Here is a 56,819-nt window from a genome sequence, read left to right as displayed (position 1 = left end):
CTCGTCGGACTGCGGCTGGCGAAGGGGGAGACCGGCGCCGCGCGCGTGGTGCACCCGCGCGACGGAGGTCCGCACGACGAACAGCGCGAGGGCCGGGCGCACGAGGCCTCGCCGGGCGAGCACCTCAGCTCGCACGACGCCCCGCAGGACACATCGGCCTCCGACCCCGCCCATCCGGCGGGTCCCGTCGCAGAGGAGGGGGAGTGATGACGGTGACCACCGAGGACGGAGGCACCTCCCGCGCCGGCCGGTTCGAGGGCGACGGGGACAGCAGCGCCGAGAAGCTGCTGGTCCCGGTGCTGTCGGCCTTCTGGGACGAGGAGGAGCCCTGGACGCTGGACACCTACCGGCGGCACGAGGGGTACGAGGGGCTGCGCAAGGCGCTCGCCATGTCGCCCGACGACCTGATCGCCTACGTCAAGGACTCGGGGCTGCGCGGCCGCGGGGGCGCGGGATTCCCGACGGGGATGAAGTGGCAGTTCATCCCGCAGGGCGACGGCAAACCGCACTACCTGGTGGTCAACGCCGACGAGTCGGAGCCCGGGACCTGCAAGGACATCCCGCTCCTCTTCGCCAACCCGCACAGCCTCATCGAGGGCATCGTCATCGCGTGCTACGCGATCAGGTCCTCGCACGCCTTCATCTACCTGCGGGGCGAGGTCGTCCCCGTGCTGCGGCGGCTGCACTCGGCCGTGCGCGAGGCCTATGAGGCCGGCTACCTCGGCAAGGACGTCCTGGGCAGCGGCCTCGACCTCGAACTCACCGTGCACGCGGGCGCGGGCGCGTACATCTGCGGTGAGGAGACCGCGCTGCTCGACTCCCTGGAGGGCCGGCGCGGCCAGCCGCGACTGCGTCCCCCCTTCCCGGCCGTCGCGGGCCTGTACGCGTGCCCCACCGTCGTGAACAACGTGGAGTCGATCGCGTCGGTTCCCGCGATCCTGAACCGGGGCAAGGACTGGTTCCGTTCGATGGGCAGCGAGAAGTCCCCGGGCTTCACCCTCTACTCCCTCAGCGGCCATGTGGCGAGCCCCGGCCAGTACGAGGCCCCGCTCGGCATCACCCTGCGCCAGCTGCTCGACATGAGCGGCGGCATGCGGCCCGGCCACCGCCTCAAGTTCTGGACGCCGGGCGGCTCCTCGACGCCCATGTTCACCGACGAGCACCTCGACGTCCCGCTGGACTACGAGGGTGTGGGCGCCGCCGGCTCCATGCTCGGCACCAAGGCCCTGCAGTGCTTCGACGAGACGACCTGCGTGGTCCGCGCCGTCACCCGCTGGACCGAGTTCTACGCCCACGAGTCCTGCGGCAAGTGCACGCCCTGCCGCGAGGGGACCTACTGGCTCGTCCAGCTGCTGCGGGACATCGAGGCGGGCAAGGGCGCGATGTCCGACCTCGACAAGCTCGCCGACATCGCCGACAACATCAACGGCAAGTCCTTCTGCGCCCTCGGCGACGGCGCCGCCTCGCCGATCTTCTCCTCCCTCCAGTACTTCCGCGCGGAGTACGAGGACCACATCACGGGCCGGGGCTGCCCTTTCGACCCCGCCCAGTCCACGGCCTGGGCGGACAAGCCCGCGGAGGTGACCGCATGACCGTGACCACCAGCGCTCCCACGGGAGGGGGCCAGGCGGCCGTCCCGCCCGAGGACCTCGTCACGCTGACGATCGACGGCGCCGAGATCAGCGTGCCCAAGGGCACCCTGGTCATCCGCGCCGCCGAGCAGCTCGGCATCGAGATCCCCCGGTTCTGCGACCACCCGCTGCTCGACCCGGCGGGTGCCTGCCGCCAGTGCATCGTCGAGGTCGAGGGCCAGCGCAAGCCCATGGCGTCCTGCACGATCACCTGCACGGACGGGATGGTGGTGAAGACCCACCTCACCTCGCCCGCGGCCGAGAAGGCCCAGAAGGGTGTGATGGAGCTGCTGCTCATCAACCACCCGCTGGACTGCCCGGTCTGCGACAAGGGCGGCGAGTGCCCGCTGCAGAACCAGGCCATGTCGCACGGCAACGCCGAGTCCCGGTTCGAGGGCCGCAAACGGACGTACGAGAAGCCCGTCGCCATCTCCACACAGGTGCTGCTCGACCGGGAGCGGTGCGTGCTGTGCGCGCGCTGCACCCGGTTCTCGAACCAGATCGCGGGCGATCCGATGATCGAACTGGTCGAGCGGGGCGCCCTCCAGCAGGTCGGCACCGGCGAGGGCGACCCCTTCGAGTCCTACTTCTCCGGGAACACCATCCAGATCTGCCCGGTGGGCGCGCTCACCTCGGCGGCCTACCGCTTCCGCTCCCGCCCCTTCGACCTGGTGTCCTCGCCGTCCGTGTGCGAGCACTGCTCCTCGGGCTGCGCCACCCGCACCGACCACCGGCGCGGCAAGATCATGCGGCGCCTGGCCGCGAACGACCCCGAGGTCAACGAGGAGTGGATCTGCGACAAGGGGCGGTTCGCGTTCCGCTACGCCCAGCTGAGGGACCGGATCGACACCCCGCTGGTCCGGGGCCGCTCCGGTGAACTGGAGCCCGCCTCCTGGCCCCAGGCCCTGGAGGCCGCCGCCCACGGTCTGCTCCAGGCACGGGGCCGGGCCGGTGTGCTGACCGGCGGACGGCTCACCGTCGAGGACGCCTACGCGTACTCCAAGTTCGCCCGGGTGGCCCTGGAGACCAACGACATCGACTTCCGCGCCCGGGTGCACAGCGCCGAGGAGGCCGACTTCCTGGCCGCCCGCGTCGCGGGCCGCGGCCGGGACCTCGACGGCACCGGCGTCACCCACACCGCACTGGAGCAGGCGCCCGCCGTCCTGCTCGTGGGATTCGAGTCCGAGGAGGAGGCGCCCGGGGTCTTCCTGCGGCTGCGCAAGGCCTGGCGCCGTCACGGACAGCAGGTCTTCTCGCTGGCCACGCACGCCACCCGGGGCCTGACGAAGGCCGGGGGCACCCTGCTGCCTGCCGCGCCCGGCACCGAGACCGAGTGGTTGGACGCGCTGGCCGGCAAGGTCGGCCTGGACGAGGACGGCAGGCGGGCCGCCGAGGCCCTGCGCACGAGCGGCTCCGTGATCATCGTCGGCGAACGCCTCGCCGGCGTCGCCGGAGGACTGACGGCCGCCGTCCGCACCGCCGCCGCGACCGGCGCCGCACTGGTCTGGATCCCGCGCCGGGCCGGGGAGCGCGGCGCGATCGAGGTGGGCGCGCTGCCCACGCTGCTGCCGGGCGGACGCCCGGCCACCGACCCCCGCGCGCGCGACGAGGTCGCCGCCGTGTGGCACCTGCCCGAACTCCCGCTCGGCCACGGCCGGGACACGAGCCAGATCCTGGCGGCGGCCACGACCGGCGAACTGAGCGCCCTGGTGGTCGCCGGGGTCGGCGTCGCCGACCTGCCCGACCCGGCACGCGCGCGTGAGGCGCTGTCCGCGGTGGACTTCCTCGTCTCGCTGGAACTGCGACCGAGCGAGGTCACCGAGCAGGCGGACGTGGTGCTGCCGGTCGCGGCGGCCCCCGAGAAGGCCGGCACCTTCCTGAACTGGGAAGGCCGCGCGCGGATGTTCGACGCCGCGCTCAAGCCGGAGCAGATGACGCGCTCGCTGGCGCCCACCGACCTGCGCGTCCTGCAGATGCTCGCCGACGCCATGGACGTCCACCTGGGGCTGCCCGACCTGCGCACCGCGCGCGCCGAACTGGACCGGCTCGGCACCTGGGACGGTCCGGGAGCCGCCAACCCGCTGGAGATCGGCACGCAACCGCCGCGCCCGGCGGCCGGGGAGGCGGTGCTCGCCGGCCACCGGCTGCTGCTCGACCTCGGCCGCCTCCAGGAGGGCGACGACGCGCTCGCCGGCACGCGGCACGCGGCACGCGCGCGGGTGTCGGCCGCCACCGCCGCGGAGTCGGGCGTCAAGGACGGCGACGCCCTGGCGGTGACCGGCCCCGCCGGCACCGTCGCCCTCCCGCTGCAGATCACCGACATGCCCGACCGCGTCGTCTGGCTCCCGCTGAACTCCACGGGTGGCGGCGTCGCCTCCGACACCGGGGCACAGCCCGGCACCCTCGTCCGCATCGGCCCGGCGACCGCAGACACCGGCGCCCCCAAGGAGGTGGAGGCATGAGCCCGTATCTCGCCGCCCAGGACCTCTCCATGTTCGGCCGCGACCCATGGTGGCTGGTCGTCGTCAAGGCGGTGTTCTGCTTCGCCTTCCTGATGGTGACCGTGCTGTTCTCCATCGTGTGGGAGCGCAAGGTCGTCGCCTGGATGCAGCTGCGCATCGGCCCCAACCGGCACGGCCCCTGGGGCATGCTCCAGTCGCTCGCCGACGGCGTGAAGCTGATGCTCAAGGAAGACGTCATCGTCAAGCGCGCGGACAAGGTGGTCTACGTCCTCGCGCCGATCGTGGCGGCCGTCCCGGCCTTCATGGCGATCGCGGTGATCCCTTTCGGACCCGCCGACAACGAGATCTCGATCTTCGGCCACCGCACCACGATGCAGCTCACCGACCTGCCGATCGCGATGCTCTACATCCTCGCGGTCGCCTCGGTCGGCATCTACGGCATCGTCCTGGCGGGCTGGAGCTCGGGATCCACCTACCCGCTGCTCGGCGGTCTGCGCTCCTGCGCGCAGATGATCTCCTACGAGATCGCCATGGGCGCCGCGTTCGCCTCCGTGTTCCTCTACTCCGGCTCGATGTCGACGTCCACGATCGTGGAGCAGCAGCACGACCGCTGGTACATCCTGCTGCTGCCGGTGTCCTTCGTCATCTACATCGTCACGATGGTGGGCGAGACCAACCGCGCGCCCTTCGACATGCCGGAGTCCGAGGGCGACCTGGTCGGCGGCTTCAACACCGAGTACTCCTCGATCAAGTTCGCGATGTTCATGCTCGCCGAGTACGTGAACATGGTGACCGTCTCGGCCGTGTCGACCACGCTCTTCCTGGGCGGCTGGCGGGCACCCTGGCCGATCAGCTCCTTCTGGGCGGGAGCCAACCAGGGCTGGTGGCCGCTGCTCTGGTTCGTCATCAAGGTCCAGCTGCTGCTGTTCTTCTTCATCTGGCTGCGCGGCACCCTGCCCCGCGTCCGCTACGACCAGCTGATGAAGCTCGGCTGGAAGGTGCTCATCCCGATCTCCGTGGTCTGGCTGATGCTCGTCGCGACCATGCGGGCCCTGCGCAACGAGCACTACGGATTCGGCGACATCGCCCTGTACGTGGCGGGCGGCGTCCTGACGTTGCTGCTGCTGTCGTTCGTCATCGACATGTTCCGCCAGAAGGCCAAGGAGGGCGGGCCGGACGCCGAACAGCCCGCCGCGTTCGACCCGATGGCGGGCGGGTTCCCCGTGCCGCCGCTGCCGGGACAGACCCTTCCGCCGGTGCCGCGACGCCGCTCGCACCGGGAGCGGGAGCTGATTGTCAGTGGTGGGTCGGACACTGTCAGTGACGGATCTTCGGATGGAAAGGAGGCGTCCGATGGCTGAGGAGCCCAAGGAGACCGCACCCGGTTTCCAGAACCCCGTGGCCGGCTTCGGCGTGACCTTCAAGGCCATGTTCAAGAAGCGGCTGACCGAGCAGTACCCGGAGCAGAAGAAGACCACGGCCCCGCGGTTCCACGGACGGCACCAGCTCAACCGCCATCCGGACGGCCTGGAGAAGTGCGTCGGCTGCGAGCTGTGCGCCTGGGCCTGCCCCGCCGACGCGATCTACGTGGAGGGCGCGGACAACACGGAGGAGGAGCGCTACTCGCCGGGCGAGCGGTACGGGCGGGTCTACCAGATCAACTACGCCCGCTGCATCCTGTGCGGGCTGTGCATCGAGGCCTGCCCCACGCGCGCGCTGACCATGACGAACGAGTTCGAGCTGGCGGACTCCAGCCGCGCCGACCTCATCTACACCAAGGAGCAGCTGCTCGCCGGTCTGGAGGAGGGCATGGTCGACACGCCCCACGCCATCTTCCCGGGGACGGACGAGCAGGACTACTACCGGGGCCTGGTGACGGAGGCCGCGCCGGGCACCGAGCGGCAGCAGGCCGCCTCCCAGGGCGAGAAGCCGCAGGAACAGGGGGCCGACGCATGAGCGCGCAGCTCGCCGCCTACGCCACCTCCACCGGAGAGGCCTTCCAGTTCTGGGTCCTCGGCACGGTCGCGGTGATCGGCGCCCTGTGCACCGTCTTGATGAAGAAGGCCGTGCACAGCGCGCTCTGCCTGGCCGGCACCATGATCGTGCTGGCGATCTTCTACCTCGCCAACGGCGCCTACTTCCTCGGGATCGTGCAGATCGTCGTCTACACCGGCGCGATCATGATGCTGTTCCTGTTCGTGGTGATGCTGGTCGGCGTCACGGCGGCCGACTCCCTCAAGGAGACCATCAAGGGGCAGCGCTGGCTGGCCCTGGTGTGCGGGGTCGGCTTCGGCGTCCTGCTCCTCGCGGGCATCGCCAACGCCTCCCTGAAGGACTTCGACGGCGTGGGCCGGGCGAACGCGAACGGCAACGTGGAGGGCCTGGCCGCCCTCATCTTCACCAAGTACGTGTTCGCCTTCGAGATCACCGGCGCCCTGCTGATCACGGCCGCGGTCGGCGCCATGGTGCTCACCCACCGGGAGCGCACCGAGCGGGCCATGACCCAGCGGGAGCTGTCCGAGCAGCGGGTGCGGGAGGGCACGCAGCTCCCGCCGCTGCCCGCCCCCGGCGTGTACGCCCGGCACAACGCGGTGGACGTCGCCGGTCTCCTGCCGGACGGCACCCCGTCCGAGCTGTCCGTCAGCAAGACGTTGCGCGACCGCGGCCAGGTCCGTGACGTGTCCGAGCGGGCGATCTCCGATCTGCGGGCGCTGGAGCAGCGCACGGCCGAACGCCTGGAGCGGACCGGGGACGAGCGGCCCGCGCCCAAGAGGACCGAGGAGGCGTCGAAGTGAACCCGGTCAACTATCTCTATCTCGCCGCCCTGTTGTTCACGATCGGTGCCACAGGGGTGCTGATCAGGCGGAACGCGATCGTGGTGTTCATGTGCATCGAGCTGATGCTCAACGCCTGCAACCTCGCCTTCGTCACCTTCTCCCGGCTGCACGGCAACCTGGACGGCCAGATCATCGCGTTCTTCACGATGGTCGTCGCCGCCGCGGAGGTCGTGGTCGGGCTGGCGATCATCGTGTCGCTGTTCCGCACCCGCCACTCGGCCTCGGTCGACGACGCCAGCCTGATGAAGCTGTAAGGGGTCGGAATCATCGTGGAGAACCTGATTGCGCTGCTGATCGCGGCGCCCCTGCTCGGAGCGGCCGTCCTGCTGTGCGGCGGCCGCAGGCTGGACGCGGCCGGCCACTGGATCGGCACGGCGCTCGCCGTCGTCTCGTTCCTGTTCGGCGCCGCCCTCTTCAGCGACATGCTGGGCAGGGCGGCGGACCACCGGACCCTGACCCAGCACCTGTTCAGCTGGATCCCGGTGGCCGGCTTCCAGGCCGACGCCACCCTGCGGCTCGACCAGCTGTCGATGACGTTCGTCCTGCTGATCACCGGTGTCGGCTCGCTCATCCATGTGTACTCGATCGGATACATGGAGCACGACGAGCGCCGGCGCCGCTTCTTCGGCTATCTGAACCTGTTCCTCGCGGCGATGCTGCTGCTCGTCCTCGCCGACAACTACCTGCTGCTGTACGTCGGCTGGGAAGGTGTCGGTCTCGCGTCGTACCTGCTGATCGGCTTCTGGCAGCACAAGCCCAGCGCGGCGACCGCGGCGAAGAAGGCGTTCCTCGTCAACCGCGTCGGCGACATGGGCCTGTCGATCGCGATCATGCTGATGTTCACGACGTTCGGGACCTTCGCCTTCGGACCGGTCCTCGCCGCCGCTGACAAGGGCGGCGAGGGCAGGGCCACCGCCATCGCCCTGATGCTGCTGCTCGCCGCGTGCGGCAAGTCGGCCCAGGTGCCGCTGCAGTCCTGGCTCGGGGACGCGATGGAGGGCCCGACCCCGGTCTCGGCCCTCATCCACGCCGCCACGATGGTGACCGCGGGCGTGTACCTGATCGTCCGCTCGGGCGCGATCTTCAACGCCGCCCCCGACGCCCAGCTGGTCGTCACCGTCGTGGGAGCGGTCACGCTCCTGTTCGGTGCGATCGTCGGTTGCGCGAAGGACGACATCAAGAAGGCGCTGGCCGGCTCGACGATGTCGCAGATCGGCTACATGGTGCTCGCCGCGGGCCTCGGCCCCATCGGCTACGTCTTCGCGATCATGCACCTGGTGACGCACGGCTTCTTCAAGGCCGGGCTGTTCCTCGGCGCCGGCTCGGTCATGCACGGCATGAACGACGAGGTCGACATGCGCCGGTACGGCGGCCTGCGGACCTACATGCCGGTCACCTTCGTCACCTTCGGCCTCGGCTATCTCGCCATCATCGGCTTCCCGGGCCTGTCCGGCTTCTTCTCCAAGGACAAGATCATCGAGGCGGCCTTCGCCAAGGGCGGCACCGAGGGCTGGATCCTGGGCGGAGCCGCCCTGCTCGGCGCGGCCATCACCGCGTACTACATGACGCGCGTGATGCTGATGACGTTCTTCGGCGACAAGCGCTGGCAGCCGGACGCGGACGGCCACGAGCCGCGTCCCCACGAGTCGCCCGGTGTGATGACGATCCCCATGATCGTGCTGGCCTTCGGCTCGGTGTTCGCGGGCGGGTTCTTCTCCATCGGCGACCGTTTCCTGCACTGGCTGGAGCCGGTCACCGGGCACTCCGAGGGCGACTCGCCGGTCAGTGCCACGACCGTCACCATCGCCACCATGGTGCTGCTCGTCGTCGGCGTGGGCATCGCCTACGCGCAGTACGGCCGCCGACCGGTCCCGGCCGTCGCCCCGCGGGGCTCGCTGCTGACCCGGGCCGCGCGGCGCGATCTGCTCCAGGACGACTTCAACCACGTGGTCCTCGTGCGCGGCGGGGAGCACCTCACCCGCTCCCTGGTGTACATGGACCACACCCTGGTCGACGGCGTCGTCAACGGCACGGCGGCCTCGGTCGGCGGCCTCTCCGGCCGGCTCCGCCGACTGCAGAACGGCTACGCGCGGTCGTACGCCGTCTCGATGTTCGGCGGCGCGGCGGTACTCGCCGCCGTCACCCTGCTGATGAGGGCGGTCTGATAGCGATGTCCTTTCCCCTTCTGACAGCGACGGCGGCGCTCCCGGCCGTGGGCGCCATCGCCACGGCCGCGGTCCCGGCCGCGCGGCGCACCGCCGCCAAATGGCTGGCGCTCGTCGTCTCGCTCGCCACGCTGGTGCTCGCCGGGATCGTCGCGGCCCGCTTCGAGCCGGGCGGCGCGCGGTACCAGTTCACCGAGTCGCACGCCTGGATCAGGGACTTCGGCGTGCGCTACGAACTGGGCGTGGACGGCATCGCGGTGGCGCTGGTCGCGCTGACCGCGCTGCTGATCCCGTTCGTGCTCCTGGCGGGCTGGCACGACGCCGACCCGCTGGAGACCGGAAGCCCCCGCTGGCGGCCGACGCAGGGCTTCTTCGCCCTGATCCTGGCCGTCGAGGCGATGGTGATCATCTCTTTCGAGGCCACCGACGTCTTCGTCTTCTACATCTTCTTCGAGGCCATGCTCATCCCGATGTACTTCCTCATCGGAGGCTTCGGGGACCGCGCCCATGAGCACGGCGAGGAGGCCGCGTCCACGCAGCGCTCGTACGCCGCCGTGAAGTTCCTCCTCTACAACCTGGTCGGCGGTCTGATCATGCTGGCCGCGGTGATCGGCCTGTACACGCAGACCGGGAGCTTCTCGCTGACGGAGATCGTGCAGGCGCGGGCGAGCGGCTCGCTCCACATGGCGACCGGCACCGAACGCTGGCTGTTCCTCGGCTTCTTCTTCGCCTTCGCGGTGAAGGCGCCGCTGTGGCCGCTGCACACCTGGCTGCCCAACGCCATGGGGGAGGCCACCGCCCCGGTCGCCGTGCTGATCACGGCGGTCGTGGACAAGGTGGGCACGTTCGCGATGCTGCGCTTCTGCCTCCAGCTGTTCCCCGAGGCCAGCGCATGGGCGACGCCCGTGATCCTGGTCCTCGCGCTCATCAGCGTCCTGTACGGCGCGCTGCTGGCGGTCGGCCAGCGGGACATCAAACGCCTGGTGGCATACGCGTCGATCTCGCACTTCGGCTTCATCGTCCTGGGCATCTTCGCGATGACCAGCCAGGGGCAGTCGGGCGCGACGCTGTACATGGTCAACCACGGGATCTCGACCGCCGCGCTGATGCTGGTGGCGGGCTTCCTCATCTCGCGCCGCGGCTCGCGTCTGATCGCGGACTACGGCGGTGTGCAGAAGGTCGCCCCCGTGCTCGCCGGCACCTTCCTGATCGGCGGACTGGCGACGCTGTCCCTGCCCGGACTCGCGCCGTTCGTCAGCGAGTTCCTGGTCCTGGTCGGCACCTTCGAGCGGCACCTGGTGATCGGTGTCATCGCCACCTTCGGCATCGTGCTCGCGGCGCTGTACACCCTCGTCCTCTACCAGCGCACGATGACGGGCCCGGTGAAGGCGGAGGTCGCCCGGATGCCGGACCTGCGCGTACGCGAGCTGCTGGTGGTCGCCCCGCTGATCGCCCTGCTGATCTTCCTGGGCGTCTACCCGAAGCCGCTCACCGACATCGTCGATCCGGCGGTCAAGCAGACCATGTCCGACGTACACCAGAAAGACCCCCAGCCCAAGGTGGAGGCGGCCAAGTGAACGCAGCAGCCGTCCACAGCCTGTGGACAACGGCGGCGGCCGAGCCGATCGCGAAGATCCCGGCCCCGAAGATCGAATACGCCCAATTGTCGCCGACCTTGATCGTCATCGGTGCCGGGCTCGTCGGCGTGCTGATCGAGGCGTTCGTGCCGCGCAGATCCCGCTACTACGCGCAGGTGTTCGTGTCGCTGGTCGCCCTCGCCGCCGCGTTCGCCGCGGTCGTGGCGCTCGCGAGCGGTGGGTACGGCACCACGAAGGCCCACGTGGCGGCGATGGGGGCGATCGCGGTCGACGGGCCGTCCCTGTTCCTGCAGGGGACGATCGTGCTGGCCGGCCTGGTCGGCGTCCTCACGTTCGCCGAGCGGCGCCTGGATCCGGCCGCGCACGGCAACCGGGTCGACTCCTTCGCCGCGCAGGCGGCGTCCGTGCCCGGCAGCGAGAGCGAGCAGGCCGCGGTGAAGGCGGGCTTCACCACGACCGAGGCGTTCCCCCTGCTGCTGTTCGCGGTCGGCGGCATGCTTGTCTTCCCCTCCGCCAACGACCTGCTGACCCTGTTCGTCGCCCTGGAGGTCTTCTCCCTCCCGCTGTACCTGCTGTGCGCCCTGGCCCGCCGCAAGCGGATCCTGTCGCAGGAGGCCGCGGTCAAGTACTTCCTGCTGGGCGCGTTCGCCTCCGCGTTCACGCTGTTCGGCATCGCCCTGCTGTACGGCTACGCGGGCTCGGTGTCGTACGCGGCGATCGCCCAGGTCGTCGACGGGACGGCCACGAACATCGACCCGGCGCTCGCGGCGACCATGGGCAACGACGCGCTGCTGCTCATCGGCTCCGCGATGATCGTGATGGGCCTGCTGTTCAAGGTGGCCGCGGTCCCGTTCCACATGTGGACGCCGGACGTGTACCAGGGCGCGCCCACCCCGGTGACCGGCTTCATGGCGGCGGCGACCAAGGTGGCGGCGTTCGGCGCCCTGCTGCGGCTGCTGTACGTCGTGCTGCCGGGCCTGCGCTGGGACTGGCGGCCGGTGATGTGGGCGGTGGCCATCGTCACCATGCTGGGTGGCGCGATCGTCGCGATCACCCAGACCGACATCAAGCGCCTGCTGGCCTACTCCTCGATCGCGCACGCCGGCTTCATCCTGGCCGGCGTGATCGCGACGACACGGGACGGCGTGTCCTCGGTACTGTTCTACCTGGCCGCGTACTCGTTCGTGACGATCGGCGCCTTCGCCGTCGTCACCCTCGTGCGCGACGCGGGCGGCGAGGCCACGCACCTGTCGAAGTGGGCCGGACTGGGGCGCAGGTCGCCCCTGGTGGCGGCCGTGTTCGCGGTGTTCCTGCTGGCCTTCGCCGGTATCCCGCTGACCTCGGGCTTCGCCGGGAAGTTCGCCGTGTTCAAGGCGGCGGCCCAGGGCGGGGCCGTGCCGCTGGTCGTGGTCGGTGTGATCTCCTCGGCGATCGCCGCGTTCTTCTACATCCGGGTGATCGTGCTGATGTTCTTCAGTCAGCCGCGGGCCGAGGGCCCCACCGTGGCGGTCCCCTCACCGCTGACGATGACGGCGATCGGGGTGGGTCTCGCGGTCACCCTGGTCCTGGGCGTGGCACCGCAGTACTTCCTGGATCTGGCGAACCAGGCGGGCGTCTTCGTCCGCTGAGGCGCCTGACAAGCACACGACGGCCCGGTGCCCGCTCGGGGGGTGCCGGGCCGTCGTGCGGGTCGGTGGCCTGTGGACAAGTCGGGGCCTGTCGGTGTCGCCCCCTATCGTGGACGCTGTGGTCGAGGGACGACGCGCGGGGGACGAGCGAGGGACGGGACGAACGGGATGACCGAGGCGGACGCGCGGCCGGTGCCGGACGGCGGCGGTGAGGCGCTGGCCACGCTGCACCGGGTCTTCGGATACGAGGCCTTCCGCGGCGAGCAGGAAGCGATCATCGAGCATGTGGTGACCGGCGGCGACGCCGTCGTCCTGATGCCGACCGGCGGCGGCAAGTCGCTCTGCTACCAGATCCCGGCCCTGGTCAGACCCGGCACCGGCGTGGTCGTCTCCCCGCTGATCGCGCTCATGCAGGACCAGGTGGACGCGCTGCGCGCGCTCGGCGTGCGCGCCGGGTTCGTCAACTCCACCCAGGACTTCGACGAGCGGCGCCTGGTGGAGGCGGAATTCCTGGCCGGCGAGCTGGACCTGCTCTATCTGGCCCCGGAGCGGCTGCGCCTGGACTCGACCCAGGAGCTGCTCTCGCGCGGCAAGATCTCGGTGTTCGCGATCGACGAGGCGCACTGCGTGTCCCAGTGGGGCCACGACTTCCGGCCCGACTACCTCTCGCTGTCCCTGCTCGGTGAACGCTGGCCGGACGTCCCCCGGATCGCGCTCACGGCGACGGCGACGCACGCGACGCATCTGGAGATCACCCAGCGGCTCGGCATGCCGGACGCCCGCCACTTCGTGGCGAGCTTCGACCGGCCCAACATCCAGTACCGGATCGTCCCCAAGGCCGACCCGAAGAAGCAGCTGCTGGCCTTCCTGCGCGAGGAGCACGCGGGCGACGCGGGCATCGTCTACTGCCTCTCGCGCAACTCGGTGGACAAGACCGCCGAGTTCCTGACCCGCAGCGGAGTCGCGGCGGTGCCGTACCACGCGGGCCTGGACGCGGGCACGCGCGCGGCGCACCAGTCCCGCTTCCTGCGGGAGGAAGGCCTCGTCGTCGTCGCGACGATCGCGTTCGGCATGGGCATCGACAAGCCGGACGTGCGCTTCGTCGCCCACCTGGACCTGCCGAAGTCGGTGGAGGGCTACTACCAGGAGACGGGCCGGGCGGGCCGCGACGGACTGCCGTCCACCGCCTGGATGGCGTACGGGCTCAACGACGTGGTCCAGCAGCGCAAGCTGATCCAGTCGGGGGAGGGCGACGAGTCCTTCCGCCGCCGCGCCCAGGCGCACCTGGACGCGATGCTGGCGCTGTGCGAGACGGTCAGCTGCCGGCGCGGCCAGCTGCTCGCCTACTTCGGCCAGGAGCCCGGGGCGGACGGCTGCGGCAACTGCGACACCTGCCTGGCGCCGCCCGAGACCTGGGACGGGACGGTCGCGGCCCAGAAGGTGCTGTCCACCGTGTGGCGGCTGGACCGGGAGCGGCGGCAGAAGTTCGGCGCGCTGCAGATCGTCGACATCCTGCTGGGGCGGCGCACGGCCAAGGTCATCCAGTTCGACCACGACCAGCTCTCGGTGTTCGGCATCGGCGAGGAGCTGACCGAGGGCGAGTGGCGCGGCGCCATCAGGCAGCTGCTGGCCCAGGGCCTGCTGGCGGTCGAGGGCGAGTACGGCACGCTGGTGCTGACCGAGGCCAGCGGGTCGGTGCTGCGGCGCGAGCGGGAGGTGCCGCTACGCAAGGAGGCCCCCAGGCCGGCGGCCGCCCGCTCCGCGACCCCGAAGGGCGAGCGCGCCTCGAAGGCCGCGGTCGAACTCGCGCCGGAGCTGCTCCCCGTCTTCGAGGCCCTGCGCTCCTGGCGGGCCGCCCAGGCGAAGGAGCAGGGCGTCCCCGCCTATGTGATCTTCCACGACGCGACCCTCCGCGAGATCGCGGCCGCGCAGCCGAAGACGGTCGCGGATCTCGGCGGTATCGGCGGGGTGGGCGAGAAGAAGCTCGCGACGTACGGGGAGGGCGTCCTCGGGGTTCTGGCCTCGCTGGACGGCCCCGCTGACGCGGCGGGCGGCCCGTCGGCACCGCCGCGGAGCCCCGACGCGCAGTGGTCCCAGGAGGAGCCGGACCCGGAGTGGCCCCAGGAGGAGCCGGAGGAGCCGGAGGACTGGGGGTAGCCGGTAGCCCGAGGAGCGGGCCCGGCCGCCCGGTCTCCCGCGCCGGCCGCGGCCAGGTCCCCGCGGCCGGAGACCGGGTCCCCGCGGTCGGCGGCAGGGGCCCGGGCGCGCCCCCGTGCTCACCCCTCGGACGAGGCGGTGAGCACAGGACGCGGGTCCGCCGGTGGCCGTGTCAGCCGGTGGACGCGGACCCGGTGTCGCCGGCGTCCGCCACCACGCGTCCGGTCACCTCTCCGAGCCCGACCCGTGTGCCGTCCGGTCCCGGCGCCCATGCCGTCAGCGTCACCACGTCCCCGTCCTCCAGGAACGTGCGCTTGCCGTCCGGGAGTTCGAGCGGCTCGCGGCCGTTCCAGGTCAGTTCGAGGAGCGAGCCGCGCTGTTGCTCGGCCGAGCCGCTCACCGTGCCCGACCCGTACAGGTCGCCGGTGCGCAGCGACGCCCCGTTCACCGTCATGTGCGCCAGCTGCTGCGCCGCCGTCCAGTACATGGTCGAGAACGGGGGCTCGGACACCACATGGCCGTTGATCGCGACGGAGATGCGCAGGTCGTAGCCCGAGGGCTCCTCGCTCGCGTCGTCGAGGTACGGCAGCAGCGGATGCGTGCGCTCCGGCGGCCGCACCCGCGCCTCCTCCAGCGCGTCCAGCGGGGTGATCCACGCCGACACCGAGGTGGCGAACGACTTGCCGAGGAAGGGGCCGAGCGGCACGTACTCCCAGGCCTGGACGTCCCGCGCCGACCAGTCGTTGAGCAGGCACAGCCCGAACACGTGGTCCCGGAAGGCCGACAGCGGCACCGGACGGCCCATCGCGGACGGCGCGCCCACCACGAAGCCGACCTCCGCCTCGATGTCCAGCCGGACGGAGGGCCCGAACACCGGGGCGGGGTCCGTGGGTGCCTTGCGCTGGCCCCGGGGCCGCACGATGTCGGTGCCCGACACCACGACGGTGCCCGACCGGCCGTGGTATCCGATCGGCAGGTGCTTCCAGTTGGGGGTGAGGGAGTCCTCGGCGTCCGGCCGGAAGATCTGGCCGACGTTGCGGGCGTGGTTCTCGGAGGCGTAGAAGTCGACGTAGTCGGCGACCTCGAAGGGGAGGTGCAGGTCGACCTCGGCCAGCGGGTGCAGCAGGGGCGCGACGGCCTCCCGGTGCGCGGGCACCGTCACCCACGCGGTCAGCGCCCGGCGGACGTCGGACCACGCGGTGCGGCCGGCCGCCAGCAGCGGCCCGAGGGACGGCTGGGCCAGCAGGGAGGCGTACGGGGAGCCGAGGACCCGCGCGGCCGCGCCCGCGTCGAGCACGTGGTCCCCCAGCCGGACGCCGACTCTCCGCTCGTCGGAGCCCGCGGGCGAGAACACGCCGTAGGGAAGGTTGTGCGGGCCGAAGGGGTCGCCCTCGGGGAGATCGAAGGGGGGCATGGATACTGCCTCGCTTTCGTGCACTTCAGGTGGCCGTGCGGGTGGTGCGTGCGATGTGGTCGCCGCTCACGTTACAAATGAGCCGCCCCGGGGGGCCTCAAGAGTTCGCAATGTCCGATTGGGCCTTGTCGGAACCGATAGTTCCGGCTTAGCGTCTTTGGAGACGCGGACGGGGTGGGTCCGGTCTCTAAGGGGGACACGTGGGGGGACCCGTGGCCAGGAGCACCGGCGGCGTGCCGTTCGAAGCGGACCGCGACGTCCCGGCGCTCATCGTGAAGTTCGGCGACTATCCACTGCACCACGGCGGCGTGGGCGCCATCCGCAGCCTGGGACGGCTCGGCATACCCGTGTACGCCATCACCGAGGACCCCTACACGCCGGCCGCCGCCTCCCGGTACCTGCGGCGCGCCTTCGTGTGGCCGACCACCGGGACGGAGCACGCGGAGCGGCTCGTGGAGGGCCTGCTGCGCATCGCCCGCCGCATCGGCCGGCCGACGGTCCTCGTCCCCACCGACGAGGAGGCCGCGGTCCTGATCGCGGAGCACCAGGACGCCCTGGACGGCTCCTTCCTGTTCCCGAAGGTGGACGCGCGGCTCCCACGCCGCCTCGCCAGCAAGCAGTCTCTGCACGACCTGTGCGGGGAACACGGCATCCCGAGCCCTCAGGCGGCCTTCCCTCGGTCGTACGACGACATCGTGCGCTTCGCCCGGCAGGCGAGCTTCCCGGTGGTGGCCAAGAACCGGGAGGCGTTCGTGCGCCGTGAACGGCCCGCCGTGAACGGCACGACGAGGATCTCCACCCCCGAGGGCCTGCTCGCCCTCGCCCGCGACTGGGGCGAGCGGCCCGGGGTGATCCTCCAGGAGTACCTGCCGCGGGAGCGGGCGGAGGACTGGATCGTGCACGCCTACTTCGGCCGGGACTCGACCCCCCTCGCGATGTTCACCGGGGTCAAGGTCCGCTCCTGGCCGCCGCACGCGGGCATGACCGCCACCGCGTACGTCGTGGACAACCCGGAACTCGCGGATCTCGCCGCGCGTTTCGTCAAACAGATCGGCTTCACCGGCGTCGTCGACCTCGACCTGCGCCATGACCGCCGCGACGGCCGGTACAAACTGCTCGACTTCAACCCGCGGATGGGCGCCCAGTTCCGGCTCTTCGAGAACGAGGCGGGCGTGGACGTCGTGCGGGCCATGCACCTCGATCTGACGGGCCGCACCGTTCCGCAGGCGGAGCAGCGCGCCGGCCACCGGTACACCGTGGAGAACATCGACCTGCCCGCCCTGCTCGCCTACCGCCGCAGCGGGTACACGACACCGCACGCCCCGTCCCGAGCCAGCGGCACGGAGCTGGCCTGGCTCGCCGGGGACGACCTGGGGCCCTTCTTCACCATGCTCGCGCGCTCCGTCGGGCCGGGAGCCAGACACTTCTACCAGCTGTGGCGCACCAGCCGCCGCGGCAGCACAGCACCACGAGCGCGGGCGAGTCGGCCCGGCTCGGCCAGGTGACACCACGAAGTAGGCAACACGCGTCCTGGGGAGGGACTTCGTGATTCAACCGGTAGCAGTCATCGGCGCCGGGCCGTTCGGCCTGTCCACCGCCGCCCATCTGCGGGCCCGCGGCATCCCGGTACGGGTCTTCGGCGAGCCCATGGTGAGCTGGCGGGACCACATGCCCGAGGGCATGCTCCTGAAGTCGACACCCGCCGCCTCCAGCCTCGACGCGCCCCAGCGGGGCCACACCCTGGCCGACTACTGCGACGCGGCCGGCGTCCCACGGCTGGTGAGCGACGAGGACATCATCCCGGTCGACACCTTCATCGCCTACGGGGAGTGGTTCCAGCACAAGCTGGTGCCCGAGCTGGAGCGGGTCCGGGTGGTGTCCGTGGACCGCCGCCCGCACGGCGGCTTCGACCTGAAACTGGACTCGGGCGAGCAGTTCACGGCCCGGGCGGTCGTGGTGGCGACCGGCCTGTCCGGACTGGCCCACCTCCCGCCCGAGCTGGGCGCGGCGGCGGACGGACCGGCGCCCACCGGCCCGATCTCCCACAGCTCCCAGCACCACGACCTGACCCGGTTCCGCGGCAAGGAGCTGGTCGTGATCGGCGCGGGACAGTCCGCGCTGGAGACGGCGGCCCTCGCCGCGGAGGCGGGCGCGCGGGTGCGGGTCGTCTCCCGGGGGCACGGCCGGGTCGCCTTCGGCGCGCCCCCGTGGAAGCAGCCGAGGCTGCGCCCCGAGTCGCCGTTCGGACGCGCCTGGTCGCTGTGGGCGCTGAGCCACTACCCGCATCCGTACCGCTTCCTGCCCGACCAGGCCCGCCACTACCTGGTCCGCCGGGTGCTCGGCCCGCTCGGCGCGTGGTGGCTCGAGGACCGGTTCGCGGGCGCGGTGCAGGTCAGCGAGGTCGCCCGCGTCGTCCGCGCCTCGGTCTCGCCGGACGGCCCGGCCCTGACGGTCCTGACCCACTCGGGCCGCACGGAGGAGGTGACCGCGGACCATGTGATCGCGGCGACGGGATATCGGGTGGACATCGCCGCGATGGACTTCCTCGGCCACGGGCTGCGGACCCGTCTGGCGGTGAGCCGGGGCGCGCCGCGGCTCGGCGCGGGGTATGTGTCGTCCGTTCCGGGCCTGTACTTCACGGGGCTGCCGGCGGCGTCCTCGTACGGTCCGGTGATGCGCTTCGTGTGCGGCACGGAGTTCGCGTCGCCGAGGCTCGCGAAGCATCTGGCGGCGGCGCACGGCTGAGGGCCGGCGCGCGCCGGCGGGTGGGGGAGCGGGCGGACCGGGCCGTGCGGGGCGGTCCGCCCGACGGCTTCGCGGCCCGGCGGATCCGGTCGGGGACGTGAGGGAATCCGGTCGGGGCCGTACGGGGACGCGGTCGCGTCCGTGCGGGGATCCGCCCGGACCGGAGGCTTTCGGTCCGGGCCGGAACGTCGGCGCGTTTCCATCCGTATTCTCTGATCATGATGGCCGCACCCCTCGCATACGAACTCATCGCCACGGACCTGGACGGCACTCTGCTGCGGGGTGACGACACGCTCTCCGACCGGTCGAGGGCCGCTCTGGCGCGGGTCGCTGCGGCGGGTGCCCACCACCTCGTGGTGACGGGGCGCCCGGCGCCGAGGGTCAGGCCGCTGCTGGAGGACCTCGGGGGCAGAGGGCTCGCGGTGTGCGGTCAGGGCGCGCAGGTGTACGACGCGGGCGCGGACCGGCTGCTGTTCTCGGTCACCCTGGACCGGGACCTGGCCGAGACCGCCCTCGGCAAGATCGAGGCCGAGGTGGGCCAGGTGTACGCCGCCGTCGACCAGGACGGGGTGGACGGGCTCACCCTGATCGAACCGGGCTATCTGATGCCGCACCCGTTCCTGCCGGCGGTGCGGGTGGAGCGGCGCGACGACCTGTGGTGCGAGCCCATCAGCAAGGTGCTGCTGCGCCATCACACCCTGACCGACGACGAGCTGGCCACGGTGGCCCGGGGAGCGGTCGGGTCGCTCGCGACCGTCACGATGTCGGGGCCCGGCACCGTCGAGCTCCAGCCCTGCGGCATCACCAAGGCGACGGGGTTGGCGCTGGCCGCCGAGTTCCTGGGCCTGCGGCGGTCGCGGACCCTCGCCTTCGGGGACATGCCCAACGACATCCCCATGTTCCAGTGGGCGGCTCGCGGTGTCGCCATGGCGAACGCGCACCCCGAACTCAAGGCGGTCGCCGACGAGATCACCACGTCGAACGAGGACGACGGCATCGCCGTCGTCCTCGAACGTTTGTTTGCCCGCGACTCCGTTGCCAGGCCTCAGTAGGCGCTGTTGACGTTGTCGATCGAGCCGTAGCGGTGGGCGGCGTAGTTGCAGGCCGCGGTGATGTTCGCGACCGGGTCGTACGGGTCGAAGGCCGTGCCCGGCACGTGGTACGTGCGGAAGGTCGGGTCGATGACCTGGAGGAGCCCCTTGGAGGGGATGCCCTTCTTGGCGTTCGAGTCCCAGAGGTTGATGGCGTTCGGGTTGCCCGACGACTCGCGCATCACGTTGCGGTAGATGCCGTTGTAGGAGCCGGGGATCCCGTGCTGCGCCATGATGGCGAGCGACTGGCGTATCCAGCTGTCGAGGGTGCCGGCGCGGTAGGTGGCACCGGCGGCCTTGGTGGTCGTGGACGAGGCCGGGGTGGCGGCGGAGGCGCCGGTGGCTCCCATGACAGGGAGGGCGATGACGGCGGCTCCCGCTCCCGCGACAGCGAGGGCGCGGGCGACGCGGGCGGCCTTGGAGCTGTGGTCCCGGCGGCGTGCGGGCAATGCGAAAGCGGACACGGTGGATTCCTCTCCGTCGCCTGCGAGGTGAGCTGTCGGGTTCGGGCGGGGAGGTGCCCGGCCGCTTCCTCGGGGTCGAGGTCGCGGCTTCACCCCTAGCCGTTCCGGACGGTGTCCGGCTCGGCGACTTACCTGGGTCCCCCGCTCCTGCCGTGGTGGGGTCGAAGGGTCCTTGAGCGGTGGCAGGATTCGGCGTTCCGCTCGGGTCCATGGAAGGTATGCGACAGCACATGTCGGGAACAAGGGTCGAAATCGCGCACTGAGGGGATTGATCCTCACCTGCAGGAATAGGGCGATTGATCCACTGTGCGCGGAAGCGGCAACGTGCCGTTCGCGAAGGACGTGTTGACGGTGCGTCCGCAATGCCCGTGATCATGGGGTAGTGACCCATTTCACGCGCCGGGTGCGCTCGCGGGATGACGTGAAGGCGGGGTGGATTATCGGGCGAAGCGGACATTTAACCCAAAAGGTGCCACTGCGTCAGCAGGGGTGGGCGACTGGAGCGCGATTCCTAGATCGGACATTGAGTGCGATAAAGGGGCAAAAGGCGCGAGCGTGCGACGTCGAGCTCTGCGACGGGCTCGGCGGGGTACCCGGATTGGCGTGAATCCGCGGCACCGTCTGCGCAAGGGTGGCGCTTATCGGCTATGTAGATGAATGTGTGTTCGTATCACCCGATCAAGAACATACCGTTCGTGATCCGATACCGCCCGGCCTGGAACTGTGGGCGCTCGCGGTGATCGAAACCTGACCGGATACGCTGACTTGAGTGAAGGCGACGACAGATCGACAACTCGACGAGTCGCGGCGACAGACGTGGCCCTCACCCAAGTGACCGTCCTTGAGACCGACCGTGTGATCGTCAGCAGACGTCAGCAGACAGGAGACCCCACGTGACCGTCGTCGGGCCGTTCGGGCTGAGCGTGCGGGACCAGGCTCTGGAAGCCGATGTCCAGGCCGGATTGGTCGCTGTCGAGGAGGGGTTGCTCGACGCCACCAAGAGCGAGGTCCCCTTCATCACGGAGGCCGCCCAGCACCTCCTGCGCGCGGGCGGGAAGCGGTTCAGGCCCCTGCTGGTGATGCTCGCGGCGCAGTTCGGCGACCGGTACGCGCCGGGCGTCGTGCCCTCGGCGGTGGTCGTGGAGCTGACCCACCTCGCCACGCTCTACCACGACGACGTGATGGACGAGGCCGACGTGCGGCGCAGCGTCGACAGCGCGAACACCCGCTGGGGCAACTCGGTGGCGGTCCTCACCGGCGACTTCCTGTTCGCCCGGGCGTCCCACATCCTGGCCGACCTCGGCCCGGAGGCGGTCCGCATCCAGGCGGAGGCGTTCGAACGGCTGGTCACCGGACAGATCCTGGAGACGGCGGGACCGCGGGACGGCCGCGACCCGGTGGACCACTACCTCGACGTACTCGCCGGCAAGACCGGTTCGCTGGTTGCCGTGGCCTGCCGCTTCGGGGCGATGATGTCGGGCGCCGACGAGACGGTCGTGGACGTCCTGACGCAGTACGGCGAGCGGCTCGGCGTGGCCTTCCAACTGGCCGACGACGTCCTGGACATCGCGTCCGACTCGCACGAGTCGGGGAAGACCCCCGGCACGGACCTGCGCGAAGGCATCCCCACCCTCCCGGTCCTGCGCCTGCGCGAACGCGCCGAGCGCCTGGGGCTGCCGGAGGACATCGCCCTGGTCGACCTCCTGAACTCGGACCTCACCGACGACGGCCGGCACGCGGAGGCCCTCACGCGGCTGCGCGCCCACCCGGCCCTGGAGCAGGCGCGCCGCGACACCGTCCGGTACGCGGAGGACGCCCGCGCGGCCCTGGCGCCGCTGCGTGAATGCGGCGCGAAGACCGCCCTGACCCAGCTGTGCGACGCCGTGGTGCACCGGGCGGGCTGACGCCCCCGTCCCGGATCCCCGGAGGTCCGGGCGGAGCGCCCCCTGAGGGGAGCGGGCCGCCGTGTCATACCCCAGGATTACGCGGAGTTGGGCCCGCGGTCTGACGATTCCCGCCCGTCGTTTTGGTCAGATGGGAGACACCACCTCACAGGAGTCTGGGCGACAATGGCGGCGCGGGGGTGGACGAGTGCACGGACAGAAGGCCGCCGCCGACGACGGAGGTAAGGCACACATGGCACCCTACGAATCCGACGAGAGCACACCGGCAGGGACGGCCGAGGGCGTGCGCGACGGGCGGCGCAAGGCCACGCGGTACGCCGTCCCGGTGGCCGTGGTGGGAGTGGCCGCGGCGACGATCGGTCTCGTCCCGGCCTTCGCGGGGTCCGGCGACCCGGACCTGCCCAGGATCAGTGCCCAGCAGCTCATCCAGAAGGTCGCCGAGTCCGACGTCCAGCAGGTGTCCGGCACGGTGAAGATCAGCACGGACCTCGGCCTGCCGGACCTCGGCGGCCTGCAGGACACCTTCGCCTCGGGCGCGCTGTCCCAGGGGGCGGGCGGCAAGGACGGCTCGGCCGCCGACCCGAGCTCCAGGCTGCTCGCGCTGGCCTCCGGCACCCACACCCTCCGCGTCGCCGCGGACGGCCAGGACAAGCAGAAGCTGTCGCTCCTGGAGAAGGCGGCCGAGTACAGCGTCATCCGCAACGGCGGCGACGTGTGGGCGTACGACAGCGCCTCGAACCAGGCCTACCACTCGACCGGGGCCGACGCGCACCAGGGCGGGAAGGCGGCGCCCCGGGACATGCCGGTGACGCCGAAGGACTTCGCCGAGCAGGCCCTGAAGGCCGCGGGCTCGACGACGTCCGTCACGGTCGACGGCACGGCCCACGTCGCGGGCCGGGACGCGTACAAGCTGCTGATCAGGCCGAAGCAGTCGGGCACGACGGTCGGCGCGATCAGCATCGCGGTGGACGCGAAGACCTGGACACCGCTGAAGTTCACGCTGACTCCGGCGGCGGGCGGCGCGGCCGTGGTGGACGCCGGCTTCACCGAGGTCTCGTTCGCCAAGCCCGCCGCGTCGACGTTCGACTTCACCCCGCCCAAGGGCACGAAGGTCACCCAGGGCGACGACCAGAAGGCAGCCGAGCGGCACATGGAGCCCAAAGGGCCGGGCAAGGACCCGTCCGCGAAGGGCACCGACCTGTTCGGCGGGGCCGGGGCCGGGGCGAAGGCCGGTCACCGGACCATCGGCGAGGGCTGGAACTCGATCGTCGTCCTCGACACCGGGGCCAAGGGCGGGATGCCGTCGGGCGCGGAGGCCGACAAGGGCGCCGCGGCCGGATTCCTGGACTCCCTGGGCGACCACGTCTCCGGCAGGTTCGGCAAGGGCACCGTCTACTCCACCCGCCTGATCAACGCCCTGATGACGGACGACGGCAAGGTGTACGCCGGCGCCGTCACCAAGGACGCGCTGCTGAAGGCGGCGAACGCGGGGAGGTAGCCCCGCGGACGGGACGGGCGGGAGAGCCATGGAGGAGCCGTCCGCCGCGCGAGCGGGAGCACGGGCGACGGCCGGGACGGCCGCATCGGCCGCCGTCGGGGCAGGGCCGCGACCGGAGCCGGGGGCTCCGGTCATCGCCACCCGGGGCCTCACCAAGCGCTATCGCGGCGGTCAGCTCGCCGTGGACGGACTCGACCTGACCGTCCCGGCGGGCAGCGTCTTCGGCTTCCTGGGGCCGAACGGCTCCGGCAAGACCACCACCATCCGCATGCTGATGGGCCTGATCGAGCCCACCTCCGGCACGGCCCGGGTCCTCGGGCAGCCGATGCCCCGCGCCACGCGCTCCGTGCTCCCGCACGTCGGCGCCCTCGCTACTGGCACGACCTCACCCGTGACCTCGGCCTCCAGGCCCTGTACGCCGCGGTCTTCGGCACGGCGGCCTGGGCACGCTTCACGACGAAGGACGTCACCTCGTAGGGCGGGGCGCGGTCCGCGCCGCTGCCTGTGCCCCGCGCGCGGTTCAGGTCGTGCCGGAGCCGAGATCGAGCAGCATCGCCATCACGCCGGCCAGCGTCGCGCCGCTGACGATCTCCCGCCGGGCGATCATGCCGGCGAGCCGGGAGAGCGCCCTCCACTCCACGCGGTCCGACTCGTTGCGTTCGGTCGGCGGCCCGATCCGTCGGGCGTCGTCCGTACGGAACACGAAGTGGCGGGCGTCGGTGACACCGGCCGCCGGCTCCGAGTACACCAGCTCCCGCAGCGTGCCCGGACGCCAGCCCGTCTCCTCCTCCAGTTCCCGCGAGGCCGCCCGCGCCGCCTCTTCGCCGTCCTCGACCTGCCCCATGGGCAGTTCCCAGGCCCAGCTGTCCGTGACGAACCGGTGGCGCCACATCATCCCCGCCGCTCGCCGTCGACGGCGGCCGTCACCGCGACGTCCCGCAGTCTGACCACGGTGTAGTCGACCCGCGCGCCGTCCGGCTGCTCGACGTCCAGGGAGCGGAGCCGGACCCAGGGGTCGTCGTGGAGGGGGCGTTCGCCGTGGACGGTCCACCGCATCATCGCGGGAACTCCTTCGGGCCGGGAAACGGGCTCGTCAGCCGGGCGAGCTCCGCGCAGTCGCGTGGGGGAGGGCCGCCCAGGTCACCGGTGCGCCAGGCGGGCACCCACGGCACCCGGTGGACGTCGATCACCGCGTCGAACGCCTTTGCGCGCTGCGCCAGCTGCCGTGGCAGCCGGCCCGGCGCGTCGGCGACCAGCACGACCGCGTCGAGGTCCAGCCCGGGCGGCGCGTCGCCGCGTCGGAAGATGTCCAGGGTGTACGCGATCGCGTCGAGCCCCGCCGCGTGCGTCCTGCCCACCAGCAGGACCGAGGAGGGTTCCCCGAGGTCGGGCCGGGGCCAGCCGCGTCCGGCGTCGTGCCCGCCGAAGACGGTGGCCAGCGTCGTGGTGCCGGCACCACCGTGGGTGGCGACCCAGGCGAACCGCCTGGGCACGGCGGTGAGCCGCGCGGCCCCGGTCCCCGGCCGCGGCACGGGCGTCCCGTCCACCGGCCCGCGCACCCAGATGCCGGGCCCGGCAGGTCCGTTCTGCGCGATCCCTCGCATCGCCACCCTCCTCGGTCGGCCGTCGGCCCTCGACACCGGTCGGGTGCCGGGCCGCTCAACGCCGTACACCCGTAAGGATCTTGCGGCGGGACGGGGCAGAAGTCCAGTGACGCCCGCGGTGACCGCGTGGCCCGCCCCGGGACGGGGCCGTGGGGCCCGACCGGCCGTCGGTGGCAGCCGCCCACGGGCCGGCACGCGTACGCTGGGCTGTCGGTGCCCCTCGTCGAGGGCGCAGCCCACCAGCCGCGACGGCGGGCCGGGGACAGGGCCTCGGGGCGACGCGTCCTCGACCGACCGACCCGAGTGAGGGAACGATGTCTCGACTCAGCCGCGAACACCGGCGCGGGCCCGACCCCGCGCAGGCCGCCCCCACGGGCGCCGCGGAGGCCGGAGCGACGCCGATCGAGGTCCGTGTGCCGGTGGTGCCCGGCGGCCCGGCCGGCGCCTTCGGCCCGGGGGCGACCGTGGACGGGGTGCCGGTGGTCGCCGGGGCGGGGGAGGCCCTCCAGGAAGCCGTGCTGAACCACCTCCACCGTGTCGCGACGGCCGCCGGGCGCCCTGTCCTCGCGACGGTCCATGACGAGCGGATCGGCTTCGTGGTGCCGATCCGGGTCCGGGTGGACGGGTCGAGCGAGTTCGCGGGAGAACCCACGCGGCTCGACCCGCCCGCGACGGCCACGCCCGCCCCGGTGCCGGGGACCGGGGCGCCCGTCCCGCACCCGTCGGAGGCCGCGCCGCCCACCACCGGCCCCGGGCACGCTCCGGAGCTCGACAGGCCGACGCACGTCCTGCGCGCCCTCGGGGAGCAGCGGCCCGCCCCCGCGCAGGCCGCCCCCGGGCCGCCCACTCCCGCGGCGGCCAGTCGCGTGCCGCACCAGCAGGAGCCGACGCCCGCGGATCGCGGTCCGGCTCCCTCCCCCTTCGTGTCGCGGCCCGCCCCCGAGCAGAACCCGTTCACCAGCGCGCCCTCCGGGCCGGCGCGGCCCCTGCCGGAGCACGGCACCGCCCCCACGGGCACGGTCTCGCCGCCGACCGGCGTCTTCGGGCCGCCGCCGCCGACCGGTCCGGCCGCCCAGCCCGCACCGGCTCCCGTGTGGCGGGCGCCCGAGACCGGGCCGGACGAGCCGAAGACGCTCAGGCCCGACTTCGGCCCCGACCCCGTGCCCGAGGCGGAAACCGAGTTCGGCTCGGCACACGGCCTCGGCCCCCGACCGAGCGACGCCCAGCCGGCCCCCGCACCCGCTCCCGCCCCCCGCCACGTGTCCTTCCTCGACGTCGCGCGCGGCGGCGAGGAAGAGGAGGAGGTCAAGGAGCCGCCCGTGCGGGAGTTCGACTCCGTGGCGGAAGCCGTCCTCGCGCCCGATCCCGGGGCGGAGTCCCCGGGCGCCGCGGGGGGACCGTACGCCGGGTCCATGGCCCGCATCAGCGCCGCCGTTCGGCAGGGCCGCATCGAGGAGGCGGCGGGTCTGGCCGCGCAGACGTCCGCCGAAGCCTCGGCGTCCCTCGGTGACGACCATCCCGATGCGCTGCATCTGCGCGAACTCACCGCGTACGTCGCCTATCTGGCCCAGGACCCGCTGCGCTCCTTCCAGCTGTCACTGGACCTCGCACGGCTCCGCCACCGACTGCGCGACCCGCGCGGCGCGTACGGCAACGTGCAGAGCGCGGCAGCCGCCTGGCGCGCCGTCCGCGACCCGATCCAGGGGTTGGAGTTGGGCGGTGACCTCATCGCGCTGTGGAGCGAGCTCGCCGCCGGCGAGGGCCCCGCGGCGCAGGACCTGGAGCAGTTGGAGAAGGCCCGCGGCCGCATGGGCCGCCTCGCCGAACGAGCCCGCGCCCACTGATCGCGGGACCGGAACGCCGGGGCGTGAAGGGGTCTTGGGGTCGTGAGGGGGCTTGAGGGGGGCTTGAGGGGACGGAAGCCGTGAAGGGCCCCGACCCCAGCCTGCACCGGCTCAGGGCTATGCGTCCACCGGCCGGCCCGACCCCGCTGCCGCGTCCTCGGGGCCGCACGGCACGTTCGCGGCGTCCGCGCCGGCCGCGACGACCGTGCCGACGGGTGTGCCGGGCGCGGCCACCGCGTTCCTGAGCGCGGCGGCGGCCCGGCGGGCCGTGCGCAGGGCGTCCGCCGTGAGCAGCGCCAACGCCAGCCACACCAGCGCGAACCCCGCCCAACGCTCCACGGGCATCGCCTCGTGGAAGTAGAGGATGCCCAGTCCGAACTGGAACACCGGGGCCAGGTACTGGAGCAGTCCGAGCGTCGACAGCGGCACACGGATCGCGGCGGCCCCGAAGCAGACGAGGGGGAGCGCGGTGACGACACCGGTCGCGGCGAGCAGCGCCGCGTGTCCGGGACCGTGGTCCGTGAACGTCGCGCCGCCGTGGACCGTGAGCCACGCCAGATAGGCCAGGGCGGGGACGAACTGCACGGCGGTCTCCGCGGCCAGCGACTCGATGCCGCCCAGGTTGACCTTCTTCTTCACCAGGCCGTAGGTGGCGAAGGAGAAGGCGAGGCACAGCGAGATCCAGGGCGGCCGGCCGTAGCCGACGGTCAGGACGACGACGGCGGCGAAGCCGGTCGCGACCGCCATCCACTGCGTGGGCCGCAGCCGTTCCTTGAGCAGCAGGACGCCCATGGCGATGGTGACGAGCGGGTTGATGAAGTAGCCGAGCGAGGCCTCCACGACGTGGCCGCTGTTCACGGCCCAGATGTAGACGCCCCAGTTGACCGTGATGACCGCCGCGGCGATCGTGATCAGCCCCAGTTTGCGCGGCTGCCGCAGCAGCGCGCCGGCCCAGGCCCAGCGGCGCATCACCAGCAGGACGATGCCCACCCCGACCAGGGACCAGACCATCCGGTGGGCGAGGATCTCGATCGCTCCGGCGGGCTTCAGCAGGGGCCAGAAGAGGGGGACGAGCCCCCACATCCCGTACGCCGCGAAGCCGTTCAGAAGACCTGTCCGCCGTTCGCTCGTCGGCTTCTCGGCCATGGGCCACCTCCCTCTCGTAGGCAGAAGGTAGCGCCGGGCACCCCCGCCTGTCATGCCCGTATCGCCATACGGTCATGACAGGCGGGGGAAACGGTGAGCCCTGGGGCCCGCCGGGTGCGCGAGGAGGCCCGGGCGCAGACGTCCCGGGCCTCCTCGTGATCCGCGCGCTCTTCGCCGCGGTGCCTGCGGCCGTCCTAGCCGACGACGGTCCAGGTGTCACCGCCGGCCAGCAGCGCGGCCAGGTCGCCCTTGCCGTTCTGCTCGACGGCCGTGTCGAGCTGGTCGGCCATCTGGGTGTCGTACACGGGCCGTTCGACCGAGCGGAAGACGCCGACCGGCGTGTGGTGCAGGGTGTCCGGGTCGGCCAGCCGGGACAGGGCGAACGCGGTGGTGGGGGACGCCGCCCCCGCGTCATGGACGAGAACGTCCCCCTCGTTGTCCGGGGTGACGGTGACGACCTTCAGGTCACCGGTGCGGGCGTCCCGCACGACACCGCGCGAGCCCTGCGGCCCGAACCGGATCGGCTGTCCCTGCTCCAGGTGGATCACCGCCTCCTCGGCGGTCTGCCTGTCCTTGAGGGCGTCGAAGGCACCGTCGTTGAAGATGTTGCAGTTCTGGTAGATCTCCACGAGCGCCGTGCCCCGATGGGCGGCGGCCTGGCGCAGCACCTCGGTCAGGTGCTTGCGGTCGGAGTCGACGGTGCGCGCCACGAACGACGCCTCGGCGCCGATCGCCAGCGACACCGGGTTGAAGGGCGCGTCCAGCGAGCCCATCGGCGTCGACTTGGTGATCTTGCCGACCTCGGAGGTCGGACTGTACTGGCCCTTGGTCAGGCCGTAGATCCGGTTGTTGAACAGCAGGATCTTCAGGTTGACGTTGCGACGCAGCGCGTGGATGAGGTGGTTGCCGCCGATGGACAGCGCGTCGCCGTCGCCCGTGACCACCCACACGGACAGGTCGCGGCGCGACACGGCCAGGCCCGTCGCGATCGCGGGCGCACGACCGTGGATCGAGTGCATGCCGAAGGTGTTCATGTAGTACGGGAAGCGGGACGAGCAGCCGATGCCCGAGACGAAGACGATGTTCTCCCTGGCCAGGCCCAGCTCCGGCATGAATCCCTGGACCGCGGCGAGGACCGCGTAGTCACCGCAGCCGGGGCACCAGCGCACTTCCTGATCGGACTTGAAGTCCTTCATGGACTGCCTGGCCACGGCCTTGGGGACGAGGCTGAGCGCCTCGATCGTGCCCGTGCCTTCCCTGGACGTCTCAGCCATCGATGGCCTCCTTGAGAGCCGTGGCGAGCTGTTCGGCCTTGAACGGCATGCCGTTCACCTGGTTGTACGAGCGGGCGTCGACCAGGTACTTCGCCCGGACGAGCGTGGCGAGCTGACCCAGGTTCATCTCGGGGATCACCACCGTGTCGTAGCGCTCCAGAACCGAGCCGAGATTGCGGGGGAAGGGGTTGAGGTGGCGCAGGTGGGCCTGCGCGATCGACTCCCCGGACCTGCGCAGCCGCCGTACCGCCGCGGTGATCGGTCCGTAGGTGGAGCCCCAGCCGAGGACGAGGGTCCGCGCGCTGTCCGGGTCGTCCACCTCGATGTCGGGCACCGCGATCTTGTCGATCTTCGCCTGGCGCGTGCGCACCATGAAGTCGTGGTTGCCCGGGTCGTAGGAGATGTTGCCCGTGCCGTCCTGCTTCTCGATGCCGCCGATGCGGTGCTCGAGCCCCGGGGTGCCGGGGATCGCCCACGGCCGGGCGAGGGTGTGCACGTCACGCTTGTACGGCCAGAACACCTCGGTCCCGTCGTCCAGGGTGTGGTTCGGGCCCTGCGCGAACTGCACGCTCAGGTCCGGCAGCTCGTCCGGCTCGGGGATCCGCCAGGGCTCTGAGCCGTTGGCCAGATAGCCGTCCGACAGGAGGAAGACGGGCGTGCGGTAGGTGAGCGCGATCCGTGCCGCCTCCATGGCCGCGTCGAAGCAGTCGGCCGGGGTGCGCGGGGCGACGACCGGGACCGGCGCCTCGCCGTTGCGGCCGAACATCGCCTGCAGGAGGTCGGCCTGCTCGGTCTTGGTCGGCAGGCCCGTCGACGGTCCGCCGCGCTGGATGTCCACGACCAGCAGCGGCAGCTCCAGGGAGACCGCGAGCCCCACGGTCTCGCTCTTGAGGGCCACGCCGGGTCCCGACGTCGTGGTCACGGCGAGCGAGCCGCCGAAGGCCGCGCCCAGCGCCGCGCCGATACCCGCGATCTCGTCCTCCGCCTGGAAGGTCCGCACCCCGAAGTTCTTGTGCCGGGACAACTCGTGCAGGATGTCCGAGGCCGGAGTGATCGGGTAGGAACCGAGGAACAGCGGCAGATCCGCCTGCCGGGAGGCGGCGATCAGCCCGTACGCCAGGGCGAGGTTCCCTGAGATGTTCCGGTAGGTGCCCGTGGGGAACGCCGCGGCCGCCGGCGCGACCTCGTAGGAGACCGCGAAGTCCTCCGTCGTCTCGCCGAAGTTCCACCCGGCGCGGAAGGCCGCGATGTTGGCGGCCGCGATGTCCGGCTTCTTGGCGAACTTCGACTTCAGGAACGCCTCGGTGCCTTCGGTCGGCCGGTGGTACATCCAGCTCAGCAGGCCGAGAGCGAACATGTTCTTGCTGCGCTCGGCCTCCTTGCGGCTGAGCTCGAACGCCTTCAGCGCCTCGACGGTGAGCGTGGTCAGCGGCACGGGATGCACGTGGTAGCCGTCGAGCGACCCGTCGTCCAGGGGGCTGGCGTCGTAGCCCACCTTCTGCATGGCGCGCTTGGTGAACTCGTCGGTGTTGACGATGAGCTCCGCGCCGCGCGGCAGGTCGCCGATGTTCGCCTTCAGCGCGGCCGGGTTCATCGCCACCAGCACGTTCGGCGCGTCCCCCGGGGTGAGGATGTCGTGATCGGCGAAGTGCAACTGGAAAGAGGAGACGCCCGGCAGGGTGCCTGCGGGGGCGCGGATCTCGGCGGGGAAGTTCGGCAGCGTGGACAGGTCGTTCCCGAAGGAGGCTGTCTCCGATGTGAAACGGTCACCGGTGAGCTGCATGCCGTCACCGGAGTCCCCCGCGAACCGGATGATGACCCGATCGAGCTTGCGTACATCCTTCGCGCTCGCCGGTTTGCGCTGTTCTGCTACGAGGGCTTCGTCTGCTTGCTCCGCTGGACTGCTGACCTGGCTGGTCACTGAACTGGACCTCCCTCAAGGGGGCTGACCGGGAGCGGCCGTCGCGCCGGCCTTCCCAGGATCAACCCTACGTCGGTAAGGGTCGCCTTCCCTGGGTCGTGCGCAGGGTGGACCACATGGTGAGATGGTCCGGCGCCCTGAGTTGTCATGATTTACTCGCCCCCCGACGCTGGTTTCGAAGACGCTCTGTGCTCATCCTTCGGTTCTGGTGGTCCGGACGTGTGCCGGTTCCCGTGCTCCGGACGGGTGAGGCCACGCCGGCGCCGCGGCCGGCCTGCGGCGCGGGCCCGGCGGCACGCCCGGTCCGTGCACGATGACACCGCTTCCTGACACAGTGTCAGTGGATCAGGACTTGAGGTAGGTCAGAACGGCGAGAACACGCCGGTGGTCCCCACCACTCGGTGACAGGCCGAGCTTCGTGAAGATGTTGCTGACATGCTTCTCCACGGCTCCGTCGCTCACCACGAGCTGCCGGGCGATCGCCGCGTTGGTGCGCCCCTCGGCCATCAGCCCCAGGACCTCGCGCTCCCGCGGAGTGAGGGCGCTCAGCACGCGCTGCTTCCTGCTGCGCCCGAGCAGCTGCGCGACCACCTCCGGATCGAGGACGGTGCCCCCCTGGGCCACCCGCACCACGGCGTCCACGAACTCGCGCACCTCCGCGACCCGGTCCTTGAGCAGATAGCCGACGCCCCGACTGGAATCGGCCAACAGTTCGGTGGCGTACTGCTCCTCGACGTACTGCGACAGCACCAGCATCCCCAGGTCGGGGTACGCCTTGCGCAGCTGGACCGCGGCTCTGACGCCCTCGTCCGTGTGCGTGGGTGGCATCCGTACGTCCGCGACGACGGCATCCGGCAGCTCACCGCGCTCCGCCAACTCCGTGATGGTCTTGACCAGAGCTTCCCCGTCCCCCACACCGGCGACGACCTCATGCCCGCGGTCGGTGAGCAGCCGAGTCAGCCCTTCCCTGAGAAGCACCGAGTCCTCGGCGATGACGACCCGCACCCTGTTCTCCACTGTCCCTGGCCCCCGCAGCTCCCCGTGCGCCGGGCGTGCGGTGCGCGCGTCCGGCGGTGTCCCGGGCGGCCTTTCTCCGGCCGCCCGCTGGCACCTCAGTATCGCGCTGTTCGCGGATTCTCACGGGGCCTGTGGACAACTCCGGCCCGCCGTGTCCGCGGCCGACGCCGCCCCGCGGCGGACCGCTGTCAGGCGGACCGCCAGGGCAGTTCGGCGGTGATCCGGGTCGGCCCCCCGTCCGGGGAGTCCACCACCAGGACCCCGTCCACCGCGTCGAGCCGCTCCGCGAGCCCCGCCAGCCCGGATCCCGCGGACGCGTCCGCACCGCCCGCCCCGTCGTCCGCCACCTGGAGCAGCAGCCGGTCCTCGACCCGCCACACGTCCACTGTCGCCCGCGTCGCCCTGGCGTGCTTGCTGACGTTCTGCAGCAGCTCGGAGGCCGTGAAGTAGGCGATGCCCTCGATCGCCGGTGCCGGCCGCGCGGACAGATCCACCTCCACCTGCACCGGGACGGTGCATCGCGAGGCCACCGCCGAGAGCGCCGCGTCCAGCCCGCGGTCGGTGAGCACCGCCGGATGGATGCCCCGTGCCAGATCCCGGAGTTCCCTGAGAGCCGTCTTCACCTCTCCGTGCGCCTCGTCCACCATCCGCGCGGCCGCCCCCGGGTCCTCCGCCAGCTTCTCCTTCGCCAGCCCCAGATCCATCGCCAGGCTCACCAGCCGAGCCTGCGCCCCGTCGTGCAGATCGCGCTCTATGCGCCGCAGGTCCGCCGCCGCCGTGTCGACCACCGTCCCGCGGTCCGACTCCAGCTCCACGACCCGTGTCGCCAGCCGTGAGGGACCGAGCAGCCCGTGCACCAGAAGCCGGTCCACGGTGGTCAGCCCCCGGACGATCCACGGAGTGGCCAGGGCGATCAGCAGCCCCACCAGCGCGGTCACCGCGATCTCGAACGGATTGTCGAGATAGATCTCGTGCCCCTGGCCGCCGTACAACTGAAGCCCGCCGCGACCGGCGTACATCGGGAACACCCAGAACCACAGCGGATAGGTGACCATCGTCCAGCCGGTCAGCCAGAAGCTGATCCCCACACCGAAGGAGAACACCGCCCACGGAAAGTGCACCACCGTGTACAGCAGATGCCGCCACGACGCTCCGCTCTTGAGCGCTGCCCCCATCCAGGCGAGCGCCCCGGGCCGCCTCGTCCGCAGCGGCTCCGGATCGGCCACCTCGAGCCCCAGCAGTGCCCGCGCCCGCGCTCGCTCCAGCACCCCGAAGCCACGGCAGCCCGCCAGCGCCGCCGCCAGGACCGGGATGCCGAGAAACGTCACCAGCAGGCCGGCGCCGACGGAGAGCATGGTGACGCCGTAGGTGAACATCATGATCCCGAGCGGGAGATTGAGCAGGAGGTAGCAGAGCTCACCCCAGCTGCGTCTGTCGAGCGGCGCCCGCAGCGCGGCCGGAAGCCGGCGCGGTCCCGCTCCGGAACCCTGGGGTCCAGGGCCTTCCCACTCTCCGTATCCCTGGCCGTACTGCGTGGTCATCGGCGTCGTCCGTCCCCTCGTCAACCCTGCCGGCGCCGGCCCCCGCGGGGCGGGTGCGCCGTTTCGTACCTCCACCTTGCTGTGCCCGCGTCCGCCGGGCCATGGAGCGCGTCGGCGTCTTGGCCCGGGGGTTATCCCCACCTCCATGTGCCGGGCCGTGCTTGATCGGGCCGTGCCTCACCTCGGGCGGGACTCGTCCTCCCGGTCCCTCCAAGGCAGTTCCGCCGTGATCGTCGTCGGCCCGCCCACCGGGGAGTCGACGAGGAAGACGCCGTCGACCGCGCTCAGCCGCTCCGCGAGCCCGGCGATTCCGCTGCCGCCGTCGAGGCGGGCGCCCCCACGGCCGTCGTCCCGCACCTGTATGAGCAGCCGCGCGTCAGCGCGCCACACGTCGACGGAGGCCGAGCGGGCACCGCTGTGCTTGCTGATGTTCTGCAGCAGCTCGGAGACCGTGAAGTACGCGATGCCCTCGATCGCCGCGGCCGGTCTCGTCCGCAGGGCCACGGTGACGCCCACCGGCACGGTGCAGCGCGCCGCCACGGACGAGAGCGCCGCGTCCAGCCCGCGGTCGGTCAGCACCGCCGGATGGATGCCGCGGGCGAGATCCCGCAGCTCCTGCAGCGCCAGCTTCACCTCGCCATGCGCCTCCTCGACCATCGCCGCGGCCGCGTCCGGGTCCTCGAGGAGCTTCTCCTTGGCCAGGCCGAGCCCCATCGCCAGATTCACCAGCCGGGCCTGCGCCCCGTCGTGCAGATCCCGCTCGATACGCCGCAGGTCCGCCGCGGCCGTGTCCACGACCACCCCCCGGCCGGACTCCAGTTCCGCGATCCGACGCTCCAACTCGTCGGAGGGGGACAGCAGACCGCGCACCATCGCCCTGTCCACCTGGGTCAGCCCCCGCGCGATGAACGGCAGCACCGGCCACAGGACGAAGAGCGACACGAGCGTCACCGTGAACGTGGCGACGCCCCAGGGCAGCCGGACGAAGCCGTACAGCGCCGTCCGCCAGCCCACCGGATCCTTCAGCGCCATCCACAACCGGGGGAGCGGCCCCCCGCTTCTGCGCAACGGCAGCGGAGTCGGTTCCGGCACCCCTACCCCGAGCAGTGCCCTAGCCCGCGCCCGCTCCAGCCTTCCCCACTGGCGCGCCCCCAGCAGCCCGGCCGCCAGAAGCGGGAACCCGATCACGGTCACCGTCAGGCACGCCCCCGTGAGCAGCACCGTCATGACGTAGACGAAGCCCACCAGGCCCATCGGGAGATTCGCGAGCAGATACGTGATCTCCCGCCAGGTGTATCCGTCCAGAGCGAAGCGCAGCGCGGGCGGGCTCTCGTCGTCCGGAGCGTCGGGTCTGGCGGCGCGGTCGGTTCCCGCGATGTGTTTCGTCATGGCTTCCGGCCTCGTTCGGTCATGTACGCCAGCGTGCCCTTGCGGTGGCCCGTGCCGCCATGAGGCGGGCCGCCGGGTCCCACGGGGGCTAACCCCACCCCTCGGGAGCCCGTGCGAAGCGGACGCGGGCCCGCCGAGGGCACGGGGTCGGGGGTCGCGCGGGGAACACCGGGGCGTCCCGAGGCGCGACGGGCTGCTTACCCTCTCTTTAGCAGGGCCTAGACTCCCGTGCGTACAGAACGTCGAACACCATGTTCACCAGGGTCACGAGGTCAGGGAGCGAGGGGCTGACGTGCCGGATCCGACCGCCGTCATCGTCATGGCGGAGACAGGGAACGTGAGGAGCGCCGCGCACTCCGTGAACGCGGTGGGCGCGGGCGACGTCGTCGCGGCGGGTTACTTCGACTCCTACTCCGTCGTCGGGCTGCTCGCCGTCGTCGGTGTCCTCTTCGTCGCCGTCTCGTTCGGCGCGAGCCGCCTGCTGCGCCCCGTCGTGCCCACCCCCGAGAAACTCCTGACGTACGAGTGCGGTGTCGACCCGGTCGGCGAGGGCTGGGCCCACACACAGGTCCGCTACTACGTCTACGCCTTCCTGTACGTGATCTTCGCGGTCGACTCGATCTTCCTGTTCCCGTGGGCGACGGTCTTCGCCGATCCCCGCTTCGGGGCCGCCACCCTCGTGGAGATGTTCGTGTTCCTCGGCTTCCTGGCCGTGGGACTGCTGTACGCATACAAGAAGGGCGTCCTGACATGGACGTGAACCCCTCGACTCCCGACGTGCCTCCTGCGGCACCCGCGGCACCCGCGGCACCCGCGGTCGCGGAGCCGAAGCCGCTGGGCATGCTCTCGCGCCTCGCGCCCGAGCCGATGAAGGTGGTCCTGAACTGGGGCCGCCGCTACTCGCTGTGGGTCTTCAACTTCGGTCTCGCCTGCTGCGCGATCGAGTTCATCGCGGCGTCGATGGCCCGGCACGACTTCATCCGGCTCGGGGTGATCCCGTTCGCGCCGGGTCCGCGCCAGGCCGACCTGATGGTGGTGTCCGGCACGGTCACGGACAAGATGGCCCCGGCCGTCAAGCGCCTGTACGAGCAGATGCCCGAGCCGAAGTACGTCATCTCCTTCGGAGCGTGCTCGAACTGCGGCGGCCCGTACTGGGACTCGTACTCCGTCACCAAGGGCGTCGACCAGATCATCCCGGTGGACGTGTACGTCCCCGGCTGCCCGCCCCGCCCCGAGGCGCTGCTCCAGGGCATCCTCAAGCTCCAGGAGAAGATCGCGCGGGAATCGCTGGGCGAGCGGTACGGCGTGTCCCGGCCCTCCACCGCCGCCCTGAGCAGCGGCCTGGTCCCACCGCCGTCCGCGCCGTCCACGCCGTCGGCTCCGGGGCGGGATTCGGGTCCGGGGGTGGCGCGATGACCGCGGCAGGCTGGCTGCCCGCGTCCGCCGAGGAGCTCTTCGGCGCGCAGGCCACGGCCGAGGAGTCGTACGACGTCCTCACGGTCGACGTGCCGCCGGGGCACTGGATCACGGCCCTCCGGACCGCCCGCGACACCCTGGGCTGCACGTACTTCGACTGGCTGAGCGCGGTCGACGAACCGGGCACCGGCCTGCGCGTCTCGGCCCACGTGGTGGCCCTGTCCCCGCTGCGCCGGCTCCTGCTGCGTACGACGGTGCCGCACGAGAGCCCCGTTCTGCCGTCGGCGGTGGACGTCTACGCGGGGGCCGCCTGGCACGAGCGTGAGACCCACGAGATGTTCGGTGTCGCCTTCGAAGGCCACCCGTCGCTGGACCACCTGCTCCTGCCCGACGGCTTCGAAGGCCATCCCCTGCGCAAGGACTTCGTGCTGGCGGCCCGCGTCGCCAAGGCATGGCCCGGCGCCAAGGAGCCCGGCGAGTCCGACCACGGCGGCCCCAAGCGCCGCCAGATGCTGCCTCCGGGCGTGCCCGACCCGAACGAGTGGGGCCCCCTCAAGGGGCAGCTTCCCCCCGCTCCCGCCCGCCCCGCCCGGGCGGCGGGCGACCGGCCGGTGCGTCGCGCCCGTACGGCGACGGAGGGCTCGGCGACGCAGGCCCCCGCCGCGGGTGAGCCCACCGAGGCGCGTCCCGCGCCCCGCCGTGCGCGCAGCGTCTCGCAGGGGTCCGCCTCCCAGCGCGGAGCGGAGAGCGGTGGCGTGCCCGAGGCGGCCTCGTCCGGCCCGCGCCGTGCCCGCAGCGCGTCCGGGGGATCGGCCTCGCAGCGCACGGAGGCCACGGAGGCCACGGAGGCCACGGAGGCCACGGAAGGAACGGGCACGGAGACCACGCGAGGCGCGGAAGGCACGCGAGAAGCGGGGACGGGGGCCTCTTCCGCCGCTCCCGCCACCGGTCCGCGCCGTGCGCGCAGCGCCTCGCAGGGGTCCGCCTCCCAGCGCGCGGGCACGCGTGCCGACGCCGACGAGCCCGCCGAGGGCACGACCGCTCAGCCGCAGCCCGAACCAACGGCGCCCCTGCGTGGTTCGGACGCCCCCTGGCACCATGCCCGCCCGGCCTACGACGAGCCCGGGCACGCCGACGCCGAGGGGGCGGTCCCCCCCACAGCCGCCGAGGCCGCCGAGCCGGAGTCCGCGCCGGCCGAAGCGCCAGTGGCCGAGCCGGCGGACACCCCTCCCGGTCCCGCGACCCCCGCTGAGCGCCCGGACTCCGGTGACACCACCGACGACGAAGTCCCCGACCCCCACGACCACCCCGGAGGCACGCGGTGAACGACGCTCTCGACGTCGCCCTGCGACTCCTCGCCGTGTTCGTCGTCTTCCTCTCCTTCCCCCTGATCGTCGGCCAGACCGAGCACAAGGTCATGGCCCATATGCAGGGCCGCCTCGGCCCGATGTACGCCGGTGGCTTCCACGGCTGGGCGCAGCTCGTGGCCGACGGCGTGAAGTTCGCGCAGAAGGAGGACGTGGTCCCGTCGGGCGCCGACCGCCGTGTCTTCCAGCTGGCTCCCGCCGTCGCGCTGCTGCCGTACCTCCTCGTCCTTCTCGCCATCCCGATCGGCCCGGGCAGGGGCGCCGTCGGCCAGGCCGTGGACGCGGGCATCTTCTTCGTCCTGGCCGTCATGGGCGTGGGCGTCCTCGGCTCCCTCATGGCGGGATGGGCGTCCGCCAACAAGTTCTCCCTGCTCGGCGGCCTCCGTACCGCCGCGCAGCTCCTCGCCTACGAGCTCCCGATGCTGCTGGCCGCGGCCTCGGTCGCGATGGCGGCGGGCACCGTCTCCCTCCCCGGCATCCTCGACGCCTTCGCGTGGTGGTGGGTGCCGTGGCAGATCGTCGGCGCGTTCGTCTTCTTCGTGGCGGGGCTGGCCGAGTTGCAGCGCCCGCCCTTCGACATGCCCGTCGCCGACTCGGAGATCATCTTCGGTGCGTACACCGAGTACACCGGTCTGCGCTTCGCCCTGTTCCTGCTCGCCGAGTACGCCGGGATCGTCGTGCTGTGCGGCCTGACCACCGTTCTCTTCCTGGGCGGCTGGCACGGACCCTGGGGTGCCGACGGCCTCGGCTGGCTCTGGACGCTCCTGAAGACCGCGATCCTCGCGTTCGTCGTGATCTGGCTGCGTGTCACCTACCCCCGCCTGCGCGAGGACCAGCTCCAGAAGTTCTCCTGGACCCTCCTCGTCCCACTCTCCCTCGCCCAGATCGCCCTCACCGGCATCGTCAAGGTGGTGATCTCCTGATGTCCCGCCTGCCGATCCCCGGCTCCGGGCTCGCCAAGGGTCTTGCCGTCACCCTGCGCACGTTGACGAAGAAGTCCGTCACCGAGCAGTACCCGGACACCCAGCCCGCCCTTCCGCCCCGCAGCCGAGGTGTCATCGGGCTGTTCGAGGAGAACTGCACGGTCTGCATGCTGTGCGCCCGCGAATGCCCGGACTGGTGCATCTACATCGACTCCCACAAGGAGACGGTCCCTGCCGCGACCCCCGGCGGCCGGGAGCGCAGCCGCAACGTGCTCGACCGCTTCGCCATCGACTTCTCCCTCTGCATGTACTGCGGTATCTGCATCGAGGTCTGCCCCTTCGACGCCCTGTTCTGGTCACCGGAGTTCGAGTACGCCGAGACCGACATCCACGACCTCACCCACGAGCGCGACAAGCTCCGTGAGTGGATGTGGACCGTTCCCCCTCCGCCCGCGCTGGATCCGGGTGCCGAGGAGCCCAAGGAACTCGCCGCCGCCCGCAAGACCGCGGAGAAGCTGGCCGCCGCGGCCCAGGCCGAGCCGACCGCACCAAGCGCACCGACTGCACCGAGCACACCGACCGGGCCCACCGGACCGACCCACGGTTCGCAGGAAGGAGCGTCGTGAGTCCCGCCTTCGCGGTGACGGCCGCGGCCGTCACCGAAACGCACGGCTTCCTCTCCCCGAGCGGTGTCGAGATCGTCTTCGTCCTCGTCGGCCTGGTCACCTTCGGTGCCGCGCTCGTCAGCGTCACGACCAGGCACCTCGTGCACGCCGCCCTGTGGCTCGTGGTGACCCTCGGCGGTCTGGCCGTCGAGTACCTGCTGCTCACCGCCGAGTTCATCGCGTGGACGCAGGTCCTGATCTACGTGGGATCCGTCGTCGTCCTCCTGCTGTTCGGTCTGATGCTCACCAAGGCCCCGATCGGCCGTTCCCCGGACGCCGACTCCGGCAACCGCTGGGCCGCCCTGACGGTGGCCGGCGCCGCCGCGGCAGCCCTGGTGTGGGTGGTCGTCGACGCGTTCCGCACCACATGGATCGACCTCGTGGGCCCCGCCTCCGGCTCCACCAAGGTGACCGGCGCGAGTCTCTTCCGGTACTGGGTCCTCCCCTTCGAAGCCCTGTCCGTCCTCCTGCTGGCAGCCCTGGTCGGGGCGATCGTCCTCTCCCGCAAGGCGAAGAGCGAGGCGGCCACCACCGCGGGCACACCGTCGGGCGCGGTGGCGCGCGGCGAGAAGGAAGACGTGCGCTGATGCATCTCGCCTATCCCGCCGTGCTCTCCGCCCTCCTCTTCTGCACGGGCCTGTACGGCGTCCTGGCACGCCGTAACGCGATCCTCGTCCTGATGTCGGTCGAGCTGATGCTCAACGCGGTCAACCTCAACCTCGTCGCCTTCGACGTCTGGCTGAGCAGGACCGCCCGCGACACACTGCACTCCGGCCAGGCCCTGACCCTGTTCACCATCGCCATCGCCGCCGCCGAGATCGGCATCGGACTCGCGATCGTCCTCGCCGTCCACCGCAACCGCGGCACCTCGGACATCGACGCCCTCCGCGACACCGCCGAGGGCCACGACAGCGACACCGCCGCGGGTGAGAAGGCGGAGGCCACCGCGTGACCACGACCACCCTCGCCGTACTCGTCCCCCTCCTTCCCTTCCTCGGCGCCGCGGCCGGACTGCTGCTGGGCCGCACCGCCCCCGGCTTCGTCCGCCCGCTGGCGGTCCTGCCCAGCCTGGTCTCGCTCGCGCTGGCCGTGCTGGTCGCCGTACGCCAGGGCGGCGGCGCGGCCATCGACTCGGCCACCGAACTCACTCCCACCGGCTCGGTCCCGATCGACCTCGCCCTCCACGTCGACGGCTTCGCAGCACTGGTCGCCGTCCTCGTCGGCGTGGTCGCCACCTGCGTGCAGATCTACTCCACCGGCTATCTGCGCGACGACCCGCGCTACGCCTCGTACGCCGCGCTCGTCTCCCTGTTCACCTCCGCGATGCTGCTGGTCGTCTACTCGGGCGACCTGATCGTCCTGCTGGTCGGCTGGGAGGTCATGGGCATCTGCTCCTACTTCCTCGTCGGCCACTACTGGGAGACGCCCGAGGCCCGCGCCGCCTCCATCAAGGCCTTCCTGGTCACCAAGCTCGGCGATGTCCCCTTCCTGATCGGCCTGTTCGCACTGGGCACCGACGCCGGCTCCTTCCGCATCACCCGGGTCCTCGGCGCCGTCGCGAGCGGCGGCCTGCACCATCCGACCCTCGTCGCCCTGCTGCTCCTGGCAGGAGTGGCGGGCAAGTCGGCGCAGTTCCCGCTGCACACCTGGCTCCCCGACGCCATGGCGGGCCCGACACCCGTCTCCGCGCTGATCCACGCCGCGACCATGGTCGCGGCCGGTGTCTACTTCATCGCCCGTCTCCTCCCGGTCTTCCAGGCCTCCGCCGCCGCGATGACCGTCCTCGCCGTCCTAGCGGCCGTCACCATGGCCGGCTCGGCGCTCGCCGCGCTCGCCCAGGACGACATCAAACGCGTCCTCGCCTACTCGACGATGGGCCAGCTCGGCTACATGACCGGCGCCCTCGCCGTCGGCGACCGCGACGCCGCCGTCTTCCACCTCCTGTCCCACGGCGCCTTCAAGGCGCTGCTGTTCCTCGGCGCCGGTGTGGTCATCCATGCCGCCGGGACCAACTCGCTGGCCGCCATGTCCCGGATGAAGGACCTGCGCGCCCGCGTGCCCGACGCCTACTGGACGATGACCGTGGCGCTGCTCTCGCTCGCCGCGATCCCGCCGTTCGCCGGCTTCTTCTCCAAGGAGTCCGTCCTCGGCGCGGCCGAGCACGCCGCCACCGGCCGCACCGAGCACGCCCCCGGCGCCGCCGGCTGGATCGTCCTCGTCGCCGGCATGCTCACCGCCCTGCTCACCTCCGCGTACGCGACCCGTCTGTGGCTGCTCGCCTTCCGGGGCCACGGCACCGAGGCCCCAGACCACGGCAGGCAGCCCCTCGTCATGAACGCGGTGCTGTGGGTGCTCGCCCTGCCCTCGCTCGCGTTCGGCCTCACCTACGGCGTCCTGCCCGACTGGTTCGACGGCCGCTCCCTGGCACCCGAGCTGACGACCGCCGTCCTCGGCACGGGCCTCGCCCTCGTCGGGGCGCTCATGACCTACGGCGCCTGGCGGCACACCACCGCGCTCGCCGCCCGGGTCCCCCTGGGCGCCGTCGCCGCCCACCCCGACGCGGACGCCGCACTCGTCGAAGCCGAGGCCATCGCGAGCCACACAGCCGCCTACGGCGACATCGCCCGCGCCCCCGACCCGGCGGATCCGGGCCAGCTGCTGCTCGGCCCGCTCCACCGCCACGCCGCCGCCGGCTTCCACCTGGACGCCGTGTACGACACGCTCTTCGTCCGGCCCGTGCTGGCCGCGGCCGGTCTCGTCCGGTTCCTGGACCGGGAGGTCGTCGAGACGTACGTGCGCGGAGCCGGAGCCCTACCCCGCCTGCTCGGGGCCGCTGTACGGCGTGCCCAGACCGGCAATGTGCAGACCTATGTGAGCGCGCTGCTCGCAGGCACCGTCGTCCTGGCGGTGGCCGTCCTCCTCTTCGCCACGGGAGCGTGAGCAGGCGTGATCGATATCAGTGAGTCCGTGATGCGCTTCCTTCTGGCATTCATCGTCGTCGTGCCCCTCATCGGTGCGCTCGCCGCCCTCCTGCCCGCCCCACCCGGGCTGCGGGGGAAGTCACCGGAGCAGGCCGTGCTGCGGCACGGGGTCACGGTCACCGGCGTCGTCCTCATCGCGGCGATCGCCCTGGCGCTCGGCTTCGACCACGACCACCCGTCGAAGATGCAGGCCACCACCGACATCAGCTGGATCCCCGCACTCGACGTGCGGATCCACCTCGGCATCGACGGCATTTCCCTCCCCCTTCTCGTCCTGACCGCGCTGCTGACCTTCCTCTGCGCGCTCCACTCCTACTTCAAGATGCCCGCGGGCCCTTCCCCGAAGGCCTTCGTCGCCCTGCTGCTCGTCCTGGAGTCCGGCACCCTCGCGACCTTCGCCGTCCTCGATCTGCTGCTGTTCTTCCTCGCGTTCGAGACCGTCCTCGTCCCGATGTACTTCCTCATCGCCCGCTGGGGCGGTGCGGGGCGGACCCGGGCGGCGTGGCGGTTCATCCTCTTCACCCTGCTCGGCTCCGTCGTCATGCTGCTCGGCCTGCTCCTGATCGGACTCAAGGCGGGCACGTTCGACATGGTGGCACTCGCCACTGACAACGGCCGCTCACTGACCGCGTCCGTGCAGGTCATCGCCGTACTGGCGGTCGGGCTCGGGCTCGCCGTCAAGACGCCGATGTGGCCGCTGCACAGCTGGCTGCCCGAAGCCCACACCGCGGCCCCGACCGTAGGCTCCGTCCTGCTGGCCGGTGTCCTGCTGAAGATGGGTACGTACGGTTTCGTCCGCATTCTCCTGCCGGTCGCGCCGGACGGCTTCCACACCTTCGCGCCCTACCTCGCCGCGTTCGCCGTCGTCGGGATCATCTACGGCTCCCTCGCCTGTCTCGCCCTCGCCCGGCGCGGGGCGAAGGGCGACCTCAAACGCCTCATCGCCTACTCCTCCGTCGGCCACATGGGCTTCGTCCTGCTCGGCATCGCCACGATGACCCCGACCGGAGTGAACGGCGCACTGTTCGCCAACATCGCCCACGGCCTCATCACCGGCCTCCTCTTCTTCCTGGTCGGCGCCCTCAAGGACCGCACCGGAAGCGCCGACCTCGACACCCTCGCCCTCCCGGCGCCCGACCGGGGCCCCGCCACGAGCGGCTCCGCCGCACCGGACCGGTCCGGCGCCGCCCTCTACGGCAGGGCGCCTCGCCTCGGCGGACTGCTCGCCTTCGGCGCCGTGGCCTCGCTCGGCCTGCCCGGCCTGGCCGGGTTCTGGGGCGAGATGCTGGCACTGTTCGGCGCCTTCAAACCCGCCGCGGACCTCAGCCGCCCGGCCTTCCTCACCTTCATGGGCATCGCCGCGTTCGGCACCCTGCTCACCGCCGCGTACATGCTCCTTGTGGTGCGCAGAGTGTGCATGGGTGACGCACCGTCCGAGGCTCCCGCCCTCGCCGACGTCCACAGGTACGAATTCGCGGCCTGGACACCGCTCGTCGTCCTCACCGTCGTCGCCGGGCTGTGGCCCCGGGCCCTCCTCGGCCTGACCGACCCGGCCGTGCAGCAGCTCCTCGCAGGAGGCACCCGATGAGCTCCCTCGTCCAGTCCGTCGACTGGCTGGCCATCGCGCCGCCCGCCCTCGCGGCCCTCGTCGCCCTCGCCGTCCTCATCGCGGACCTCTTCCTCGCCGAGGAGCGCAAGGCACTCCTCGGCTGGATCTCCCTGGCCGGGCTCGCCACCGCCGCACTGACGCTGCTGCCCCTCCTGGGCAAGGACCGCGCCACCTTCTGCCTGACAGGCGACCCGCACGTGTGCAGCTACACGGCGGACCGTTTCACCCTCGTCATCCAGTTCCTCGTCCTCGGCGGCGCCTTCCTCGCGGCTCTCGTGTCCATCACCACCCTCAAGGACTCCGAGAAGCGGATCCCCGCAGGGGAGTACTGGTTCCTGCTCCTCTCCTCGGCGGCCGGCGCCGCCCTGCTGCCCGCCTCCCGCGACCTGGCCACCCTCATCGTCGCCCTGGAGGTCGCCTCCCTGCCCGCGTTCGCCCTGGTCGGCATCCGGTACGGCGACAGGAGGTCCTCCGAAGCGGCCCTGAAGTTCTTCCTCTCCTCCGTCACCGCGACCGCCGTCAGCCTCATGGGCGTCAGTTTCGTGTACGCGTCCACCGGCACCCTCTACCTCGCCCGGATCGCGGACCGGATCCAGCACGTGGACGGGCAACTGCACACGCTCGCCCAGACCGGAGTGGTCCTCACCCTGGTCGGCTTCGCGTTCAAGACCGCCGCGGTCCCCTTCCACTTCTGGGTGCCCGACACCTACGTGGGCGCGCCGCTGCCCGTCGCCGCCTACCTGTCGGTCGTCGGCAAGGCGGTCGGCTTCTCCGGCCTCATCCTCGTCACCGTCGTCGCCCTGCCGTCCTACGCCGACGTCTGGGGTCCGGCGCTCGCCGTGCTGGCCGCCCTCACCATGACCGTCGGCAACCTCGGGGCGCTGCGGCAGCAGTCCACGCGCGCGTACAGCGCCGTACGCCTGCTCGCCTGGTCCTCCGTCGGCCAGGCCGGCTACCTCCTCGTGCCGATCGCCGCGGCCGCCTACGCCAAGGACGCGCAGAAGGCGATCGGCTCCACCGTCGCGTACGCGCTGATGTACACGGCGGTCAACCTGGGCGCCTTCGCCGTGGCCGCGCTCGTGGGCCGCGCGAGGGCCCTGAACCGTGTCGCCGACTACCGCGGCCTGTACACGTCGAACCCGCTCGCCGCCCTGCTGCTGGCCTTCTTCCTGCTCTGCCTGGCGGGCCTGCCACCGGGTGTCATCGGCCTCTTCGCGAAGGTCACCGTCTTCTCCGCGGCCGTCAACGCGGGGCTGGGCTGGCTCGCCGTGGTGATGGCGGTCAACGTGGTGATCGCGCTCTTCTACTACCTCCAGTGGACGGCTCTGCTCTTCAGGGCACCCGAAGCCGGGGCCGAACCCGAGAGGCACCGGGTGCCCGCCCCGCTCACGGCGGCCATCGCGCTCGCCGCCGTCCTCGGCATCGTGCTGTCCGGAGCACCTCAACTCGTCCTGCGCTTCTCGGCCACCTCGCTCTTCTGACGTCCGCCGCCACTCCCGCCGCCCCGCACGGGCCTCCTCCCACCGGCACGGCGCCGACGCGGCGCGCCCCGACGCGTCACCCGGACGGCCCACCCGCCGCGGCATACGTGCCAGGGAACTCGCGCTCCTCGCCTCGCGTTGACCAGTACGGGAGGGTCCACTGAGAGGTGGAGTCGACAGCATTCGCAGACAAGGGTTCCCCTGCCGCACCACTTGGAGGGCGTACCGTGCACCGCCGGCACAACGGGCTAAGGACCGCAGTACTCCTCGGGGGACTGTCCGCACTCATCATCGTCATCGGCAGCTTCTTCGGCCGCACCGGGCTGATCGTCGCCGTCCTCATCGCGCTCGGCACGAACGCGTACGCGTACTGGAACAGCGACAAGCTGGCTCTACGCGCGATGCGTGCGCGCCCGGTGAGCGAGTTCGAGGCCCCCGGGCTGTACCGCATGGTCCGCGAGCTCTCCAACCAGGCCCGGCAGCCCATGCCCCGCCTCTACATCTCCCCGACGGAGGCACCGAACGCGTTCGCGACGGGCCGCAACCCGCGCAACGCCGCCGTGTGCTGCACCGACGGCATCCTCCGCCTGCTGGACGAGCGGGAACTGCGGGGAGTGATCGGCCACGAGCTGAGCCATGTCTACAACCGCGACATCCTGATCTCCTCGGTCGCCGGCGCCCTCGCCTCCGTGATCATGTTCCTGGTGAACTTCGCCTGGCTGATCCCGGTGGGCCGCTCGGACGACGACGACGGTCCCGGCTTTCTCGGCCTGCTCCTCATCATGATCCTCGGTCCGCTCGCGGCCACCGTCATCCAGCTCGCCATCAGCCGTTCCAGGGAGTACGAGGCGGACGCGTCAGGCGCCCAGCTGACCGGCGACCCGCTCGCCCTGGCCAGCGCCCTGCGCAAACTGGAGACCGGCACCCAGCAGCTTCCGCTGCCGCCCGAGCCGCGCATCGAGACGGCGAGCCACATGATGATCGCCAACCCCTTCCGTCCAGGGCAGGGAATCTCCAAGATGTTCTCCACGCACCCGCCGATGGCGGAGCGCATCTCCCGGCTCGAACAGATGGCAGGTCGCCACCGATGAAGGCAATCCTGAACGTCATATGGCTCGTCCTGAGCGGCTTCTGGCTGTTCCTCGGGTACGTGCTGGCCGGCGCGCTGCTCTGCCTCACCATCATCGGCATCCCCTTCGGCATCGCCGCGTTCCGCATCGGCGTCTACGCGCTGTGGCCCTTCGGCTATACGACGGTCGAGCGCCGCGACGCCGGGGCGCCCTCGTGCATCGGCAATGTCCTGTGGCTGGTCCTCGCGGGCTGGTGGCTGGCGCTCGCCCATGTCGTCACCGGCGTCGCCCTGTGCCTGACGATCATCGGCATCCCCTTCGGCGTCGCCAACTTCAAGCTCATCCCCGTCTCGCTGCTCCCTCTCGGGCGCGAGATCGTCCCCACCAGCGAGCCCTTCGCGCAGCGCTGACGAGCGGACGGGCCGAGGCGACGCGAGTTGTCCACAGGCCCGTCCCGTTGTCGGTGGCAGCCTGCATCATGAACCCATGACCGAGAACGAGCAGTTGCTGGACAAGGTGGTGGAGCAGGCCCGCGACGTCCGCCCATGGGGCTGGCCTTCGCTTCCCGCGCCCGTGGAGGAGGCCGCCCTCGCCCGCGCCGAGGCCACCCTGGGCTTCACCCTGCCCCCGCTGCTCGCCTCGCTCTACCTGCGCGTAGGCGACGGCGGGTTCGGCCCGGAGTACGGACTGCTGCCCCTGCTCGACAGTGCGCCCTCCGGAGAGCCGGCCGCCGTCCCGCAGTACCTCGCGAACCGTGAGAGCGGCCGCAGAGATCCCGCATGGCCCTGGCCCGAGGGCCTGCTGCCGATATCGCACTGGGGCTGCGGAATGTACGCGTGCGTGGACTGCGACACCCCGCAGGGCATGGTGCTGCTCTACGAGCCGAACGCCGACGACGCCCGGCAGGCCTGGTACGTGGACGCTTCCAGCCTCGCGGAGTGGCTTCAGGCCTGGCTCGACGGCACGGGCTGGTACGAGGAGTCCCACGAGGGCGCGGACCTGGCGCTGTGGCCGGACTTCGCGACCCGCACGGGGGCGCCTGCCGTGACGCGGACCGTGTAGCCGGACGGGCCGCGGCTCTTCGGCGGTCGAACCGTCGGTGGCCCCGCCTGCGTGCCGTCGCGCCTCGGGCCGTGTCGTGAGGCGCCTCGCGCGCGGCTCCCGCAGTCGGCCGCGGATACCTGCAACCGGCGGTTGGGAAGGAAGCGTCTTCCTCGGCGTCGGCGAGCGTGTTCGTGCGCTCGAACGCGAGATCGAGCCCGATTGTCGTCCCCGGCGGTTTTGACGAATGAACACAGCCTGGCCGGAGCAAGAGGACAGCACAGGCACAGCGCGGAGAGGCGGGGTCAGGGCATGGGTATTGTCGGTTGGATTCTTCTGGGGCTCCTGGCGGGCGCCATAGCCAAGTTCCTTCTGCCGGGCAAGGACCCCGGCGGTTTCATCGGCACGACCCTCATCGGTGTCGCGGGTGCCTTCATCGGCGGCTGGATCTCCGCCCGCTGGCTGCACCACCCGATCAGCAAGCACTTCTTCGACGGCCCCACCTGGGCCGCCGCGATCGGCGGCTCGCTGGTGCTGCTGATCATCTACCGCGTGCTCTTCGGTGACTCGCGCCGCTGAGCGAGCCCCAAGGAGCTCCGGCGCGGCAGGGGCGCGACGCACGAGGGTGGGCATCCCGTCGCGGGGCGCCCACCCTCCGCCGTACCGCCGAACGGACTACCGGTAGTTCACGAACTGCAGCGCGAATTCGAAGTCCTGGCCCTTGAGGAGGGCGATGACTGCCTGGAGGTCGTCACGGCTCTTGGAGGTGACGCGCAGCTCGTCGCCCTGCACCTGCGCCTTGATGCCCTTGGGGCCCTCGTCGCGGATGATCTTCGCCACCTTCTTGGCGTTCTCCTGCGAGATGCCCTCCTCGATCGAGGCGAAGATCTTGTACTCCTTGCCGGAGAGCTGAGGCTCGCCGGCGTCGAGCGACTTCAGGGAGATCCCGCGCTTGACCAGCTTCGACTGGAAGACGTCGAGGACGGCGTTCACCCGGTCCTCGGAGTTGGCCTGCATCAGGATCTTCTCGCCGGACCAGGCGATCGAGGCGCCGACGTTCTTGAAGTCGTACCGCTGGGAGATCTCCTTGGCGGCCTGGTTGAGGGCGTTGTCGACCTCCTGCCGCTCGACTTTCGAGACGATGTCGAAACTGGAGTCGGCCATGTCCTGTGGCTCCTAAGTATCGGGGTGGATCGGGATGGAACAGGGTGGAACAGCGGCCGAACGGGGCGGTCGCCACCGCGCGGAGGCGAGGCCGCCCGGCCCGGTGAGGACCCGGGCCGCATCCGGCTAAGCCTAGCCACCCAGGCCCTTCGGGACGCCGACCTATTGGGTGGCGAAGCACCCCGCCGGATCAGGTATTGTTTACGTCGTTGCCAGGGAGCGCCGCGGAAGCGCGGCTCCAGGGCGGCAACCCCGGCGGTGTGCCCGAGCGGCCAAAGGGAGCAGACTGTAAATCTGCCGGCTCAGCCTTCCCAGGTTCGAATCCTGGCGCCGCCACATTGGGGAAGACCCCCTTCGACCAGCCTCTACGGATGGTCGAAGGGGGTCTTTTTCGTTGCCTGCGGCTGATGTTCCCGCTGTCGCGGGAAAGCGGTGGGCGAGTGACCGTGGAGGGGACGGAGCACGGTTCGGCGGAAGGGCGGTCCAGTGTCCGGTGTCCTCGGCATCGCGGGTGCGGGCTCCTCCTGGCTGCCCCGCAGGGCACGCGTCCTCGCGATCGCCGGGTACGCGCTGGTCCTGGCGGCCGTGGTCGCCGACGTCGTGCTGGGGACCCATGTCACGTTCTCCCCGGTCCTCGCAACCCTCCCCGTCCTCGCGAGCATTGGCACCCGTCGGGCCACGGTCCCCCTGACGGCGGGGGTGTTCGCCGGCGCGCTCTTCGTCGCTCTGGCGCTGTACGACATCAACGTGCCCGGCCCCGTCCTCGCGACCGCGGGGGGCACGATCGCGGCGATCACCTTCTTCAGCTGCGCCAGCGTCATCGTGCTGGCGACCCAGGAGCGGGAACTGGCCAGGGTGCACACCGTCGCCGAGGCCGCGCAGCGGGCGCTGCTGCGGCCCGTGCCCCGCCGCATCGGGCCGCTGGTGGTGGCGGTGCGCTATGTGGCCGCGGAGGCCGAGGCGCGGATCGGCGGGGACCTGTACGAGGCGATGCCCACCCCCTACGGCGTACGGCTGATCATCGGCGATGTGCGCGGCAAGGGCTTGGCCGCGGTGGAGACGGCCGCGGACGTGCTCGGGGTCTTCCGCGAGGCCGCGCGGGCCGAACCGGATCTGGCCGAGGTCGCCAGACGGCTGGACTCGGCGCTGGCGCGGTGTCCCACGACCGAGGAGTTCGTCACGGCGGTCCTGGTCGGTGTTCCGGACGCGCCCGGACCGGCGGTCGTGGTCAACTGCGGACACCCCCCGCCGCTGCTCTGCCGTAACGGCGAGTACAGCGAGGTGGAGCCGCCCGTCGCCGCACCGCCGCTCGGGCTGCGGGACCTGGCCGGTGGGGACTACCAGGCCTGCCCGCTCCACCTCGTCAGCGGTGACCTGCTGTTGCTCTACACCGACGGTGTGGCCGAGGCGCGGGACGCCACCGACCGCTTCTATCCACTCGCCCCGCGCCTGACCGCCCTGTCGCACGGGGACCCGGAGGTACTGCTGGACGAACTGCTCGCGGACGTGCGGGCGTACGTCGGCTCCGGGCTGAACGACGACGCGGCCCTGCTGGCCCTGCGCCGGGAATGAACGCCGGGGGCCTTCGGTCTGAGCGCCGGTCAGACGGCCGCGTGGGCCCGGGCCGCCACCGTCGTCACGAGGCGCGGCCGGCCCGGTGGAGGCGCTGGAACACCTCGGGGGTCGTCCAGCCGCGCAGTGTCGCGTGGAGGGTGGAGTCGAACGTCGCCTCGGCCGTGCCGGCGTCGAGGGCGCCCGTCAGTTCGAAGGTCACCAGGCCGTGCAGGGTCACCCAGACGGAGAGGGCGATGGACGTCGCCTCGCCGGCGAGGACGGACTTCGCCAGGCCGCGGTCGATGGCCGCCAGAAGGGGCCGGACGGGGTCCGCGGCGCCGACGGCTCCCGACGGGTCGAAGGGCCGTACGCCGCCGAACAGCACGGTGTAGAGGTGGCTGTGCGCGCGCCCCCAGCGCCGGTAGGCGGCGGCCAGCGCGTACAGGTCGGCGAGCGGGTCCTCGGAGGTCGGCACCGCCGACAGGTCCTGGAACAGGCCCATGACCGCACGCTCGCGGACCTCCTCGATCAGTCCGTCCTTGCCGTCGAACAGGGAGTACACCGCGGTCGTGGACGTCCCGGCGGCAGTGGCCAGGGCGCGGACGGTGACGGACTCGCGCGGCCGGGTGGCGAGCATCTCGGTCGCGCACTCCACCAAGCGCTCTTTGACGGTCTCGTCGTTCGTTCTCGGCCTGCCCATGGCGAGCAGCCTACCCGCTTTGGTAACGTCGTTCTGGAACGTTGTTCTGGAACAAGGTTCCGAAAACGATGCGTGTCACGACCACGGGGGACTCATGCTCACGTTCGCGCCACCTCGCCTCGCTCGCGCAGCGGGACGCCTTCTCCTGGCCCTGGCCGTCGCGGCGGGCTGGATCCTGCTGTTCCTGACCCTCCTCGTGCTCATGGACGGGGCGGCCTCAGGGATCCCCGCATGGCTGGCGACCTTCGCGGTCGCGACGGCCGTCGCGGTGCGGCGAGGGCGGCGAGCGCGCCCGAGCCGGGACGGCCGGGCGCGGGGGCTTCCCACCCGGCCGTCCCGGTCGTCCCGGCTCGCGCCGTTCCTGCCGGTGGCCGTCGCGGCGGCACTGGCGGCGTCGGTGTGCGTGCCGACCGCGCCCACGGAGCGGCGGTATCCGCCCGACCTGCCCTTCGTGACCACACAGCACTGGAGGCTGGCCACGGGAAGCCGGGTCGCCGTGTACCACTATCCGCCCGAGGGCACGGGCGGTCGGCACCCCGTTCCGCTCGTGTACCTCAACGGCGGTCCCGTCCGCGGCATCTCGGTCCTCGACCACCGGTTCCTGCGGCTCCTGGCGGGTCAGGGCTACGACGTCTACGCCTTCGAGCAGGCCGGCGGCGGGCGCAGCGACCTGCTTCCGATGGCGCAGTACACGATCTCCAGGACGGTGCGCGACCTCGCCGCGTTCCTGGACCGCCTGGGCAAGGGCAGGGCCGACGTTCTCGGGTTCTCCTCGGGCGGGACGGTCCTCACCCGAGCTCTGGCCGATCCTCGGGTCGCGGCCCGCGTGCACCGGGCGATCATCGCCGAGCCCGGGCCGATGGACGGTCCCACCGCGCACGCCCCCGGACACCGGGGGCGGCCTTCCGCGCGCGGACTCGCGCCCGCCCCCAGCGGGCCGCGCTCGACCCGCACGCCCCGGTACGCGGTCGTGTTCGGCCTCATGCGGCTCGGGCTCCTCAGCCCCGGCACCGGGCTGATCGGACAGGCGGAGGGCGACAACGCGTTCACCGCCGCCGACCTGGGTGGCGACACCGCATCCGGGTACTGCGCGCGCGACGCGCACCGCATCCCGGTGGAGGACACGGCACGCACCTTCTCCTTCAGCCCCGCCGCCAGCCTCCGGGTCCAGCGGACGGTCGAGGACTCGCCCTCCATAGCCGCGCGGCTCGGGCGCTCCCGGACGCCCGCCATGCTGATGATCGCCGAGTGCTCCTCGCAGGTCCGCCAGTGGGAGACCGCCGTGCTCGCCGACGACCCCGCCGTGCGGCGCACGCAGTACATGCCCGGGGTCGGACACCACATGTGGAACGGGCTCGACGACAACAACCGGCGAGCCGCCGCCGTCATCACCGCGTTCCTGCAGGACAGGCCCGCGCCCCTGCCCGACTACCCGTCACGCGCCGACATCCCGGCCTTCCTCCGCGACCACCGCTGACACACCCCCCGGCCGCCGCGACCACCACCGGCCGCGCCACCTTCACCCGCCGTGCCCTTGCCGCGCGCCTGTCGGGTGCCCGCCACGCCCCCGCCACGCGCCCGCCTCCGCCCGGCCGGAGCGCCGCGACGACACGGCCCGTCACCCCCTTCCCGCCACCGGAAGGGGGTGACGGAACGTCAATCCCGGGCAGAGGCTCGTAGCCGTCCCGTACGCTGGGCGTATGTCGTCCCGCCGCAGGAAGTGCCCCGAGTGCCGCCGGGACATCGCCGTCGTCGCGGGGCGGTTCGCCCGTCATGACCCGCCCGGGACACGCCCGAGCGGAGACCTCGTCTCGTGCCCCGGCTCACGCCGACTCGCGCCGGACGACACCTCACAGCCCGCCCTCGACGGTTACGCCGTCCCGGAGTTCCCCGGCCAGCTCCCCCTCTTCTGACGCGCCTTCCGAGCGCCGTCCGGGTCCGCCCGGCCGGGTCTCAGTTCCCCGCCACCGACTTCACCGCCACCGACACCGGCGTGGAACCGCCGACCAGTTCCAGGGTCAGGCCGGCCGTCGCGGGCGTGTCCACGAGTTCCGCGAGCACCGCCGCCACGTCGTCGCGCGGGACGGGCCCGCGGCCGGTGTGCGCCTCCAGGCGTACGAGGCCCTTGCCCGCGTCGTCCGTCAGCGCGCCGGGGCGCAGGATCGTCCACTCCAGAGACCTGTGGGCGCGCACATACGCGTCGGCCTCCCCCTTCGCCCGCAGATACACGTCGAACACCTCGTCGCCGGGGTGGTCCGGATCGGCGCCCATCGAGGAGACGACGACGAACCGCCGTACGCCCGCCCGTTCCGCCGCGTCCGCGAACAGGACGGCCGCGTCCCGGTCCACCGTGAACTTGCGGTCGACCCCGCTGCCCGGGCCCGCACCCGCCGCGAAGACGGCGGCGTCGGCGCCTTCCAGGAGCGCGGCGACCTGCTCCAGCGACGCCGACTCCAGGTCGCACACGACCGGTTCGGCACCCGCCGCCCGCAGGTCGCCGGCGTGTTCCGCCCGGCGGACGATCCCCACGGCCTCCTCACCGCGCGCGGCGAGCAACCGCTCCAGCCGCAGCGCGATCTGTCCATGACCACCAGCGATGACAATGCGCATGTCTTTGACCGTACGCCTGTCCCGGACCACGTGCCCGCACGGACGTCGACCGGTCCGCGCCCCGGTCCGCGCCCCCGGCCCACGCCGCCCCGGCCGGGACCCGCGACTCGCCCGACGCCACCGGCCCGCGCCCCCGGCCTCTCAGTGCTCGGTGCGCCCCTGCCGGGGCAGATCCAGGGCGGCCGTCGCCGAGTTGCAGTACTCCCGCACCGCGCTCGTGCGGGCCACCACGCGCCCCCGGTGGACGACGATGCGGCTGTACGCGAGCGACAGCGCGCTCGAGAGCCGGTCACCGCGCACGGCGAGGAGTTCCGCCGGGAAGCCGGCCTCCACGCGCACCTCGGGCAGCCCGAGCGCGGCCCGCGCCGCCGCGCTGACGGTGTCGTACGCGTCCTGCGGGGGCAGCCCGTACCGCGACGCGAGCAGAAAGGCCGCCTCCAGCGGATCTCCCCGCCCCACGGGGTTGGACACGTCCCGCAGCGCCCCGCTGCCCGCCGCGACCCGTACCCCGGCCGCCCGCAGCAGCCGCACCGGAGCCGTGCCGCGCTCCTCGGCGGCTCCGCAGCGGCCTTGCGGCAGGCAGACCACCGTCACCCCCGCCGCCGCGAGCCGTTCCGCGCTGCGCGCGGCGGTTCCCGCCGACAGGCGCCCGAGGCCCCCGCACGGGCCGAGCGTCACCCCGGGACGCAGGCCGCCGGACATCGCGGCGAGCCGTGCCAGGCGCGCCGGATCGGCGGCGTCCGTGTGCAGGTCCACCGGGCAGCCGAACTCGGCGGCCAACTCCAGAACGGCCTCCGCGTATCCGGTCGGATCAGGGTCGGCGTCCGGGCAGCCGCCCACCGCCGTGGCGCCCATCTTCATCGCGTCCCGCAGCATCGCGAGCCCGTCCGCCCCCGCGGCCCCGGTCAGCACCCGGGGCATCGCCACGGTCGTCAGGTCGGCGAGCCCGCGCAGCGAACGCCGCGCCCCGAGCACCGCGCTCAGCGCCTCCAGGCCCTGGACATCGCCGATGCGCACATGCGAGCGCAGGGCCGTGGCGCCGTGCCCGAGTTGCAGCAGTGCGGCCTCGGTGGTGCGGCGCTGCACCTGCTCGGGCTCGTAGGACACCGGCCCGTCGGTGTCGGCGGACAGGGCCGAGTCGCCGTGCGCGTGCGGTTCGGCGGGGGCCGGCAGAAGCAGAAAGCCGCGGAGGTCGATCCGGGCGCCGACGGTGTCCGCGGCCAGGCTGCCGACCGTGCCCACGGCCTCGATGCGGCCGCCGCCCAGGCGGACGTCCACCGTCCGCCCGTCGGTGAGCCGGGCCCCGCACAGCAGCGTCCCGTCGGCCCGCGCCGACGACGAGGACGACGGGCCGGGCGGCCGCGGTCGGCTGTCGGGCATCGCGCTCCTGTGGGTCGGGGGCGGCGGCTGCGCGCCGGAGGCAAGATCACGCAGAGTGAGTCCGAGCCTAGGGTGACGAACCGGTCGTCGCGGGGAGGAGCGCAATAGTCGTACCGGCGTGTACGCACACCGTGCGTCATCGTCCGCGCCTTCGAGCCCACCGGCCGGAAGGGCTCGGGGCGATGCCCGGAGGGTGCCCGAGGGGCGCGGGGAAACGCCTGGGACGGCACCGCCGGCGGACCCGGTGGGAGCCGGACGACAGGCCCGGACGGGCGCCGTGAAACGGATTTGGGCGAACGGCGGGCGACCGTGTAATGTCTTCATCGCTCGCCCCAATAGCTCAGTCGGCAGAGCGTCTCCATGGTAAGGAGAAGGTCTACGGTTCGATTCCGTATTGGGGCTCTGGTGTGAGAGGTTCCCGCCGAGAGGCGGGACCCGATCGCATCAAAGCGGTGTAGCTCAGTCGGTAGAGCAAGCGGCTCATAATCGCTGTGTCACCGGTTCAAGTCCGGTCACCGCTACTGACAGTAGCCGATTGCGGGGTCGGTCCTTCGATCGGCTACTCTTTCTTGCGTTGTATTGACCCATCCGTTCGTCAAGGAGCACTCACGTGGCTGCCACCGACGTCCGCCCGAAGATCACGCTGGCCTGCGTGGAGTGCAAGGAGCGGAACTACATCACCAAGAAGAACCGGCGCAACAACCCGGATCGTCTTGAGATGAAGAAGCACTGCCCGCGTTGCAATGCGCACACCGCGCACCGCGAGACGCGATAATCAAGGCTCGTTCGCGAGGCCGTCCCCAGCAACCAGGGGGGCGGCCTCGCGGCGTTGTCATGGTCAGGCACCGACCACGGAGCCGGCCGCGCGGTCGCGCGTCCTGCGGCGGGTCCGGCGGCGCCGGACCCGAGGAACTACGAGGAACCAGCAGGAGGTGCCGGACGCATGGCGCTCGACCAGTCCTTCGTGGGGCGGTCCTACCCGCCCACCGATCCGTACGAGGTCGGCCGGGAGAAGATCCGCGAGTTCGCGGAGGCCGTGGGCGACACGAACCCCGCCTACAGCGACCCTGAGGCCGCCAAGGCGCTCGGCCACCCCGATGTGATCGCCCCGCCGACCTTCGTCTTCGCGATCACGTACAAGGCCGCCGGACTGGTGGTCCAGGACCCCAAGCTCGGCCTGGACTTCAGTCGGGTGGTGCACGGGGACCAGCGGTTCGCCTATGTGCGCCCGGTTCGCGCCGGCGACCGCCTGAGCGTCACCTCGACCATCGAGTCCATCAAGTCCCTGGCCGGGAACGACGTCCTGGACATCCGCGGCGAGGTCCACGACGAGGCGGGCGAGCAGGTGGTGACCGCCTGGACCAAGCTCGTGGCCCGGGCGCCGGAACCGGAAGAGGAGGCGTGACGCGGATGACCGCGAAGATCGCGTACGACGCCGTCGAGGTCGGCACCGAGCTGCCGGCCCAGTCCTTCCCCGTCACCCGCGCCACGCTCGTGCGGTACGCGGGCGCCTCCGGGGACTTCAACC

General features: G+C 71.8%; 50 protein-coding genes, 3 tRNA genes, 3 pseudogenes and 1 riboswitch (2 of these 57 only partly in view). Of the genes and pseudogenes, 42 read left to right on the top strand and 14 right to left on the bottom strand.

The features are described 5' to 3' along the window. The 11 genes from nuoE to recQ form a co-directional block, all read left to right on the top strand. Positions 1-207 carry the 3' portion of an NADH-quinone oxidoreductase subunit NuoE gene (gene nuoE, locus AB0C59_RS01325; protein WP_363000044.1) on the top strand. It extends 666 nt beyond the left edge of the window, so the window shows 207 of its 873 coding nt (coding positions 667-873); its start codon lies off the left edge, out of view; its stop codon occupies positions 205-207. Beyond that, positions 207-1,592, top strand: coding sequence for an NADH-quinone oxidoreductase subunit NuoF (gene nuoF, locus AB0C59_RS01320; RefSeq protein WP_363000043.1), 1,386 nt, complete (start codon positions 207-209; stop codon positions 1,590-1,592). The genes nuoE and nuoF overlap by 1 nt, the downstream gene beginning before the upstream one ends. Further along, complete coding sequence (locus AB0C59_RS01315) at positions 1,589-4,093, top strand: NADH-quinone oxidoreductase subunit G (protein ID WP_363000042.1); 2,505 nt, start codon at positions 1,589-1,591, stop codon at positions 4,091-4,093. Before nuoF ends, AB0C59_RS01315 begins: the two co-directional genes overlap by 4 nt. Then, a complete protein-coding gene (nuoH, locus tag AB0C59_RS01310) occupies positions 4,090-5,454 on the top strand; it encodes an NADH-quinone oxidoreductase subunit NuoH (protein WP_363000041.1) in 1,365 nt (454 codons plus the stop codon). Before AB0C59_RS01315 ends, nuoH begins: the two co-directional genes overlap by 4 nt. Further along, on the top strand, positions 5,447-6,049 hold the full coding sequence (nuoI, locus tag AB0C59_RS01305; protein ID WP_363000040.1) for an NADH-quinone oxidoreductase subunit NuoI: 603 nt from the start codon (positions 5,447-5,449) through the stop codon (positions 6,047-6,049). The genes nuoH and nuoI overlap by 8 nt, the downstream gene beginning before the upstream one ends. Further along, complete coding sequence (locus AB0C59_RS01300; protein WP_363000039.1) at positions 6,046-6,888, top strand: NADH-quinone oxidoreductase subunit J; 843 nt, start codon at positions 6,046-6,048, stop codon at positions 6,886-6,888. Before nuoI ends, AB0C59_RS01300 begins: the two co-directional genes overlap by 4 nt. Continuing rightward, positions 6,885-7,184, top strand: coding sequence for an NADH-quinone oxidoreductase subunit NuoK (gene nuoK, locus AB0C59_RS01295; RefSeq protein ID WP_076093711.1), 300 nt, complete (start codon positions 6,885-6,887; stop codon positions 7,182-7,184). Before AB0C59_RS01300 ends, nuoK (AB0C59_RS01295) begins: the two co-directional genes overlap by 4 nt. A gap of 15 nt (positions 7,185-7,199) precedes the next feature. Continuing rightward, positions 7,200-9,095 (top strand): NADH-quinone oxidoreductase subunit L, encoded by a 1,896-nt coding sequence (gene nuoL, locus AB0C59_RS01290; RefSeq protein WP_363000038.1) that lies wholly within the window; start codon positions 7,200-7,202, stop codon positions 9,093-9,095. A gap of 5 nt (positions 9,096-9,100) precedes the next feature. Continuing rightward, entirely contained in the window at positions 9,101-10,672 is a 1,572-nt protein-coding gene (locus AB0C59_RS01285; RefSeq protein ID WP_363000037.1) for an NADH-quinone oxidoreductase subunit M, read from the top strand. Continuing rightward, complete coding sequence (gene nuoN, locus AB0C59_RS01280; RefSeq protein ID WP_363000036.1) at positions 10,669-12,321, top strand: NADH-quinone oxidoreductase subunit NuoN; 1,653 nt, start codon at positions 10,669-10,671, stop codon at positions 12,319-12,321. The genes AB0C59_RS01285 and nuoN overlap by 4 nt, the downstream gene beginning before the upstream one ends. Positions 12,322-12,489: 168 nt before the next feature. Beyond that, positions 12,490-14,478 carry a DNA helicase RecQ gene (gene recQ, locus AB0C59_RS01275; protein WP_363000035.1) on the top strand — a complete coding sequence of 663 codons (1,989 nt, stop codon included), beginning with the start codon at positions 12,490-12,492 and terminating at the stop codon, positions 14,476-14,478. Positions 14,479-14,650: 172 nt separating this feature from the next. On the opposite strand, the gene fahA is transcribed toward recQ, so the two are convergent. Further along, on the bottom strand, positions 14,651-15,892 hold the full coding sequence (fahA, locus tag AB0C59_RS01270) for a fumarylacetoacetase (protein ID WP_363000034.1): 1,242 nt from the start codon (positions 15,890-15,892) through the stop codon (positions 14,651-14,653). A gap of 233 nt (positions 15,893-16,125) precedes the next feature. Between fahA and AB0C59_RS01265 the strand changes: the two genes are divergently transcribed. The 3 genes from AB0C59_RS01265 (at position 16,126) to AB0C59_RS01255 (ending at position 19,689) form a co-directional block, all read left to right on the top strand. Then, positions 16,126-17,397: an ATP-grasp domain-containing protein gene (locus tag AB0C59_RS01265; RefSeq protein WP_363000033.1), complete on the top strand. Its 1,272-nt coding sequence runs from the start codon at positions 16,126-16,128 to the stop codon at positions 17,395-17,397. A gap of 40 nt (positions 17,398-17,437) precedes the next feature. Then, positions 17,438-18,637 (top strand): FAD-dependent oxidoreductase, encoded by a 1,200-nt coding sequence (locus AB0C59_RS01260; protein ID WP_363000032.1) that lies wholly within the window; start codon positions 17,438-17,440, stop codon positions 18,635-18,637. A gap of 221 nt (positions 18,638-18,858) precedes the next feature. Next, positions 18,859-19,689, top strand: coding sequence for an HAD family hydrolase (locus tag AB0C59_RS01255; protein ID WP_363000150.1), 831 nt, complete (start codon positions 18,859-18,861; stop codon positions 19,687-19,689). Here AB0C59_RS01255 and AB0C59_RS01250 read toward each other — a convergent pair. Next, a complete protein-coding gene (locus tag AB0C59_RS01250) occupies positions 19,683-20,177 on the bottom strand; it encodes a transglycosylase SLT domain-containing protein (protein WP_363000149.1) in 495 nt (164 codons plus the stop codon). The two genes, AB0C59_RS01255 and AB0C59_RS01250, sit on opposite strands and share 7 nt — an antisense overlap. Positions 20,178-20,196: 19 nt before the next feature. Then, positions 20,197-20,397: riboswitch (cyclic di-AMP (ydaO/yuaA leader) on the bottom strand. Between the two features lie 688 nt (positions 20,398-21,085). Here AB0C59_RS01250 and AB0C59_RS01245 point away from each other — a divergent pair. From AB0C59_RS01245 to AB0C59_RS01230, 4 genes and pseudogenes are all read left to right on the top strand, one after another. Further along, entirely contained in the window at positions 21,086-22,096 is a 1,011-nt protein-coding gene (locus AB0C59_RS01245; protein ID WP_363000031.1) for a polyprenyl synthetase family protein, read from the top strand. A 232-nt stretch (positions 22,097-22,328) separates the two neighbouring features. Then, positions 22,329-23,594 carry a DUF2092 domain-containing protein gene (locus AB0C59_RS01240; RefSeq protein ID WP_363000030.1) on the top strand — a complete coding sequence of 422 codons (1,266 nt, stop codon included), beginning with the start codon at positions 22,329-22,331 and terminating at the stop codon, positions 23,592-23,594. A gap of 28 nt (positions 23,595-23,622) precedes the next feature. Next, positions 23,623-23,964 (top strand): annotated as a pseudogene (locus AB0C59_RS01235) (ATP-binding cassette domain-containing protein); the annotation flags it as partial. Further along, positions 23,955-24,071, top strand: a pseudogene (locus AB0C59_RS01230) (ABC transporter permease); the annotation flags it as partial. The pseudogenes AB0C59_RS01235 and AB0C59_RS01230, both read left to right, overlap by 10 nt. Positions 24,072-24,114: 43 nt before the next feature. On the opposite strand, the pseudogene AB0C59_RS01225 reads toward AB0C59_RS01230, so the two are convergent. Continuing rightward, positions 24,115-24,650 (bottom strand): annotated as a pseudogene (locus AB0C59_RS01225) (NUDIX hydrolase). Beyond that, positions 24,650-25,198, bottom strand: a complete 549-nt coding sequence (locus AB0C59_RS01220) for a DUF6668 family protein (RefSeq protein ID WP_363000029.1) — start codon at positions 25,196-25,198, stop codon at positions 24,650-24,652. The pseudogene AB0C59_RS01225 and the gene AB0C59_RS01220 overlap by 1 nt, the downstream one beginning before the upstream one ends. Positions 25,199-25,512: 314 nt before the next feature. Between AB0C59_RS01220 and AB0C59_RS01215 the strand changes: the two genes are divergently transcribed. After that, positions 25,513-27,042 (top strand): hypothetical protein, encoded by a 1,530-nt coding sequence (locus tag AB0C59_RS01215; RefSeq protein WP_363000028.1) that lies wholly within the window; start codon positions 25,513-25,515, stop codon positions 27,040-27,042. A 117-nt stretch (positions 27,043-27,159) separates the two neighbouring features. On the opposite strand, the gene rarD is transcribed toward AB0C59_RS01215, so the two are convergent. The 6 genes from rarD to AB0C59_RS01185 all read right to left on the bottom strand — a co-directional run bounded on the left by rarD (position 27,160) and on the right by AB0C59_RS01185 (position 35,330). Beyond that, positions 27,160-28,188, bottom strand: coding sequence for an EamA family transporter RarD (gene rarD, locus AB0C59_RS01210; RefSeq protein WP_363000027.1), 1,029 nt, complete (start codon positions 28,186-28,188; stop codon positions 27,160-27,162). A gap of 194 nt (positions 28,189-28,382) precedes the next feature. Beyond that, on the bottom strand, positions 28,383-29,462 hold the full coding sequence (locus tag AB0C59_RS01205) for a 2-oxoacid:ferredoxin oxidoreductase subunit beta (RefSeq protein WP_363000026.1): 1,080 nt from the start codon (positions 29,460-29,462) through the stop codon (positions 28,383-28,385). Beyond that, a complete protein-coding gene (locus AB0C59_RS01200) occupies positions 29,455-31,383 on the bottom strand; it encodes a 2-oxoacid:acceptor oxidoreductase subunit alpha (protein ID WP_363000025.1) in 1,929 nt (642 codons plus the stop codon). The genes AB0C59_RS01205 and AB0C59_RS01200 overlap by 8 nt, the downstream gene beginning before the upstream one ends. Positions 31,384-31,728: 345 nt before the next feature. Continuing rightward, positions 31,729-32,388, bottom strand: a complete 660-nt coding sequence (locus AB0C59_RS01195; RefSeq protein ID WP_363000024.1) for a response regulator transcription factor — start codon at positions 32,386-32,388, stop codon at positions 31,729-31,731. 200 nt (positions 32,389-32,588) lie between these two features. After that, a complete protein-coding gene (locus AB0C59_RS01190) occupies positions 32,589-33,941 on the bottom strand; it encodes a sensor domain-containing protein (RefSeq protein ID WP_363000023.1) in 1,353 nt (450 codons plus the stop codon). A gap of 177 nt (positions 33,942-34,118) precedes the next feature. After that, positions 34,119-35,330: a sensor domain-containing protein gene (locus AB0C59_RS01185; RefSeq protein ID WP_363000022.1), complete on the bottom strand. Its 1,212-nt coding sequence runs from the start codon at positions 35,328-35,330 to the stop codon at positions 34,119-34,121. A gap of 319 nt (positions 35,331-35,649) precedes the next feature. Between AB0C59_RS01185 and AB0C59_RS01180 the strand changes: the two genes are divergently transcribed. The 14 genes from AB0C59_RS01180 to AB0C59_RS01115 all read left to right on the top strand — a co-directional run bounded on the left by AB0C59_RS01180 (position 35,650) and on the right by AB0C59_RS01115 (position 48,462). Next, a complete protein-coding gene (locus tag AB0C59_RS01180; protein ID WP_363000148.1) occupies positions 35,650-36,090 on the top strand; it encodes an NADH-quinone oxidoreductase subunit A in 441 nt (146 codons plus the stop codon). Then, positions 36,081-36,746 (top strand): NADH-quinone oxidoreductase subunit B family protein, encoded by a 666-nt coding sequence (locus tag AB0C59_RS01175; RefSeq protein ID WP_363000021.1) that lies wholly within the window; start codon positions 36,081-36,083, stop codon positions 36,744-36,746. Before AB0C59_RS01180 ends, AB0C59_RS01175 begins: the two co-directional genes overlap by 10 nt. Then, complete coding sequence (locus tag AB0C59_RS01170; protein ID WP_363000020.1) at positions 36,743-38,071, top strand: NADH-quinone oxidoreductase subunit C; 1,329 nt, start codon at positions 36,743-36,745, stop codon at positions 38,069-38,071. Before AB0C59_RS01175 ends, AB0C59_RS01170 begins: the two co-directional genes overlap by 4 nt. Then, complete coding sequence (locus AB0C59_RS01165) at positions 38,068-39,036, top strand: complex I subunit 1 family protein (RefSeq protein WP_363000019.1); 969 nt, start codon at positions 38,068-38,070, stop codon at positions 39,034-39,036. The genes AB0C59_RS01170 and AB0C59_RS01165 overlap by 4 nt, the downstream gene beginning before the upstream one ends. Next, a complete protein-coding gene (locus tag AB0C59_RS01160) occupies positions 39,036-39,662 on the top strand; it encodes a 4Fe-4S binding protein (RefSeq protein ID WP_363000018.1) in 627 nt (208 codons plus the stop codon). The genes AB0C59_RS01165 and AB0C59_RS01160 overlap by 1 nt, the downstream gene beginning before the upstream one ends. Then, on the top strand, positions 39,659-40,288 hold the full coding sequence (locus AB0C59_RS01155; RefSeq protein WP_363000017.1) for an NADH-quinone oxidoreductase subunit J: 630 nt from the start codon (positions 39,659-39,661) through the stop codon (positions 40,286-40,288). Before AB0C59_RS01160 ends, AB0C59_RS01155 begins: the two co-directional genes overlap by 4 nt. Continuing rightward, positions 40,288-40,653 (top strand): NADH-quinone oxidoreductase subunit NuoK, encoded by a 366-nt coding sequence (gene nuoK / locus AB0C59_RS01150; protein ID WP_363000016.1) that lies wholly within the window; start codon positions 40,288-40,290, stop codon positions 40,651-40,653. Before AB0C59_RS01155 ends, nuoK (AB0C59_RS01150) begins: the two co-directional genes overlap by 1 nt. Next, positions 40,650-42,641 carry an NADH-quinone oxidoreductase subunit L gene (locus tag AB0C59_RS01145; protein ID WP_363000015.1) on the top strand — a complete coding sequence of 664 codons (1,992 nt, stop codon included), beginning with the start codon at positions 40,650-40,652 and terminating at the stop codon, positions 42,639-42,641. Before nuoK (AB0C59_RS01150) ends, AB0C59_RS01145 begins: the two co-directional genes overlap by 4 nt. 6 nt (positions 42,642-42,647) lie before the next feature. Next, positions 42,648-44,270 carry an NADH-quinone oxidoreductase subunit M gene (locus tag AB0C59_RS01140; protein ID WP_363000014.1) on the top strand — a complete coding sequence of 541 codons (1,623 nt, stop codon included), beginning with the start codon at positions 42,648-42,650 and terminating at the stop codon, positions 44,268-44,270. Then, entirely contained in the window at positions 44,267-45,772 is a 1,506-nt protein-coding gene (locus tag AB0C59_RS01135; protein ID WP_363000013.1) for an NADH-quinone oxidoreductase subunit N, read from the top strand. Before AB0C59_RS01140 ends, AB0C59_RS01135 begins: the two co-directional genes overlap by 4 nt. A 227-nt stretch (positions 45,773-45,999) precedes the next feature. After that, positions 46,000-46,863, top strand: coding sequence for a zinc metalloprotease HtpX (gene htpX / locus AB0C59_RS01130; protein WP_363000012.1), 864 nt, complete (start codon positions 46,000-46,002; stop codon positions 46,861-46,863). Beyond that, positions 46,860-47,252: a YccF domain-containing protein gene (locus AB0C59_RS01125; RefSeq protein ID WP_363000011.1), complete on the top strand. Its 393-nt coding sequence runs from the start codon at positions 46,860-46,862 to the stop codon at positions 47,250-47,252. Before htpX ends, AB0C59_RS01125 begins: the two co-directional genes overlap by 4 nt. Positions 47,253-47,328: 76 nt before the next feature. Then, entirely contained in the window at positions 47,329-47,904 is a 576-nt protein-coding gene (locus tag AB0C59_RS01120; protein ID WP_363000010.1) for an SMI1/KNR4 family protein, read from the top strand. Between the two features lie 291 nt (positions 47,905-48,195). Further along, positions 48,196-48,462: a GlsB/YeaQ/YmgE family stress response membrane protein gene (locus AB0C59_RS01115; protein WP_363000009.1), complete on the top strand. Its 267-nt coding sequence runs from the start codon at positions 48,196-48,198 to the stop codon at positions 48,460-48,462. A 96-nt stretch (positions 48,463-48,558) separates the two neighbouring features. Here AB0C59_RS01115 and AB0C59_RS01110 read toward each other — a convergent pair whose 3' ends face one another. After that, on the bottom strand, positions 48,559-49,047 hold the full coding sequence (locus tag AB0C59_RS01110; RefSeq protein WP_363000008.1) for a YajQ family cyclic di-GMP-binding protein: 489 nt from the start codon (positions 49,045-49,047) through the stop codon (positions 48,559-48,561). A gap of 254 nt (positions 49,048-49,301) precedes the next feature. On the opposite strand from AB0C59_RS01110, the gene AB0C59_RS01105 reads away from it, so the two are divergent. Together AB0C59_RS01105 and AB0C59_RS01100 are read left to right on the top strand one after the other, a co-directional pair. Continuing rightward, a tRNA-Tyr gene (locus AB0C59_RS01105) sits at positions 49,302-49,383 on the top strand. Between the two features lie 150 nt (positions 49,384-49,533). Further along, a complete protein-coding gene (locus AB0C59_RS01100) occupies positions 49,534-50,619 on the top strand; it encodes a PP2C family protein-serine/threonine phosphatase (protein ID WP_363000007.1) in 1,086 nt (361 codons plus the stop codon). 64 nt (positions 50,620-50,683) lie between these two features. On the opposite strand, the gene AB0C59_RS01095 is transcribed toward AB0C59_RS01100, so the two are convergent. Continuing rightward, a complete protein-coding gene (locus tag AB0C59_RS01095) occupies positions 50,684-51,301 on the bottom strand; it encodes a TetR/AcrR family transcriptional regulator (protein ID WP_363000006.1) in 618 nt (205 codons plus the stop codon). Between the two features lie 94 nt (positions 51,302-51,395). Here AB0C59_RS01095 and AB0C59_RS01090 point away from each other — a divergent pair, with 94 nt between their 5' ends. Together AB0C59_RS01090 and AB0C59_RS01085 are read left to right on the top strand one after the other, a co-directional pair. Beyond that, positions 51,396-52,778 (top strand): alpha/beta hydrolase, encoded by a 1,383-nt coding sequence (locus AB0C59_RS01090; RefSeq protein ID WP_363000005.1) that lies wholly within the window; start codon positions 51,396-51,398, stop codon positions 52,776-52,778. A 223-nt stretch (positions 52,779-53,001) separates the two neighbouring features. Continuing rightward, a complete protein-coding gene (locus AB0C59_RS01085) occupies positions 53,002-53,214 on the top strand; it encodes a hypothetical protein (RefSeq protein WP_363000004.1) in 213 nt (70 codons plus the stop codon). Between the two features lie 40 nt (positions 53,215-53,254). Here the strand turns inward: AB0C59_RS01085 and AB0C59_RS01080 are convergent, their stop codons facing one another. Then, positions 53,255-53,911, bottom strand: coding sequence for an SDR family oxidoreductase (locus AB0C59_RS01080; RefSeq protein ID WP_363000003.1), 657 nt, complete (start codon positions 53,909-53,911; stop codon positions 53,255-53,257). A 141-nt stretch (positions 53,912-54,052) separates the two neighbouring features. Then, the gene (locus AB0C59_RS01075; RefSeq protein WP_363000002.1) at positions 54,053-55,291 is read right to left on the bottom strand and encodes an amidohydrolase family protein; all 1,239 of its coding nucleotides are present in this window, start codon (positions 55,289-55,291) and stop codon (positions 54,053-54,055) included. A gap of 329 nt (positions 55,292-55,620) precedes the next feature. On the opposite strand from AB0C59_RS01075, the gene AB0C59_RS01070 reads away from it, so the two are divergent. The 5 genes from AB0C59_RS01070 to AB0C59_RS01050 all read left to right on the top strand — a co-directional run. Further along, a tRNA-Thr gene (locus tag AB0C59_RS01070) sits at positions 55,621-55,693 on the top strand. 46 nt (positions 55,694-55,739) lie between these two features. Next, a tRNA-Met gene (locus tag AB0C59_RS01065) sits at positions 55,740-55,812 on the top strand. An 89-nt stretch (positions 55,813-55,901) separates the two neighbouring features. After that, positions 55,902-56,066, top strand: a complete 165-nt coding sequence (gene rpmG, locus AB0C59_RS01060) for a 50S ribosomal protein L33 (protein WP_003948671.1) — start codon at positions 55,902-55,904, stop codon at positions 56,064-56,066. A gap of 168 nt (positions 56,067-56,234) precedes the next feature. Next, positions 56,235-56,696: a MaoC family dehydratase N-terminal domain-containing protein gene (locus tag AB0C59_RS01055; RefSeq protein WP_363000001.1), complete on the top strand. Its 462-nt coding sequence runs from the start codon at positions 56,235-56,237 to the stop codon at positions 56,694-56,696. Between the two features lie 5 nt (positions 56,697-56,701). After that, on the top strand, positions 56,702-56,819 hold the 5' end (the start) of the coding sequence (locus AB0C59_RS01050; protein WP_363000000.1) for a MaoC family dehydratase. It continues 311 nt past the right edge of the window; 118 of the gene's 429 nt are visible here — the first part of the coding sequence; the start codon lies at positions 56,702-56,704; the stop codon falls past the right edge of the window.

The sequence above is a fragment of the Streptomyces sp. NPDC048664 genome, assembly GCF_040650555.1.
Taxonomy (GTDB): Bacteria; Actinomycetota; Actinomycetes; order Streptomycetales; family Streptomycetaceae; genus Streptomyces.
Note: the sequence above shows the minus strand (reverse complement) of the source record. Positions and strands in the feature narration are given on the sequence as shown.

Bases quoted from the DNA above. Each gene is read 5' to 3' on its own strand.
- rarD (WP_363000027.1), bottom strand. From the start codon at position 28,188: ATGGCCGAGAAGCCGACGAGCGAACGGCGGACAGGTCTTCTGAACGGC.
- fahA (WP_363000034.1), bottom strand. From the start codon at position 15,892: ATGCCCCCCTTCGATCTCCCCGAGGGCGACCCCTTCGGCCCGCACAAC.
- AB0C59_RS01180 (WP_363000148.1), top strand. From the start codon at position 35,650: ATGGCGGAGACAGGGAACGTGAGGAGCGCCGCGCACTCCGTGAACGCG.
- AB0C59_RS01110 (WP_363000008.1), bottom strand. From the start codon at position 49,047: ATGGCCGACTCCAGTTTCGACATCGTCTCGAAAGTCGAGCGGCAGGAG.
- AB0C59_RS01190 (WP_363000023.1), bottom strand. From the start codon at position 33,941: ATGACCACGCAGTACGGCCAGGGATACGGAGAGTGGGAAGGCCCTGGA.
- recQ (WP_363000035.1), top strand. From the start codon at position 12,490: ATGACCGAGGCGGACGCGCGGCCGGTGCCGGACGGCGGCGGTGAGGCG.
- AB0C59_RS01205 (WP_363000026.1), bottom strand. From the start codon at position 29,462: ATGGCTGAGACGTCCAGGGAAGGCACGGGCACGATCGAGGCGCTCAGC.
- AB0C59_RS01080 (WP_363000003.1), bottom strand. From the start codon at position 53,911: ATGCGCATTGTCATCGCTGGTGGTCATGGACAGATCGCGCTGCGGCTG.
- AB0C59_RS01125 (WP_363000011.1), top strand. From the start codon at position 46,860: ATGAAGGCAATCCTGAACGTCATATGGCTCGTCCTGAGCGGCTTCTGG.
- nuoF (WP_363000043.1), top strand. From the start codon at position 207: ATGACGGTGACCACCGAGGACGGAGGCACCTCCCGCGCCGGCCGGTTC.
- nuoK (WP_363000016.1), top strand. From the start codon at position 40,288: ATGCATCTCGCCTATCCCGCCGTGCTCTCCGCCCTCCTCTTCTGCACG.
- AB0C59_RS01175 (WP_363000021.1), top strand. From the start codon at position 36,081: ATGGACGTGAACCCCTCGACTCCCGACGTGCCTCCTGCGGCACCCGCG.
- AB0C59_RS01120 (WP_363000010.1), top strand. From the start codon at position 47,329: ATGACCGAGAACGAGCAGTTGCTGGACAAGGTGGTGGAGCAGGCCCGC.
- AB0C59_RS01300 (WP_363000039.1), top strand. From the start codon at position 6,046: ATGAGCGCGCAGCTCGCCGCCTACGCCACCTCCACCGGAGAGGCCTTC.
- AB0C59_RS01160 (WP_363000018.1), top strand. From the start codon at position 39,036: ATGTCCCGCCTGCCGATCCCCGGCTCCGGGCTCGCCAAGGGTCTTGCC.
- AB0C59_RS01215 (WP_363000028.1), top strand. From the start codon at position 25,513: ATGTCTCGACTCAGCCGCGAACACCGGCGCGGGCCCGACCCCGCGCAG.
- nuoH (WP_363000041.1), top strand. From the start codon at position 4,090: ATGAGCCCGTATCTCGCCGCCCAGGACCTCTCCATGTTCGGCCGCGAC.
- AB0C59_RS01085 (WP_363000004.1), top strand. From the start codon at position 53,002: ATGTCGTCCCGCCGCAGGAAGTGCCCCGAGTGCCGCCGGGACATCGCC.
- AB0C59_RS01090 (WP_363000005.1), top strand. From the start codon at position 51,396: ATGCTCACGTTCGCGCCACCTCGCCTCGCTCGCGCAGCGGGACGCCTT.
- AB0C59_RS01075 (WP_363000002.1), bottom strand. From the start codon at position 55,291: ATGCCCGACAGCCGACCGCGGCCGCCCGGCCCGTCGTCCTCGTCGTCG.
- AB0C59_RS01240 (WP_363000030.1), top strand. From the start codon at position 22,329: ATGGCACCCTACGAATCCGACGAGAGCACACCGGCAGGGACGGCCGAG.
- AB0C59_RS01055 (WP_363000001.1), top strand. From the start codon at position 56,235: ATGGCGCTCGACCAGTCCTTCGTGGGGCGGTCCTACCCGCCCACCGAT.
- AB0C59_RS01115 (WP_363000009.1), top strand. From the start codon at position 48,196: ATGGGTATTGTCGGTTGGATTCTTCTGGGGCTCCTGGCGGGCGCCATA.
- AB0C59_RS01285 (WP_363000037.1), top strand. From the start codon at position 9,101: ATGTCCTTTCCCCTTCTGACAGCGACGGCGGCGCTCCCGGCCGTGGGC.
- AB0C59_RS01315 (WP_363000042.1), top strand. From the start codon at position 1,589: ATGACCGTGACCACCAGCGCTCCCACGGGAGGGGGCCAGGCGGCCGTC.
- AB0C59_RS01255 (WP_363000150.1), top strand. From the start codon at position 18,859: ATGGCCGCACCCCTCGCATACGAACTCATCGCCACGGACCTGGACGGC.
- AB0C59_RS01220 (WP_363000029.1), bottom strand. From the start codon at position 25,198: ATGCGAGGGATCGCGCAGAACGGACCTGCCGGGCCCGGCATCTGGGTG.
- nuoI (WP_363000040.1), top strand. From the start codon at position 5,447: ATGGCTGAGGAGCCCAAGGAGACCGCACCCGGTTTCCAGAACCCCGTG.
- AB0C59_RS01170 (WP_363000020.1), top strand. From the start codon at position 36,743: ATGACCGCGGCAGGCTGGCTGCCCGCGTCCGCCGAGGAGCTCTTCGGC.
- AB0C59_RS01135 (WP_363000013.1), top strand. From the start codon at position 44,267: ATGAGCTCCCTCGTCCAGTCCGTCGACTGGCTGGCCATCGCGCCGCCC.
- AB0C59_RS01095 (WP_363000006.1), bottom strand. From the start codon at position 51,301: ATGGGCAGGCCGAGAACGAACGACGAGACCGTCAAAGAGCGCTTGGTG.
- AB0C59_RS01185 (WP_363000022.1), bottom strand. From the start codon at position 35,330: ATGACGAAACACATCGCGGGAACCGACCGCGCCGCCAGACCCGACGCT.